This is a genomic window from Imperialibacter sp. EC-SDR9, assembly GCF_902498805.1.
GTDB lineage: Bacteria > Bacteroidota > Bacteroidia > Cytophagales > Cyclobacteriaceae > Imperialibacter.
Genome location: NZ_LR701601.1, coordinates 1 through 57,671 on the forward strand (window position 1 = coordinate 1; position 57,671 = coordinate 57,671).

A 57,671-nucleotide genomic window follows, 5' to 3' on the forward strand; every position below is an offset into this window, starting at 1 on the left:
TGTCAGATAGAACCATGTGCTTTGCTTGTATATCTTTGAATGTCAGATACTTAAATATAAACAAGCGCACTGGTTTTATCTATTTTTCCTCCCCAATATTTCAACGTTTTATTAATCGAACTCAGGTTATTAATTGGTTTTTAAGTTAATCAGTAGCAGGAAGGAAGTTTTTGCTTCGAAACAGCGCTGCGCATAGGAGTGATATGACCAGGCCAACCGGGAAGATTTCCAATAACGTCATGCCAAACCGAACGACAGGATTTTTGTAGTTTTCAGCCATAGCATCCATCGAAGCTGTCATTTCATCAATTTCAGCCTGCGAGGCGCCTTCATCCTTCATTTTTTCGATGTAGAAATTGGTGTAGTCTGTCATGAAGTCGGGGGCAACGGTGTTGTAGTATATTTCCCAGCCAATGCAATACACAATTCCTGCCACGAGAGTGATCGCCAGCCCTGTTAACAGGGCTTTTCCAAAGGTGATACTTCCGTTCAGGTATTTGTCTCTAAACGCCTTCACGCCAAAGAAAATCATCGACAGGGCCGCAATCATCGACACATAGCCGAGGACCATGCCGAGGTCGTAGTTTCCGTTCTCCTTGCCAATAGGCATGGTGAGGTACATAAGTACCACTACAATGGCACCTGCAATCAATCCGTAGGTAATAATTACTTTTCTCATAGTTCTGTCATTTGTGATGTCTCAAAACAAGCTTTCAAAGCCATTTTTCCACTCATACTTTGGTATGAATTTATGAGTTCAGCCGATAATAGTACTAAAGTACCGGCAGTTTGCTACTGGATGAGGCTGAGCTCCTTTGCTTTTTGAACAGCCTGCGTCCGGCGCCTTGAGTCTAGTTTGGAAAATAGATTGGCGGTATGAGTTTTTACTGTGCTGAGGGAAATAAATAGTTTGTCTGCAATTTCCTGGTTCGAGAAGCCTTCAGCCATTAACTGTAATACTTGCAACTCACGCTGGCTGATCTCCAGTCTCCTGAGTTCGTCCTCGTTAAGGTGAAACTTTCGCTGTACGATAACGGTGGTTCGCCGTTTGCCTATTATTTTTCCTCCAGCCCAAACTCCGATCATTACAAAAAGCAAGGCTACAGCGCCAACGTAAATCTCCAATGACAAATCCCGCACGAAGAACCTGTATTCCAGCATTTTCAGCAGGAACAGCAGGGCTGCCATGCTCAGGCCGTATATGACAATGGTTCGCTTCATAATTTACCTATGGTGAACATAGAATGCCCTCAGTTGGCAGATGTGAGGAGTTGCTTAAAATCACCAATACCAATCACGTTTACTACTGGAAAACCAATGCTTTTCAATACTTCAAAGTGCTTGTCTTCTGTTACCAGATAGTCTGAACTCCCGGCGACTGCGCAGTCCGAAAATTTGTTATCGTCAGGATCTGCATTTATTAGATTCCACTTAAAATATCGGGTGATGAAACTTGTGTTAACCGAGTTTTCGATAGAAAGGAGAACGTTGTCGGCTACTGACGAGCCCATGTGTTCGGTTATAATTTCCTGGTATTCGGAAAGTATTTCCGTTGTAACCAGGAGTTGGAATTTTTCCTTTAAAAATGCCTCATACACCCAATGGTAGGGTGATCTGTCGGAGACAGCAATGAGCAGAATGTTTGTGTCGAGTACAATTTTAAGCACAACCCTTTATTTGCTGTTAGGATAGTGGGTTCTCTTATGAGTCTTCAACAACTCCTCAGCTTTCTTGTCTGACCAACTATTGTCATCCCATTTCTTGTTGGCTTCGGTGATCGCTTTTTTGCCAAAGAAATTAGTCAATAGCCTTTTTACCTCAAGCAAATCTTTCTCTGATACGTCGTGAGAGAATGTCTTGAGAAGCTCTATTTGTATGTTAGACAGCGAGTTACTCATCTGTAAATAGAAAGTGTTCTATTCAAAGTTAACAAAAGAAGAGAAAGTTTCTTCAGGATGTATAAACTTAACCTTATTGTAAGCGAAACAAATTTTAATATGAAACTTGTTTTACTTAACACCGTTAAGTATGTTTGTTCCGTTATTTGAAAAGTATCATGGGTATATCAGAGCGCAGAGAACGAGAGAAAGAAGAAATGAAGGAGCTGATTCTCAAAACAGCCAACAGGCTGTTTGCCGAGAATGGCTTTGAGAAGGTAAGCATGAGGAATATTGCCGACGAAATAGAGTACAGCCCAACCACGATTTACCTCTATTTCAAAGACAAGAATGAGTTGTTTTATGCCTTGCACCTGGAAGGGTTCCGGATGCTGGCGGAAGAGTTTAGACCACTGCTGGACGTGAGTGATCCCATGGAACGAATGTATCAAATGGGGCTGCGCTACATAAGGTTTGCTTTCGAGAATCCTGACTATTACAGGCTAATGTTTTTGGTGAAGGATCCTTTGTGCACCGCAGAAACGGACGACACCTGGGAAGCAGGTCACAATGCCCACGCTTTTTTAGAAAAGGTGGTGATGGACTGCCAGGCAGAAGGGTACCTGGAGGGTGTAAGCATGCGATCAGCCGCACTTATGATCTGGAGCTTTGTCCATGGCCTTGTGTCGTTACAAATTTGCGATAGAATGAAACTTTATCAGGAGGTTGACCGTGAACAGTACGTCACCGATGCTTTTGAAGCTTTTCAATTAATGATAAGAAATTTTAAGTCAGTCGAAAAATAGACGACTTGAATATGAAAGATGACGGTCAGGCCTTGTCCTGACCTTTTTTTGAACTGTAAGTTAACACTGTTAATTAAATAATGTATGTACACCAAAGTGACACTATTAACCGTCTTTGTATTTTTTTCGGGCATAGCTTCTTTTGCACGTCAGAACGAAGCGGGTGCTTCAGGGGGAGTCCTGGAGCGGTACGTGGCTGAGGCTCTGGCCGCCAATCTGACATTGAAACAGGAGAATCTGGCGTATGAGCAAAGCCTCCAGAGCCTCGCACAGTCAAAGGCACTTTTCATGCCTTCTGCTGGCATAAGCGCTACTTATTCGCTGGCGCAAGGGGGTAGGAAGATCAGCTTTCCCATTGGAGACCTGCTGAACCCTGTCTACTCAACGCTGAACCAGTTGACCGATTCGCAGCAGTTTCCGCAGGTGAACAATGAGGAGATTCAGTTCCTGCCCAACCGCTTTCATGAAACCAAGCTACGGGTGGTTCAGCCGCTTTTCAATTCCGACATCTGGTATGGCTACAAAGCGCAGCAGCAAATGGTCACCGTGCAGCAGGCCAAAAGACAAGCTTATGAAACTCAGCTAAAAGGCATGGTGAGGGAGGCCTACTTCAGCTACCTGCAGTCTGTTGAGGCGATCAGAATTTATGAAAGCTCTTTGAACGTGCTCGATGAGCAGGTGCGTGTAACGCAAAGCTTTTTTGATGCGCAGCTTGTGACCAAAGACGCAGTGTACAATGCCCAGCTGGAAAGAAGCAAAATGGACACTCAGTTAAACGATGCCAGAAAAAATGAGCATTTGGCAAGGGCCTACTTCAATTTTTTACTCAACAAAGAGCTTGATGCAGCGATTGAAGTTGACTCTCAATTTTCGGGTGATTTTGCATTACCTCAGGCAATAGTCGAGAATACCGGCAATCTTACGGAGCTCGCTTTGCAACAGCGAAACGAACTGCAGCAGGTACAGCAGGCCCAGGAGGCGACTAATTACCTCATTAAGCTGAACGAAGCCAACCGGATCATGCCCAACCTGGCCGTAATCGGTGATTTGGGCTACCAGGGATTTGACTACCAATTCAACGGCGATCAGCAGTTCAGTATGCTCATTTTCAGCCTGCAGTGGGACCTTTTCAAGGGGGGAGCCCGCAAGGCAAAATACCAGTCGGCAGTGTTGCAGAAAACAACGCTCGAAACCCAGGAAGATCAGCTGAAAAAGCAAATAGAACTACAGGTGATTCAGGCATACGAGGAGGCCAGGTCAGCAGCCAACAATCTGTCGAGTGCTGAATACGCATTGAAGACCTCGGAAAGCGCTTTTAAAATCACACAGTCGAGGTTTCAGCAAAACCAGGTACTGCCGCTGGAGTTCCAGCAATCGCAACTGAACTACACAAACGCCCGCCTGAGCTACAGCATCGCCAAATACAACTTGCTCAAGAGCGTAAATGAAGTCGATAAAGTAATTAACAGCTTATAGTCAATCCATTTTTTTAAGAAAGAGACTCAATCATCAATAGCATGAAGAATTTTATTACTCCAACAATCATTATTCTGTCTGCATGGGTGCTGTCTGCCTGCACGCAGAACAAAGCATCTGAGATGCAAATAGACAAAAATGTGGTGGCTGTTCGCCTCGACAGTGTTAAGTCAGAGAAAGTAGCCAAGCCGGTTCGCACCAGTGGTTTGGTTTCCTCTGAAACGGAAAGCACGCTGTCGTTCAAAACGGGAGGCATCATTCAGAGAACCTATGTAAAAGTGGGTGATCGGGTAAAAAAGGACCAGCTTCTGGCTTCACTAAACCTTACCGAAATCCAGGCACAGGTAGTACAGGCTAAAAATGGCCTTGAAAAAGCCACCAGAGACCTCGAGCGTTTCAAAGGACTGTTGGCTGACTCAGCGGCTACGTTGGAACAATTTCAGAACATCACCACGGTTTATGAAAATGCAAAGGAGAGCTACAGCATAGCCTCTTATAACCTTACTAACTCCCAAATCAGGGCTGGCTTTGATGGCGTAGTGCTAAAAAAATGGGCCAACGAAGGTGAGATGATCAGCGGCGGTAATCCCGTCTTTTCGCTGAGTGCCAGAAACCAGTCGACCTGGGTGTTAAAGGCTGGTGTCGCTGACAGGGATTGGGCCAGGCTTAACATCGGCGACAAAGCGGTTGTGCATTTCGACCACCTGGGAGAGCAGGTCATTGAAGCCGAAGTCATCAGGTTGGCGCAGGGGGCCGATCCAATGAATGGCACCTACCAAGCGGAGCTTCAGCTGGAAGTTGGAAAAGATCAGCTACTAGCCAATGGCCTTGTGGGGAGTGTTGTGATTTCTCCTTCAAAAACTCATCAGGTAAACCTGATTCCGATCGAATCGATAATAGAAGGAAACGGCAGCCAGGCTTTTGTTTATGTGCCTGCAAAGGGCAATACGGTGAAAAAACAGCCCGTAAGCGTTGCTTATTTTACTGAAAAGGATGTGGCTATCAGCACCGGTCTGGAGCATACTGCTCTGGTGGTTTCGGCTGGGTCTGCCTACCTCAATGAGGCGTCAACCATTATGGTAGTTCAATAATTTTTTACCGGAGAGCAAAGAACAACGAAAATGAAGATAGCAGAATTTTCAGTAAAGAATTACCAGTTCACCCTTATCGTGTTTGCCATGGTAGTCGGGTTAGGGCTGAACTCCCTGTTCAATATGCCCAGGGGTGAAGACCCGGAGTTTGAGTCGCCCAGTTTTGCCGTGGTGGTGGTCTATCCCGGCACAAGCCCTGTGGACATGGAGGAGCTTGTGGTTGACCCCATCGAAAAGAAGATCAGCGAGCTGGAGGATGTGAAGAAAATCGTCAGTAATGTGGATGATGGTTTGGTGGTAATGCGCATCGACTACAAATATGAGATTGATCCTGACGATGCTTATCAGGAAGTAATCAGAGAGATGAACACGGTGCAGCAGGAGTTGCCAGCTGACATATTTAGTATTGAGATTCGCAGGTTTACGCCTACTGATGTTAATATTCTGCAGATCGCTTTAGTATCCGAAACGGCTACGTACCGGCAGCTGGAAACCCAGGCTGATGAATTGAAGGAGAGGCTGGAGGAGGTAAAAGCTTTGAAGAAAGTGGAAGATTGGGGTTTTCCCGAAACAGCGGTAAAAATCTCGTTGAACCTGGAAAAAATGGCGGCGGCACATATTCCATTGAACGCTGTCCTTGGCGCCATTCAAAGTGAAAATGTGAACATGCCTGGAGGGAGCGTCAACGCTGGTACGAGAAGGTTCAATATCAAAACCAGCGGCAGCTATACCAGCCTGGAGGAGGTGCAAAACACGATAGTTTACTCAGCCGCCGACAAGGTGGTGTACCTGAAGGATATCGCCGATGTGGCTTTTGACTATGAGGAAGAAAACCACCTGACCCGATTGAATGGCAAGAGAGCAGTGCTGGTGACGGCGGCCCAGAAGGAGGGACAAAACATTTTCAAAGTGCAGGAAGTCTACCAGCCTGTGGTAGATAAGTTTAAGGCAGAGCTTCCCTCGAACATGGAGCTGGTTCAAAACTTTGACCAGGCCACCAGCGTGGATCGTCGACTCAGTCGTTTTGTGAAAGATTTCATCATCGCTATCCTTTTAGTGTCAATCACGTTGCTGCCACTTGGCTACAGAGCGGCCATAGTGGTGATGGTTTCCATTCCACTTTCTCTCGCCATTGGCCTTTTCATGCTCGATACGCTGGGCTACACCATCAATCAGCTAAGCATTGTCGGTCTTATTGTGGCGCTGGGGATTCTGGTTGATGACAGTATAGTGGTAGTGGAGAATATAGAGCGGTACCTTCGTGAAGGATATGGTAAAAAAGAGGCCGCTATTGAAGCCACCAAACAGATTGGTTTGGCAGTGGTTGGATGTACGGCTACGTTGATTTTTGCCTTTTTGCCATTGCTATTTTTGCCAGAAGCTGCAGGAGATTTCATCCGAAACCTACCCATGGCGGTAGTTACTACGGTGATTGCCTCCCTCTTCGTATCGCTCACCATTGTGCCCTTCCTTTCCAGCAGGATATTGAAAACCCACACTTCTTCAGAAGGAAACATCTTTTTCCGTGCTTTAAAAAGGTTGATCAGCGGCTCATACTCAAAGTTGCTGGACAAAGCGCTCATGCGACCATGGGCTACCCTGGGCATTGCTTTTCTCATCTTTTTGGGTGCGTTGGCTTTGGTGCCATCTGTTGGCTTTAGCTTATTCCCGGCGTCAGAAAAGCCCCAGTTTCTGGTGAATATTGAAACGCCAGTGGGTACCAGCTTGCAGGAGACTGACAATGTAGCCCGCTATGTGGAAAAGGCATTGGCCGAAGAGCCGACCATTACCTATTACACCACTAATGTGGGCAAGGGTAATCCTATGATCTACTACAACGTAGTGCCAAAGGCCGAAGCTTCCAATTTCGCACAGTTTTATGTACAGCTTGAAAGCGACATCAGGCCCGAAGAGAAAATTAAGACCATCGATGAGCTACGTGAACGCTTTCTATATTACCCCAATGCTAAAATTGAGGTGAAGGACTTCGAGCAAGGTCCCCCGATTGAAGCGCCCATTGCCATCAGGGTATTTGGAGAAAACCTGGATACTTTAAGGAGCCTGACACTGCAGGTGGAAAAAATATTGAAAGACACTCCGGGTACCATTTATGTCAACAATCCGCTGGCCACTTTGAAAACTGACCTTCGCTTCCGTATCAACAAGGACAAGGCAGGCATGCTGGGCGTGCCCCTGGCCGAAGTGGATAAGGCTATCAGGATGGCGGTAGCTGGCCTTACCGTTGGCGATTTTACGGACGCCAATGGTAAGGAATATAACTTGCTGGTGACCGTGCCGAAAGGGAGCATCACTGACATGTCGGTGTTCGACAGGGTGTATGTGAATAGCTACAAGGGGGCATCAGTGCCACTCAGTCAGCTGGCTTCGCTGGAGTTTGAAACGAGCACCAACCTGGTGAAACACTATGACAAGGAGCGGTTTGCCACGGTGACAGCCTTTGTGGAAAGCAACTACCTGGTGGAAGCCGTAACCCAGGAGGTAGTTGCCGATATGGATCAGTTTGATTTTCCTCAAGGCTACTCTTACAAAGCCGCCGGTGAGCAGGAGAGCAAAGAGGAAAGCTTTGGAGGGCTCGGTACCATTATTCTTATCACAGCCTTCGGCTTTATGGGCATTTTGGTGCTGGAGTTTGGTACCTTCAAAAGCTCACTGATTGTGCTGTCAGTAATTCCTTTGGGAATTATCGGAGCCATTTTGATGCTGCTGATCACCGGATACACCTTCTCTTTTACCGCTACCGTTGGGTTGATAGCCCTGGTAGGTATAGAAGTGAAAAACTCGATCTTGTTGGTTGACTTCACCAATCAGCTAAGACGGGAGGGTATGGAACTCAATAAAGCGATTCGTGAGGCAGGCGAAGTGAGGTTTGTGCCCATAGTGCTGACGTCACTCACAGCCATTGGTGGCTTGACTCCGCTGGCATTAGAAGGCAATCCCCTGTACTCGCCATTGGCTATTGTATTGATAGGCGGATTGATCAGCTCAACGATTTTATCAAGAATAGTAACGCCAGTGCTCTATAAATTGCTTCCACCAAGCATTGTGGTGGAGAAAAAGCAAGCACCTGAGGAAGGATTGGGAATGGTGCCGGTACCGGCTTAGAATATATAGGTATTGCCTCCAGCATTTGACGGGAGGCAATACCTTTAATAGAATTCCAAACTCATCGTCAAGCCAGGCCAGAATTTCCACACGTAGTTAGGCTCGCTGATAGTGGCTACTTCCAGATAGGAAAGTTTGTAGCTATTATAGTTGGGCGTCCACCAGGCATTCACGCCTGCACCAATCACAAAGTACATCGACCAATCCATTCGCCGCCCATATACAATGTGAGGGTTTAGCATCAGGTTGAAAGGCTGCTTGTCTACACCATCGAAATTAACCCACGACACATTAATCCTGTAATCTTTGAATGCCAATTGCTGCAAGTCATGTGGGTTGAACAAGGAGCCTTTGCTCACACCATAGCCCCAGGCTTGCTTCGGCCAGATCGAGTGGTTGCCGGGAATGAAAAAGTTGCGGCTATAGAACACCGTATTGGCAATTTCCTCCGAGCCGGTGGTGATACCCAGGTTAGTTTGAAACGTTTCGTTGGCCCAAATCCGACCTGAGATGTGGGGGCCAATATTGACGAGCCCGAAGGCCCAACCTGTATTTTCCCGAAAAATGTTGACTACCCCAAATTGATGCCCACTTGATTCCTTTGACACATTGACGAGGCCAAACTGCAAGCCATTAGACTTTTGAGCCTTGTTAAACAAGCCGATTTGGTAGCCTCCCATTCTATTGGAAAAATTGACGGCGCCCAACTGTAGCCCATGGGTCTCGGAATCGACGGAATTGGGGCCATTCATGCTTTTGTTTCTGTTCACCACGCCAATCTGTGCTCCAAAAAGATCACCCCTGGCATAATTAACACCTGCTAGCTGCACGCCGGTGACAAAGCGGCCTGTGTAATTGAAAAAGCCTGCTATTTGCAGCCCGTGCAAATTGTTAGCTGTCATATTCGCCACACCACTTAGCTGCCAGCCAACAGTGCCGCTGCCAGCCATGTTGATGAGAGACGATGCCTGGAAGCCAGTGACTGACCCGGTAACCAGGTTGGCAAGTCCTGCAGCTTGTATGCCAAGAAACGGGGACTTAAGCGCTTCGAGCTCTGCCCTGGTATAGCGTTTTTGCTGCTGCATGTCGCCACCCACCACATTTAGCACGCCAGCCATCTGGAAGCCATAGGTGTTTCGCTTGCTGAAGTTGGAGAATCCTGCCAATCCGAAAATATTGCTGCCTGCAGAATAGTCGACCGTGAGATTGATGGAAATGCCATTGTAAGAATTTCCCGGATTGAGCCCATTGGTGCCGAGGCCCGGTGCCAACGATATGTTGAAAAGGCGGTATTTAAACAGCGCCTGGCTTTCCACAAGCTGCGACGGCTCACCACTGGCCAGCAGCGTATTAGTTGAGTCTTTGGAAGCTTCGGGTTGGCCCATAAAAGCGTAGGGCATTGATTCGTCCGCATAAACCGGAGTCAGTTGCACGGGTCTTCTTTTGTCGGTAATGCTTTCATTGGATTCACCTTGTTTTTCGATTGGAAAGGAATCGGGGCTTAACCTAAGTACTGAATATGTGTGCTTGTCAAACAGTGAGTGGGAGGGGATGCTCTTTTTTCTGAAGTTGAGCTCTTTATAGCCAAATGGCCAATCATAAGGACTCGGAGCTGGTTGCGTTTTTGGTTTGCCCGCTGTCACAGCTTTCGCCTTGTTTTCTGATTTTGGCCTTAGCAGCACGGTACTGCCGCTTATTGTGTACTCCAGAGAAGTTTCAACGCTCAATTTGTCCAGTGCTTCGGTGAGGGTGCCTGCTGTTTCTATGGTGCTTATTTGGTGGATGGGCAGGAAGTTTTTGCTGTAGAGGAAATGTACATGAAACCTCTTGTTGATGTGCGTAAGTGCGGAATCTACAGGGACAGACTGCGCCATGGCTCTGAATTGCAATAGCATCAGAGCGAGAAAAATCAGGGCCCAGTCTATAAGCCTTTTAGCAACCACTGCCTTTAAGAATCACTTTACCATTTTGCATTTCATAGCTAATATTGAGTACGTATTTTAAAGCATCCAGCAGCTGTTCCAGGGTTGGGTCGTCAAATGTGCCGCTAAACCGGCAATTGGAGATGACTGCCTCTTCGAAGGCAAACTCAACACCAAAGTATCCTTCTGCATCCTCCAAAAGCTTTTTCAAAGGTGCATCTTCGAACTGGAGTTGCTTCGTTTTCCAGGCGATCAGGTTGGGGTCAAACAACTCAAATCGCCGAATGGTATTTGACTGCTCATCGTATACCGCTCTTTCCCCAGCCACTACAAAAACCCTTTCATTCAAATTGCGGTCATGCGATGAAAAAGCGACTTTCCCCTCGCTCACTTCCAGCTCGACTTTGGCTGAGCCGGGTAGCCACCTGAGGTAAAAAGACGTGCCCAGCACTTCTGTGGTTGCCTTACCGGTAAACACCTTGAAGGGACTTGCTTCATCCCTTTTTACATCAAAAAAAGCTTCTCCTTCGAGGTAGACTAATCGGTCAGCAAAACCTTCCTGATATTTCAGGCTGCCGTTTTTGTTCAGTGTGACAATGCTGCCGTCGCTGAGTCTGATTATTTTTTGATCAGTTTCAGTTTTGACCTCTACCCACCGGACAGCTTCAGCGTCTTTCGAAAAATAGTTGAAAAATACGTAGCTGAACAAAACAAGCAGAGCCAGTGAAGCCGCAATTTTGGCTGCAAAAAGAAAGGAGTGCCTTCCCTCCAGCTTTTCCAGAGGAAAGGAGGGAGGCGCCACTTTTCTTTCGGACTCAAAGAACCTAAATAAATCCTTTTCAGGATGTAACTGATCATCGCCAGTTTCCAGCAACTTTTCTTCATCCAGCGAAGTTTCGCCGTTGTAGAATTTTTCGAGCAATTCTTTTTGGTCGGTTTTATTGATATTTTTCATACTGCTCTTTCAGTTTTTTCCTTGCTCTGGAAAGTACTACACGCACATTGTTTGGTGTCATGTCGGCTACCTCGGCAATTTCGTCAATTTCCAGCTCTTCCACCCCCCTTAGCTGCAGCACAAGCTGCTGGCTCTCAGGTAGCTGCCGTATAAGTTGTTTCACAAGATTCAGATGATCGGACGCCTCTATTCGATTTTCGTCAGTAGAATGTCCATTGTCGTGAGACGCCTGAAGCTCCACTGAATTGCGGCTCTTTTTTTTCAAGTGATCCAGGCACAAATTGCGGGTCATCTTCAGCCCAAAAGCTTTTATGTTGTTGTAGGCGGAGACTCGATCACGCATTTTCCAGAGCCGAAGAATGATTTCCTGCGAAATGTCTTCGGCATCTTCGTCGTTGTTCATGAGCCACCTGGCAAGCCTGTAAAAGGGCTGCTGTAGTGGGACAATAGCTGATTTAAATTCTTCCCGGGTCATTCGTAGTTAAAGACGAGCGAGAGGTTTGATCATTACAAGATCGTAAAGAAAAAACGAAGAAGCCTGGCATCTCCTTGTTGAATGAAGTTTTTCCGCTTTTCGTTAACTTACTATATAAAACAAATATGGCTTGATGCTGAGCGAGTACATCATAGGGGGAAGATGGGTTGAATCCATGACAGACGATGAGTTTTACACCTTTTGTGTGGAAAATGAGAATATTAAATTTGAGCGGGAGCCCGATGGTCGAATCGTTATTAGGTCACCTGCAGGATTCAATACTGGGCGCAGGAATGCCAAAATTATTGTCCAATTGAGTAATTGGAATTCAACGCACAGTTTGGGGGAAGTTGTTGATTCAGATACAGGCTTCTACCTTCCAAATGGGGCTATGCGTAATCCTGACGCTGGTTGGGTTAGTGATGAAGGTTGGCCTCAATATCCAAAGCTGAGCTGGAAAAATTCCCTCACCTCGTGCCAGATTTCATCATAGAGCTGGTGTCAAAGAGTGAATATCCTAAGAACCTCGACGCCAAGATGAAGGAGTGGATTAACAATGGCTGCCGCCTTGGCTGGCTGATTGATCCCTTTAATGAAACTGTGACAATCTACTCTCCCGCCAGGGAACCGGAAATAGTAAAGGGGTTTGATCAAAATGTAAGTGGGGGAGAGGTATTGCCTGGGTTTGAGTTGGATTTAAAAGAGCTTAAAGTGGCGTAGAGATGGAAACTAGCTTTCTCACCAGTTTCCTATAGCCAGGGTTCGTTCTCTTATCCAGGCCATCTGACATTTGGAGACCATACTCCGTCCTCATGGGGATGGATACCTTGTGCTTTCTCATCACCTGAACGATTTTTTTCAGCATGATTGTCCATGACGTCCTCATCCCGTTTAGTGCTATATCGCTCAACGAACTGGTTTTTTCAACCGATTGGTCGATGCCAAAAATCATGTTCCGACTTGATAAAGCTCACCACCATATCGCCAACGATAGGCCGTCTTTTCTGTTTATTAGGTAGAAGGAATAATGAACTAAACACCTAAAGTCATGGATAAGTCACTAAAAAATAAGGTAGCGCTAATTACCGGCGCAGGGTCTGGTATAGGGAAGAGCACCGCCTTTCTGTTCGCCGAAAATGGCGCTAGCATAGTGGTTGCCGACATCAATGAGGCCCAAGGTAAGCAGGTGGCCGACGAGATCAAGCAAAGAGGAGGAAAGGCAATATTTGTAAATGTTGACGCATCCAATCCCGCCGATGCCAAAAAAAGTGTAGACGAGGCGGTGAAGGCATTTGGCAAACTTGATATTGCCGTCAACAATGCCGGTATTGGTGGACCTGCCGCTCCTATTGGTGAATATGATATTGAGGGATGGAACAAGGTAATTGCCGTGAACCTTTCCGGCGTCTTCTACGGCATGCGGTATCAGATACCTGCCATGCTCAAAAGCGGCGGCGGAGCCATTGTGAATATGGCGTCCATTCTTGGTCAGGTGGGTTTTGCTACCAGTCCAGCTTATGTAGCTGCCAAACATGGTGTTGTTGGTCTTACAAAAAACGGTGCACTTGAGTATGCGGCCATGGGAATCAGGGTTAATGCCGTTGGCCCCGGGTTTATTAAAACGCCGCTATTGGACAATAACCTTACGCCGGAGGTGTTGGAGTTCCTCAAAACTAAACACCCCATAGGAAGGCTGGGTGAGCCTGAAGAGGTGGCGCAACTCGTTCTGTTTCTGGTGAGCGATAATGCTTCCTTTATCAATGGATCGTACTACGCTGTTGATGGCGGCTACCTGGCGCAATAAGTGCTGAAGAGAAAAAGGAGACCATTGTAGTCTCCTTTTTTTGTCCGTGAGGGCTATTGATTAAATCTCTGGTTCTCCTTGTTAAAACGCCCTGTCAATACCAATCTCCAGTCCTCTCAACTCGGCTAATCCCCTGAGTCTGCCTATGCCTGTATAACCTGGGTTGGTTCTCTTGTGCAAATCATCGAGCATTTGGTGGCCATGGTCAGGGCGCATGGGGATGGATACCTTTCGTTTTCTCATGACCTGAACGATTTCCTTCACAACAGCATACATGTCTACGTCGCCATCGAGGTGATCTGCTTCAAAGAAGTTGCCTTCTTCGTCTCGTCTGGTGCTACGCAGATGCAGGAAGTGGATGTGGTCACCCAGCCTCTGCACCATGCCGGGAAGGTCGTTGTCGGGGCGAACGCCGTAAGAGCCTGTGCAGAAACACAGCCCATTCGCAGGAGATGGAGCGGCGTTAATGAGGTCCAGGGCATCTTGTTCCGTGCTCACAATCCTTGGCAGGCTCAGAATAGGATATGGGGGATCATCGGGGTGGATGGCCATTTTCAATCCTTCGGCTTCCGCCACAGGCACCACCTGCTGGAGGAAATAGAACAGGTGCTGCTTGAGTTTTGCCCTGTCAATTCCCTCGTAGGTTTTGAGCGCATTCAGAATCTGTGGAACCGTAAAGCTTTCCTCACTACCTGGTAAACCCTGAAGTGCATTGCTGAAAAGCATGTCTTTTTCACTCTCGGTCATGGAGCTGAAGCGCTTTTTAGCTTTGCTTATCTCGTCAGTGGTGTAGTCTTTTTCAGCGTTTGGTCTTTTCAGCATACAAAGATCGAAAGCGATGAAGGCTGATTTCTCGAACCTTAGTGCCTTGCTGCCATCTGGCATCGTGTAGGCCAGGTCGGTACGCATCCAATCGAGGATAGGCATGAAGTTGTAGGTGACGACTTTCAGCCCGCACTTTGCCACATTCTTAAGGCTTACTTTGTAGTTTTCGATATGCAGCTTGAAGTCGCCCGTGTGTTTTTTAATGTCTTCCGACACAGGAAGGCTTTCTATCACTGTCCAGGTAAGGCCAGCTGCTTCTACTTCCTTGCGGCGCTTGGTAATTTCTTCCACCGTCCAGATGTCACCAACTGGTACATGATGCAGGGCTGTTACCACGCCGGTGCATCCGGCTTGTCTGATATCTGATAAGCTAACCGGATCTTTGGGCCCGTACCAGCGCATCGTTTGTTCCATTAAGTAGGCCATAACAGTATTTTAGAGTTCAAATATATTAGGGTGTGAAGATGATAAAATAACGAATAACAAGCTCCAAAAAAGAAGAAAATCCTAACCGCAATGTCAGACTGAGCCTGTCGAAGTCCTGTCGAAGCTCCATTTCTCATCATTTACCAGATCTGTTTTTGGAAAGCTCTTTTAAAGCTCCCCAATCCTGTTTCATAAGGGCTTTTTTTTTAGCCCTGCTCCAACCTTTTATCTGTTTTTCAAAAGCGATCGCCTTGTTGATATCGCCAAAGTGTTCAGTAAACACCAACTCGACTGGACGTCTTTTGAATGTATATGATTTGGTGTCGTATCCAATTTTATGTTCGTAAAGCCGCTGGTCGATATCATTTGTTACGCCAGTGTAGTAGCTACCGTCAGCACATTTAAGAATATAGACAGTGTATTGATTCATGATACTCGTTTTCTATAACCGCTCTTGTCGCCCTTCGACAGGCTCAGGATGACAAGAGCTACGATCCGATAATGACCCAACGATCGGCTCGGGATGACAAGAGCTGCGTACTTCGCTAGTGTCGTCCTTCGACAAGCTCAGGATGACACTAGCGACAGGCTAAGTGTGATAACAGTGGCATCACCTTATTGTCTACCCCCTCCCTGGTGCATAAGGGAACTTTAAATCCATATAATACTCCAGTGTCTTATCACTTTTCTCAACGCCTTTTGGCAAAGGCCTTTTCGAGAATGTCTGAAAGTACAGCAGGCAGGAATTTCTCCACCACACCGCTTCCTGCTCCTGAATGGACAGCAGCATGTTGACATGCTCCCACCGCTCTTTGTCGACGATAGCCTGCTGCTCTTTCCATTTTTGCTGCATTTGCCTCACCTCGTCAACGCCTTGCTGATAGTGAAGAGCGATTTCATCCCACAGTGTTTTACCCGACTTCATTTTGAAGTCCCAGGGCAAATGGTGAAACCAAAGCAGGTCGATGTCGGGGCAGGTTTTTGGGTCGGCCCAAACTTTAGCTGCCAACGACGCATACTGTTCCAGGGCATTGCTGCCGGTTGCGGTACGGTCGAAGCCGATGCCTGCTGAGTCGGCCTTGTGATAGTAAACAGACGTCCAATCGGCACGAGACATCTTGCTTACCCAGGGGCCTGGCCCGTAGTGATGCCCTGCTCCCATGATGTGATGCAGCCCAAGGGGTGTGCTGTAATTCACTACCGTTTCTCTTGAGGTCAACATCATTTCTCTCATGGGCTCTACGAATGTTGGGTCGTTCGTGAATGTCATTTTCAGCCATTCGTTGGCGATGTGGGCCGAGCTGAGCTCGTGGTTCCACGCAAGGCGGCCAAAGGCAAACCAGTTGGCCTGGCCGAAAGGATGGCCCGTCCAGTTGCGGTCGTTGCCAATATTGGTAACGCCTGCAATGCCTGAGATTGCTTGCCCGTCCAGCGTGCCATCTACCACTTTGGCGACCGTGGCCACTCGTACCGGTTCGACCTGGCTGACAGGAACAGGAGGCCTGTCGGTGGGCCTGGGATTTCTGAGGTCGGGTGCTTTTAGTGATTGAGATGGAGTTGGGTTCGGACCTTTGGCATAGGTGTCTGCGTCGAGGGTTTCTTTGAAAAGTGGAGCGAGGTAGCAGAGGTTGGTGGCCTGGCCAAGGTATTCCTGGGTGATCTGAAATTCTGCCATGATGGGTGTCTTCGGCATGGCACCAAACAAGGGATGAAACGGTTCACGTGGCTGGAAATCGATGGCACCGTTTTTCACCTGCACCATCACATTCTTTCTGAAAGTACCATCCAGTGGCTTGAACTCGTCGTAGGCCTGTTTGGCCCGGTCGACTGGCTGCTCATTGCTATAAACAAAGGCCCGCCACATCACGATGCCACCGTGAGGTGCCACGGCATCTGCCAGCATATTAGCGCCTTCGGCATGGCTGCGTCCGTAGTTCTGTGGTCCTGGCTGCCCCTCAGAATTGGCTTTCACTGTGAAACCACCAAAGTCGGGGACATAGGTCATGATTTCCGTTACCTTGTCTTTCCACCACTGCTGCACTTTAGGATCGAGTGGGTCAGCAGTTTCCAGCCCGCCAATTTCTATGGGAGCGCTGAAGCGGGCAGTGAGGTAGACTTTTAAGCCATAGGGGCGGAATACATCTGCCAGCGCCTTTACCTTTTCGAGGTACATAGGAGTGAGCACTACCGCTTTGGCGTTGACGTTGGTAATGGCTGTGCCATTGATGCCAATGGAAGCACACGCACGGGCGTAGTCTACGTATCTCGGATCGATGTAACCAGGCAATAGATGCCATTTCCAAAGCGAAAACCCGGCATAGCCACGCTCCACGGTCTGATCCAGGTTGTCCCAATGATTGAGAATACGGTGCTGGATTTTTGGCGAGTCAGTGATCGTGAACTCATTGTCGAGCGGCTGATGTGTCTGGATCAGTCTTAGCAGGTGAAACGTACCGTAGAGTACCCCCACTTCTGTATTGGCTGCAATTACCAACGCATTGACGCCCCTTACTTTTCGGTTAGAGATCAGGTAGCCTTCCTGGCCCACGCTTTTCAGCTCCTCGGTCAGGTTGAGCCCAGCCACAATGCTGGAACCTTCGGGAGTACCGGCAATCACCCAGCCTGTCTTTCCGAAAGGGCTGCCAAAAGCGATTGGCTTATCGAGAAGTCCTGATAGCCCGTTATTGAGCTCGGTTTTGATAGCTTCAAGAGTGGGGGAGTACCCTTCCACCACATAGCCGGTGATTTGCCTATTGTACCTTTCCCATACTTCCCTGTCTTCAATGGGTTGATAGCGTAGCCACAAATCGTAGCCGTCTTCGGCTTGTCCTGCAAAGCTCAACAGTACAAACGTCAGTAGTAGGTAAATTTCTTTTCTAAGCTTCACGTTACTTTGTTTTAGAGTTAAAGGGAACGGCAGGCAGACCTGCTCCATTAAATAAATTCGGCTCGCAAGCCTCGCACCAGCCGTAGCGTACTGCTGTTGGAGTGGTAACTTTGGCAGACCAGGCAATCAACTGGCTGTCTTTTACTTCCGTTTTTGCTTCAACGAAATTACCATCGGCACCGGCCACCTCTACAAAACCAGGCTCTCCTTTAAACTGAAGGCCGTCGGCATGGGTGAAACTCACACTCACTTTGTTTCCTTCAATTGCCATCGACTCATACATCGGCCCGGAATATTCAGTGCCGATGCCATAATCCTTTGCTAAGGCCCACAAAGCGAGCCTTTCTCCAACATCCTTCTTGTTGGCAGGATGAATGTCCGTCGGGTTGCCTACATCCATAATGACGGCCATCCCGGTATTTTCTAACGAAAGCGTACTTGTTTGCGCATCTCTCAGCTGTGCAGCCAGGTCATCATTTCTGCCGTATTTGTAAGGTGCAATTTGCACGAAATAAAAAGGGAAATTGCCCAATCCCCAGGCATCCCGCCAGTTTTTGATCATAGTAGGGAAGAGGGTACGATATACTTCCGCTGCACCTACGTTCGATTCGCCCTGGTACCAAATAGCTCCTTTGATGCCATAAGGCACAAGAGGGTTGATCATGGCATTATACAAGGTAGTAGGAGAGTAGGCTGTGAGCTGCATTTTGGGCTTTTCTGACGGAGTGAGTACGTCTTTGGCAATCGGGATAACACTGCCACTAAAGATGCTCTCAGCGACGGGTTTGGCTTTCCACTCACCTTTTAAGTTAAGCAGCAACTTGTCGGAGCCTGCAGGCCTTACGCCGATGTCGTCAGAACCATATATTCCGCCACCGCCAGCTGTGTCGAACACCTTCACGGCCAACACATTGGTGCCTTCCTTCAACAAGCCTTCTGGTATCACATAAATCCTTGCTTCCTGGTACTTGCCAGTTTCTTCAATGGCCCCAACCTTAGTGCCATTGACATACGTAATGTCCATGTCGTCAATACTTCCCAAGTACAGTTCGAGAGACTTGCCTGCGGCTTGCTCGGCGGTCAACTGAAATGATTTTCTCAACCAGGCCACGCCATCAAAGTTACCCATCCACTGGCTCTCCCAGAGGCCCGGCACCTGGAGACTCTTCCATGCACTGTCATCGAAGTCGGCCGTTTCAAATCCACTGTCATCAAATGACACGTTCGCAAATGGTTTGTCAGCCGTAAGGTCAACACTTGTCTTTTCCAGCTTGTCGTATGCCGTTTTTACAGAATCATAGTAAGCAGCATAACCTTGCAGCGTTTTCGATGTGCCTTCATAGGTTGGCACCTTGTCGAGGTAAGCCGCTGTAGTCCAGGCTTGAGCGGGTGTGCCGCCCCAGCTGGTGTGGATGATGCCAATGGGAACCTTGGTTTCCTGGTAAAGCTTTTTGGCGAAGAACCAGGCAGTGGCTGAAAAGTCACCAGAATTCTTTGGCGTGGCAATTTTCCAGGATCCTGACACAGTATCAAGAGGTGTAAATGACACGTTTCTCTTCACAGTGAACATTCTTATTTCTGGGTAATCTGACGCCGCAATTTCAGCCTCGCTGTTGTCGATAGGGTTGTTTGTCCAACCCTTTAGCGGCATTTCCATATTGGACTGTCCGGATGCTACCCAAACCTCGCCTGAGAAAACATCATTCAGCGTAATCACTGAATCTCCCCTAGAAATGGTTAGCTGAAATGGCCCGCCAGCTTTTGGAGTGGCTAGTTTGGCCATCCATTTCCCATTCTTGTCTGCCATGGCACTGGTTTTCACTCCCCAGCTACCGGATACCCCTACTTCTGTCTCTGGATTGGCTATGCCCCAAATGGCGTTTTCCTTCTCCTGTTGCAAGACCATGTGGTCGGAGAATAGAGGTGTTAATTCAAGCACAGGTGGTTCCTGTCTGCAAGAAATGGCAATAACTGCCAACAATAGTAGCTTAAAGTATTTCATAGTGGTGAGTTTATTTCTTTATAATTGAAGTCATTTTTTTGGCATAGTCGCTTATGATTGACTGGGTTGATGCGTCATGGTCATACACAGAGTACCATCCCTGGAATTCATGCGGCGGATCCCCGATAAAGTCGTCTCCCGCATGCCATAGCCCTTCGTTTTCAGTGGGGCGACCTTCACCGCCCCAGGCCCAAAAATTGACACCCGCCACTACGCTACTGTCCTTGTTGGCCAGTTGGTAAATCTCATCAAAAACAGCTTTATAGTAAAGGTCTCTTGCTGTAACCGGTGCTGCCGGGTCGTGGTTATTCAGATCTCTCGATATGCCAAATTCTTCCAATACGATTGGCTTGCCGAGCGTCTTTGCCATGGCTGCGTGCTCGGCCATGTAGTTTTTTGCGTATGCTATCGACAGGTCTAATGTGGAATCAGCTTTTTGTGGGTCATATACTCCCCAGTTCTGCACCCAAATGTGCATGGTGGTGTAGTCGATAGCCGGGCTGGTGTGATCGAGCGCCAGATTGGTGCCTGCATAAACGTTGGAGGTATTTCCCTCGCTGCCTGTTGTCACGAGGTGGTTGGCATCCAACGACTTGATATAGCCCGACGTGCTGTCTATCCACTGGCGGTAGGCTTCCATATTGTCAATCCCCCTTGGTTCATTGGCAAGCTCCCAGGCCATAATGGCAGGGTCATCCTTGTAGGCTTTTCCAGAGTAGGTGTTTTTTCTGTTGACTATGAAACTGATGTGGTTGTTGAATAGCTCGACTGCTTTGTCGTTAGTATAGAAGCTCGCTGCAAAGCTTTGGTACACATTCCAGTCGCCGTTGGGAGCAGGTGGTGGGTAAGGGATCGTGTCAGCTTTTCCTGACCAAACAATGTATTGGCCAAAGCCTCCTGACCAGTTCCAGAAGTTGTTGAGGCAAACCACAGCATACATATTGCGTTTGCCCATTTCAACGAGGAGGAAATCCAGCCCATCGAGTACTTCCTCGTTGTACACGCCCGGAGCTGGTTGCAGAGAGGGGAGCATGCGGAACGGCTCGTCGTCCGGTCCCTCGCTGCCACCCATAATGCGAAGGTTGGTAACGCCCATCGCTTGCAGCCTGTCAAGTTCACGTATCAGGCGAGCCCGGTCACCTCCGGGGCCTTTGGAGCCAAGATTGAGGCCATACCAGAAGTTGGTACCCATGAAGTAATAGGGCTTTTCATCCAGGGTAAAAGTGCCTTCGTTCACTTTTACATAGGTTTCTTTGCATCCGGCGAGTATCAATATGGCCAGAAAAGCAGTAAAGTATAGTTTTCTCATTTAAGCAGGTAGGTTCCAAAATATGAAGATAGGACATTCTTCTACAGCTTCACAAACAATGGGGCACAACGGTTAAGAAAGAGAAAGGCCGGCAACTGGGTAAAAGAACACCAGAACGACCAATCGTATTTTATTAATAGAGGCGTTCGGGAAGATATCCAGCTCCTACTATGACTTTTACTCAATTAAGTAGCTCTTCATTGGGAAAAGAGCCATCTGAGAGGGCAAACTTTACATTATAAATTAGCCGCAACCTTGCGATGCCTCTCCATTCTTTCGGCAGCTTTTACCTCGGGGTCAAATGTCCGTTTGCTGGAAATGTAGGAGTAGATGGCCGGGATGATATACAACGTAAGGAAGCTGGAAATAATCATTCCCCCTACAACGGCTACACCCAGACTTTGGCGGCTGCCAGCAGCTGACCCGATAGAAAGAGCGATGGGGAGAATGCCCAGGATCGTTGCAAAAGTTGTCATTAAGATGGGTCTGAAACGGGCGTGTGCCGCCTCTATCACCGAATCGAGCCTGGTGACGCCCTCAGCTTTTCGCTGGTTGGCGAACTCCACAATCAGGATGCCGTTTTTGGTCACCAGTCCCACCAGCATAATGATGCCAATCTGACTGAAGATGTTCAGGGTAAGATCCATGATGTAAAGGCTGAGTAAGGCCCCCGCCATAGACATGGGCACAGTGAAAAGGATGATCAGTGGATCAACAAAGCTTTCGAATTGTGCAGAAAGTACGAGATAAATAAGCACCAGTGCCAGCATGAAGGCGAACAGCAAACTGGAGGAGCTGTCGGCATATTCTTTCGATTGCCCGGCGAGCTCTGTTTTGAAGTTGGCTGGTAATATTTCAGCAGCCACTTCATCCATGGCTTTTATGCCATCGCCAAGCGTTTTTCCGTCGATGATGCCGGCCGATACAGTGGCAGACACATAGCGGTTGTATCGGTAAATGGCGGCAGAACTCACCGATTCCTCATAATAAATCAGGTTGTCGAGCGATACCATTTCGCCCAGGCTGTTTCGTACATTGATAGCCTTTAGGTCGACCGGCTCGTTTCTGTTCTCTCTTGAGAGCTGCCCGATCACCTGGTATTGCTTGCCTCCCATGATGAAGTAGCCATAGCGCTGCCCGCTATAGGCCAATTGGATGGCTCTGGCAATATCAAACACAGGCACATGCAGCTCATTGGCCTTCTCACGGTTGATGCGGAGCTTCAACTCAGGCTTGTTTACTTTGAAATCGCTATCCACAAACTTCAGGTCGGGATGTTCCTGGGCAACATTAAGGAATTTGGGTAGTATATCGATCAGGCTTTCTACGTCGGGTGCCTGAATGACATATTGCACAGGAAGTCCCCCGAAGCGTGCTCCGATGGTAGGAGGCTGAGCCGGGAACGCCCTTACGGCTGTGAACTGCTCAAATCCCTTCGATATCTGTTTGAAGATTTCGTCTTGCGACCGCTCTCTTTCGCTGGCATCAACGAGGAAGATGTTTTCAGCGCCGCTATTTACCGGACTGAACGCACCACCACCAGGGATCACGGCCGTCAACGCCACAGTAGTTCTTACCTCAGGCACGTTGTCCAGCACCCAGGCATCCAGCTCTTCCATGTACTTGTCCATGTACTCAAACGAAACCCCCTCAGGCGCCTTCACCGAGGCACGAATGATGCCCCTGTCTTCCAACGGAGCCAACTCTGACTTTAGTTGTGTGCCAAAGAAGGCGATCATTCCAAACATCAGCGCCACCACGACAAACGACAGCCACCGGTACTTCATAAATGCCGCCAGGCTTTTGGCATAACCAGCACCTAAACCTTCGTAGAATTTCTCAGTAACAGCATAGAAACGAGAAGGCTTGGTGTGTTTTTTTAGCAAAACAGCACACATCATTGGTGATAGTGTGAGCGCCACCAGTGCCGATACCAGAATGGAACCAGCCAGCACCACACCAAACTCCAGGAACAAACGACCCGTCAATCCCTGCATGAAAATGATCGGAATGAATACTGATACGAGCGTTATAGTCGTGGAAATAATGGCGAAGTAGATTTCCTTTGATCCCTGTATGGCCGCCTGGAAAGGAGGGATGCCCTGCTCCACCTTGGCAAAAATGTTTTCCAATACCACAATGGCGTCGTCGCATACAAGGCCAATGGCCAGCACAATGGCCACGAGCGTAAGTACATTGATAGAGAACCCGGCAATGTACATGATGAAGAACGACGAAATAATGGAGATGGGGATGGCGATTACCGGAATGAAGGTGGATCGCCAGTCACGCAGAAAGGCAAAGATCACCATGGTTACCAGTATGAAGGCGATCAGCAGGGTTTCTTCTACCTCTTCGATGGATTTTCTGATCGGCTTGGTATAGTCGTTGGCCACCCTTATTTCAATATCTGCCGGCACCTCGTCTTTCATGGCATCAAGCCTGCGATAGATTTCGTCGGCGATCTCAATTTCGTTGGCATTGGGTTGCGGCTGAATACTCAATAGCAAGCCTTTAGCTCCATTGCCCCGGAAGTTGGTGCGGTCATCCTCGCTACCAAGCTCAGCAAACCCCAGGTCTCTGAACCTGATCTGTCGGCCACCTTCCGATTTGATGATCATGTTGTTGAACTCCTCCGGTGTCACCAATCGGCTGTCGGTGCGGATGGTGAGCTCTGTTTTGTCTCCCTCAATTCTGCCGGTGGGCAAGTCAATATTTTCCCTCTTCAGTGCTAATTCAATGTCCTGGGGCACAATTCGGTAGGCCGACATTTTCACCGGATCAATCCAAAGGCGCATAGAGTACTTTCTGGCACCCCTCACATAGGCGCCACTCACGCCTGGCACAGTCTGAATTCTTTCTTTTAGGACATTTTCCGCAAAATCAGTCAGCTCCAACATATTACGGCTGTTGCTGATGATGGTTAGAAACATCACCGACTGCGAGTTGGCGTCGGCTTTGTCTATAATAGGCGGATCCGCCTCAGGGGGAAGGCTCCTTACGGCTCTCGACACCTTGCTGCGGACGTCGTTGGCCGCTGCTTCTATGTCTACATCGAGGTTGAACTCAACGGTGATAATACTTGCCTGCTCTCTCGAAACAGATGAAATAGTGCGTACACCTGCAATACCATTGATGGCTTGTTCCAGGGGCTCGGTAATTTGAGATTCAATCACGTCAGGGCTGGCACCAGCATAGGTGCTGGTAACGGTCACAATTGGCGGATCGACTGCGGGAAATTCCCTCGTGCCAAGAAATGAGAAGCCAACTACTCCAAAGAGCAAAAGCAAGATGGAGAGCACTACCGCTAGTACGGGCTTACGAATACTGGTTTCAGAAATACTGCTCATTTACTTAGTCGTTAGCAACAACAGGATCAATCACTAAACCTTCTTTCACTCTTAGCAAGTTGGTTGTCATCACCGTGTCGCCTTTGCTGAGACCGGAAGTGATTTGTACCGAATTGCTTGTCCTCAAACCAACAGTCACCGTGGTTTGAACCGATTTCCCGTTTCTCACTGTATACACCGTATACCCCGATAAATCTGGGATAAGCGCCTGAGAAGGCACCAAAAGTGTGTTTTCTTCGCCGCCAATTGGCACGGTCACTGAAGCTGACGAGCCAGGCACCAGTTTGAAATCCTTGTTGTCGGAAAGCGCTCTTACAAACAAACTTCTGGTCGTCTGGTCAATTTTTGGATCGACCACGTTGACGGTGGCCTCGTATGTACGGCTATCATTCTCCACAGTAAATGTGACCCTATCGCCCGATTTGATCTTGCTTGCATATTTTTCCGGAAGCGGAAACTCTATTTTCACTTTTCCCATATCCCCCAGGTGAACGAGCGTGGTGTTAGGGTTCACATAGGCTCCCGGGCTAATTCTTCTGATGCCAGTTTTGCCATCAAAGGGTGCTAAAATACCCGTTTTACCTATCTGGATTTGAATCAAATCAATTTCAGCATCGAGTACTTCCTGCGAGTTCAATTCGTTTTCATACTCTTCACGGCTCACCGCTTCCGCTTTATACAGCGCCTCCATCCGCTTTACGGATGAGCTTACAAAGTTCTTACGAGCTTCCAGTATTTTCAATCGCCCCTGTAACTCCGAGTCGTCGAGTTTGAAAAGGAGTTGTCCTTTCCTGACCAGCTGGCCTTCTGAAAAGTTGATCCTCACCAACCGACCTGCCACTTCACTGGCAACCTCTACTTCTTCATTGGCATATATGGTTCCCAACACGTTGACCATTTCTTCCAGCGTGGTGTCTTTCACAAGAATTACCTCAGCTACCAATCCTTTGCCTGGCGAGGTGGCGGTAACAGGAGCTGGTGCCCCTCCATTTCCGTTGCGTGTGAGAAAGAATACCAACCCTCCGGCCACTACAATAACTGCGATTATTAGAATTTTCTTCATTACCCCGATTAAAACAACTTGAACACAAATAGACGAGAAATTGGTGCCAGTTTGTTACGAAATTTTAAGGATGGTAAAATATGGTAAGCGATAGCAAAATATTGTGATGAGCATCAATTGTGATTGCTCGCACTTAAGCACGTCCATGTTTATGAAGTTTTCAATAAAATCATATTATAGCTATTTATTGTCGTATTATATGACTATTTTTAGTGATAAATTTAAAAATTTGCAATCCCCTTTTTCTTCTTCTGCCAGGGCCTGTAAATACGCAGGGGCTCAGCAAAACATTAAATGAGAGATTTGCCTTTTATTAATGGTTTCAGCCACTAAATTGAGCCAAACTTAGGTGTAAAATATGTCCGTAAGAGTAGCCATCCGCCACTATACTAGTTATAAGTACGAAAGAGAGATCGAACTTTCCGCACAGGTGATCAGGCTTAGGCCTGCTCCTCATTCCCGCACAATGATCAAAGGGTACTCCCTGAACATTGAGCCCAAAAACCACTTTATCAACTGGCAGCAAGACCCTTTTGGCAACTACCTGGCCAGGATTGTTTTTCCCGAAAAGGTCGATCATTTTATTGTCGACGTGGAGGTGATCGCCGAGATGGTCGTCATTAATCCTTTCGATTTCTTTGTTGAAGAATATGCTGAGAAGTTTCCTTTTCAATATGAGGCGTCGCTTCAAAAGCAGCTTCAACCTTACCTGGAAGTGACTGAGAACGACGCTATCCTGAATGAATGGATTGAGAGGGCCAGACAGAAGATCACCAAGGACATGATCACCGTAGACGTGCTGGTCATGCTCAATCAAATGCTTAGCCAGGACATAGCCTACCGGATAAGGATGGAGCCCGGCGTGCAAAGCTGCCAGCAAACCCTTACGCTGAAGTCTGGTTCCTGTAGGGATTCCGCCTGGCTACTGGTCCAGATTTTACGCCACCTGGGGCTGGCCTCTCGGTTTGCTTCTGGTTACCTGGTGCAGCTGAAGGCTGACCAAAAATCTTTGGAAGGTCCGTCAGGGCCTGAGGAGGATTTCACCGACTTGCATGCATGGACAGAGGTGTACATACCCGGCGCAGGTTGGGTAGGCCTTGACCCTACGTCAGGGTTGTTTGCCGGCGAAGGGCATATTCCGCTGGCCTGTACCCCCGATCCAATAAGTGCGGCACCTATTTCAGGAGCTGCCGAGTCAGTAAAAACCGAGTTTCATTTCGAAAACAAGGTTACCCGCATCCACGAAAGTCCGAGGGTGACCAAACCTTACTCCGATGCGCAATGGGAACAAATACTGGCCATTGGCGATCAGGTGGATGCGGAGTTCGTAGCTAACGATGTTCGGCTGACCATGGGAGGTGAGCCCACCTTTGTTGCCATGGACAACAACGAGGCGCCTGAGTGGAACACTGACGCCGATGGGGAGCACAAACGTAAGCTGTCCAACGAACTTTTTCACAAGCTGAAAGACCAGTTTGGCAATGGGGCACTTATGCAATACGGGCAGGGCAAGTGGTATCCCGGTGAGCCTTTGCCTCGCTGGAAGCTTGCTTGTTTCTGGAGAAAGGACGGACTTCCGCTCTGGCACAACGACAAGCTCATGGCTGACCTGAGCAAAGACTATAAACTCACCCACGAAGATGCTGGTAAATTTATCAGCACACTATCGGAATCGCTCCACCTCGATCCTGCGAACATTCACCCCGGCTATGAAGATCCCTTCTATTTCGCCTGGGAGGAAAGTCAGGTGCCTGTCAATGTCGACCCTCTCATGAAGGACCTGAAGTCTTCGCTGGAAAGACAAAAGCTGGCTGAGCTGCTTAGCCAGGGCATGGACAATCCCGTGGCCTTTACCGTCCCTCTTCAATGGGATTTTGAGAGCCAAAACTGGCAGAGCTGCCGCTGGGAGTTCAGAAGGAAGCACTTGTTCCTTATTCCAGGCAATTCTCCGGCGGGGCTTCGGCTTCCGCTAAAATCGATTCAACACTTTGATGATGACAAGCTGGAAGTGCGGCCTGAAAGAAGCCTTTTCGAAGAAGTAAATGCACTGCCAGCTATTGGCGATGTGAAAGCGGAGTTTGTAAAAGAAGGAAAGGGCTTTAACAATGATAAAGTAATCTTCAAGACTGCCCTCGGTGTTGAAATCCGCCAGGGAAAGCTGTTTGTGTTTTTGCCTCCGGTAACTCACTTTGAGCATTATATGCTTTTGGTCTCAGCCATTGAGCAAACGGCCGAAAAGCTACAGCTGCCTGTGCTGATTGAGGGGTACGACCCACCGTCCGACAACAGAATTCAAAAGCTGATGATTACGCCAGATCCTGGCGTAATTGAAGTGAACATTCATCCGGCTTCTTCATGGAAGGAGCTCAAGGATAATTACGACATCCTGTACCAAAAGGCGGCAGAAACCAAGCTGGTTACTGAGAAATTCAATCTCGATGGCCGCCATACCGGCACCGGCGGGGGCAACCACGTCACCCTTGGTGGTGTCACACCCGCAGACAGCCCATTGCTTCGCAGGCCTGATGTGCTGAAGAGCTTTATTGCTTATTGGCAGCACCATCCGGCGCTTTCTTATTTGTTTTCTACGCAGTTTATTGGCCCTACCAGCCAGGCACCGAGGGTGGACGAAGGCAGAGACGAGATTCTTTATGAGCTGGAACTCGCCTTCCAACAAGTGCCCGACATGAAAGAAAATGACGTGCCCTATTGGTTGGTCGACCGTATCTTCCGCAATCTTCTGGTGGACATTACCGGCAATACCCACCGGGCGGAGTTCTGCATCGACAAGCTATATTCTCCCGACTCGTCCACAGGTCGACTGGGCATACTTGAATTCCGTGGCTTCGATATGCCACCCCACTACCGCATGAGCATGGTGCAGTTCCTGTTAATCAGAACGCTGCTGAGCTGGTTTTGGAAGACGCCGTACAACCACAAGCTGGTGCGCTGGGGCACATCGCTGCACGACAAGTTTATGCTGCCTCACTATTGTTATAAAGACATGACGGAGGTGGTGAATGACTTAAAGAATGCCGGCTACGCTTTTGATGTAGCCTGGTTCGATCCGTTTTTTGCTTTCCGTTTCCCTTTCCTTGGCGAGCTACAGGTGGACGACATCCATGTGGAGTTGAAAATGGGTATTGAACCCTGGCACGTCCTGGGTGAGGAAATGTCAAGCTCCGGCACGGCTCGCTTTGTCGATTCTTCGCTTGAACGCCTTCAGGTGAAAATTACCGGATTGACTGAGTCTCGCTACAAGCTGCTTTGCAATGGCTTTGCCATTCCGTTGAAAAACACGGGTACTCAGGGTGAATATGTGGCAGGTATCCGCTATCGTGCCTGGGCTCCTCCATCGGCATTGCACCCCACTTTGGGAGTGGACACACCTTTGGTGATAGACATCTACGACACATGGACGAAAAAATCGGTAGCGGCTTGTCAGTACCACGTGGCACATCCGGGTGGTAGAAACTACGCTACCTTCCCGGTGAACAGTTATGAAGCCGAGGCGAGAAGGGTTTCACGCTTTTTCGACTTTGGCCATTCTATCAATATGGTGGAGCCGACAGTAATGCAGCCTCAGGCAGCTGGTCGGTTTGTAACCAAAATCAATATCCTGCCCACTTATGACGTTAAAATAGAGGAAGTTAATCAGGATTACCCTAACACCATGGACCTCAGGAGGTACAAGGGGCGAAAGTAGAACCCTGCTATCCACCGCTATAATATCTTGTCGATTCAATGATGGAATCACAAAAAATTAGTGAGATTTGGCGATGATTAAATCGTACCTGGCAGACAGAACGAATTCCAATGAGCCGTTCTTTGATGAGATGACCACTCCGGACGGTAAGGTGTGGCCTCACTGGGAAAAACTGGCCAATGCCTATGAAAAGCTGGGCATTGAGAGAATGGAGCAGCGGAACAAGGAGGTGGGGCAGCAGCTCAGGGAAAACGGGGTGACCTACAACGTATATGGCGACCCCAACGGAATGAACCGCCCGTGGAACCTCGATCCGGTTCCGATGGTCTTCAGTCAGAGCGAATGGGAGGTCATAGAAAAGGGCCTTTCTCAAAGAACCGAGCTACTCAATATTATCCTCTCAGATATCTATGGCGAAAGAAAACTGATCAGGGAGGGCCTGATTCCCTTCGAAATGATCTATAATCATCAGGGCTTTCTCCGCCAGGCTGATAAAATCCGCATACCCGGGCCCCAGCAGCTGGTGCAATACTCGGCCGATCTTGCCCGTGGCCCCAACGGTAAAATGTGGGTGTTGCACGACAGAACCGACGCTCCATCAGGAGCGGGCTACTCGCTGGAGAACAGGGCTGCCATGACCAGGGTGTTCCCCGACATGATAAGGGAAAATCAGGTCAGGAAAATCTCTTCCTACTATCAAACCCTTAAGAACACCCTTTCAACGCTTTCGTGGAAGAACAAAGAGAATCCGAGGATTGTGATGATTTCTCCCGGGCCGTCGAATGAGACATTCTTTGAGCATGCCTACCTTTCCTCTTTCATGGGCTTTACCCTCGTTTTTGCCCAGGACTTAACCATGAGCGATGGCTATATCTGGCTGAAAACACTCAAAGGACTTGAAAAAGTGGATGTGATTGTAAGAAGGGTCGACGATGTCTTTTGTGACCCGCTTGAATTCAGGGCTGACTCTCACCTGGGAGTCGTAGGCCTTATGGAGGCTGTGAGACAGAAAAACGTAATGGTAATCAACCCCCTTGGGTGCCGCATTCTTGAAAACCCGGGCTTGATGGCATTTTTACCTAAGCTAAGCAGACACGTGCTTCAGCAGGAGTTGATACTGCCGTCGGTGGCCACCTGGTGGTGTGGGCAGGAAAAGGAAAAGAAGTACGTCCTCGAAAATATTGAAAAGCTGATCATCAGAATGATCTACCGAAATGATAAAAACAAATCGGTATATGGAGGAGAGTTAAGCAAAAAGGAAATAGAGGAGCTAAAAGAAGAAATCAAGGTCAGGCCTTATCTCTTCGTTGGGCAGGAAATGGTTGATTTTTCGACGACCCCGTCATTGATAGATGGAAAGCTGGAGGCCAGAAATGCCGTATTCAGAAGCTACGTAGTGGCTGATTCTGAAAACGAAACATACTATGTGATGCCCGGCGGGCTTTCACGCAGCTCTCCCAAAAAAGGAGTGTTTATAGTGTCTAACCAATCCGGCGGCATCAGCAAAGACACCTGGGTGCTGGGCCATGCCAAAGAGCAGGTGCAGGTGAACAGACCGCCGGTTATCGTTCAGCAAACAGAGAATATCCTACCAAGCCGGACAGGGGAAAACCTGTTTTGGCTGGGGCGGTACCTGGAGCGAACGGTAAGCACCATCAGGCTCATGCGGATTGTGCTGCGCAAGTTCAACGAAACAGACGATGAGGTCAATATTGAGCATGATCAAACCCTCGTTACGCTGCTGAAGGGGCTTACTTCCCTCACAAGCACACAGCCGGGTTTTCATGACAAAAGGGTGCTCAAAGATCCTGAAAAGGAGCTCTACTCACTGGCCATCGACCAAAACCGCTTTGGGTCGCTTGCCCACTCGCTGAAGGCTTTCCTGTCTAACGGTTACGCCATCAGAGACCGGCTCAGCCTGGATACCTGGCGTATCCTCGACCTGATTTCCGAAGAATGGGAGATCATGAAAATGAACGGCACCAACCTGAGAGGTATTTACCATCGTTTGGATCATTTAATCGTGCATATGATGGCCTTCAATGGCCTCAATATCGACAACATGACCAGGGAGTCGACCTGGAGGCTGCTGAACATCGGGCGTTTCATTGAGTCGTCCATTGGCACCTGCCTGATGCTGCAGGCTACTTTGTCGGGCAAATCCACTTCTGATCAGGAAAAGTCGCTTATCGAATTGATCCTGATGAGCAACGAAAGCCTGGTCACCTACCGGTACCGCTACCGGTCCAACCTGGAAGTGCTGGGCGTTTTGAACCTTTTGCTTGCCGACGACAGAAACCCCCGGGCTATCGTTTACATGATCGAGCGCATCGACGATCACTTGAAGCAATTACCGTCTTTGGGTATAGGCACTGGCCTGAGCCCAGCCCGAAAAAAGCTGTTGGAGGCCCTTTCTAAGGTCAGACTTGTTGACCTCAATGAGTTGGCCGAGCTGAAGCCTGACGCTGACACACGCAAGGAATTAAAACAGTTCCTGGGCGACATCATTCAGCTCCTGCAGCAAGCTTCTACCCTGATATACGAAAGCTATTTCAGCCACACGCAAAGCCAGTATGGTTTTGTAAAGGCCAACAGATTGCCTGAGATTTAAGGCAGCACATTTCCAACCACTAAGATGAAATACAGAGTCACCCATATTACGAAATACGACTACCAAACGCCCACAGCGTTGTGCCACAATATTGTGGTGCAAACGCCTGCCCGGCTTCCCTTTCAGCAGGTGAAATCCTACAAGTACAATATTTTTCCTGAGCCAAACTACCTGGCTGTCCGCAAAGACTTCTTTGACAACGAGTTCATCTATTTTTCGGTGCAAAAAACCCATCAGAAACTACTGGTGGAGTCGAAAAGTGAAGTGGAAATCAGCATGCCCAACTGGGCGGAGGTTGATCCAAAACAAACCCAACCCTGGGAGGAAGTGGTGAGTTGGTTGCAAACCACTGACGCTATGAACGACATCCGCCAGTTTTATCTCGAATCGACCTATGTCAGTTTCATCCCGGGTGTAAGGGAATATGCGCTGCTGTCGTTCACGCCCGGCAGGCCGGTGATGGACGCCATGCTTGACCTCAACAAGCGCATCAACAAAGATTTCAAATTCACGCCGGGCTTTACAGATATCAGTACCCCGCTGGAAGACGTATTCAAACACAAAAAGGGAGTTTGTCAGGATTTTGCCCATTTTTCGCTGGCATGTGTTCGTTCATTGGGGTTGGCTGCCAAATATGTGAGTGGCTATATCGAAACCATTCCGCCGCCAGGCAAGCCCAAGCTGGTGGGCGCCGACGCCTCTCATGCCTGGAACGCACTTTACATACCCAGCATAGGGTGGGTAGAATTTGATGCTACCAACAACTTATTAGTGAAAGATCAACACATCAGGGTGGCGTTTGGTCGTGACTTTGCGGATGTGGTGCCACTTAAAGGCATTGTTTACAGCAATGGAGGCCAGAAGATGGTAGTGACCGTTGATGTCAAACGCCTGGATTGAAACCTGCACTCGAATTGCTTTTGTGTTTAGATTACTTGCCTCGGAATTGTTCTGCAAGGTCTTTGCCATTTTTTCAAAATCAGAACAGGCACGCCAGAACCAGTTAGCTCATAGCAAATATTAGAATTAACTTTCCGTAAGCAGGGCGTCACCTCGCTCCTGGAGTTGACTTTTCAGTTGCTGCCATTTTTCGCTGAAGTTTTTTTAGGTATCTATTTTTCCTCACAGATATGAAATTTTCTGATAAATATTGTAATTTTTCCTATTGTAATTATTGAGTGTTTAGCTTTTTCGGCCTTGTAGTGGTTATACCCGATTTTTTTATATGTAAAGTCCTGATAGTTTGGATATTCTGAAACGTGCCTACATGCTGGTAGTGCTGCTTACCTGCCTGGTGCTGCTGGGCTGGGTGGCGGATATTGAATTCCTGAAGGGTGTGGTGCCAGGCTTGGAAACGATGAAACCAATCACTGCTTTGTGTTTCCTTCTTTGCGTGGCGGCTATTCACTTTGGAGGAATCACGTCAATCGTTAGCATGCCCTTCGTCTTTGTCATTTCTGGTATGCATCTTATTGAAGTATTGGCTGGGAGTATGCTATTTCCTGAGATATCCGACATAATGCTGCGAATGTCCGGTGCCACCTCTTTTTTGTTTGTGGCTATTTCGTTGGCCATAGGTATGTCTGAGTTCCGAAGTGACAGAGCTATCGTCAGAGCGGTTGAACTGATCTTGTTGGCAGGGCTTTTTATCTGCTTTACGGCGCTGCTTGGTTTTATACTAGACTATGAGTCGTTGTATAGTGTTCCTTTCTTTTCTACTATGGCCATCCACACAGCCATTTGCTTTGTTCTGATTTACGGAAGCTTCCTGCTGTCGCAAATAAACAGCAGGCATAGCAGGTTTCACCTGGTGTTTTCTGACAACCTGGGCGGGCGGGTAATCTTAAGAAGATGGCTGGTGACAATTACCGTTCCTGCCCTGGTCAGCGGCCTCCTCCTTTTAGGAACCCTCTACAACCTGTTTGACCTTGGCTTTGCCTTTATTCTTCTTGCTTCTTTTTCGTCAGCGTTTACCACCTATTACTTGTTTAGGAAGGCGGAGGTCATCGAGGAAATTGATTTGAAAAATCAAGCTTTGTCCTACGAAAAACAGAAAATCAATGATGACCTCAGCGTATTGAATCAAGCGCTAAACACCAGCAGGACGGAGCTGGAAATAAAGAATACTGAGCTGATTAAGGCTGTGGAAGCACTTTACAAGAAAAACAGGGAACTGGACCTCTTTACCTACCACACCTCACATGATGTCCGTGCCCCTGTTGCCAGTATACTGGGTATCGCCGCCATAGCCATGTCGGAGGAAGATATTGAGAAAATAAAGGAATACCTTCATGTTATCGAGGACAGAGGCAAGCGCCTGGATAAATTTATTCACCAAATGATCATGTTTACCAGGAATGACAGAACTGCTCTGGAATTGGAGAAAATCAATGTGGAGGAGGTGCTCGATGATTGTTTGAATGATATGAGAGTAGACCCTCTTTACAGGGGGCTGAGGGTGGAGAAACAGATCACGCTCGACAACCCCGTAATGATTATTGACAGGATCAGGCTCGGGGAAATATTTAATAATATTTTGAATAACGCAGTCAAATTTCAAAACAAGCTGGCTGATGAAAGTTACCTCAGAATATCTGTTTTAGATGGTGGGGACTATTTGAGACTCATTTTTGAAGACAATGGGGTCGGCATCAAAGCAGAATATTTGCCAAATTTGTTTCAAATGTTCCAGAGGGCTACCGATAAAGTGGAGGGTTCAGGATTGGGCCTCTATATCGTGAAGCAAATGGTGACCAAGTTGGGTGGCAATATTCACTTGACAAGTGAATACGGTAAGGGTACAAAAATTGAAATCGATCTTGCCATTAACAAATTACAGTCCAATGGCAATACGTAAATGCGCAAGTTTCGGGTTTTCATGATCAATGCTTTGCTGTTTTTTTGAGTAAATTTTGAAGCCATGAACGATTACCAAAGAATTGCCAAAGCCATTGAGTTCATCAGTGAACATTTCAAAGAGCAGCCTAAGCTCGAAGCTGTGGCCGATGCTGTGCATTTGAGCCCCTTTCATTTTCAACGCATGTTTACCAGCTGGGCTGGCATAAGTCCCAAAAAGTTTCAGCAGTTTCTCAGCCTCAACCTGTCGAAGGAGCTGATGAAAACCGGTGATGTGTCGCTGAGTGAGGTGGCCTACGAAGCTGGTTTTTCGGGCTCCAGCAGGCTGCACGACCTCTTCGTGACCATTGAAGCCATGACACCAGGCACTTACAAGAGCAAAGGCAACTGCCTGAACATTAACTACAGCTTTCACGAGACCCCCTTTGGCGGCGTGGTGATTGCTTCAACCGACCTGGGCATCTGCAAGCTCGAGTTTGTGCCCACGCCCGAAGAGGGACTGGCCCTGCTGCAGGCAGAGTGGCCCGAGGCCCTGTTAACTGAAAACGCCGACGCCAACCAGGCAGCTGTCGGGCAGATTTTCGGCGTGGGTGAGACAAGCCACCAACCCATTCAGCTTAATTTGAAGGGAACACCCTTTCAGGTCAAAGTATGGGAGGCATTGCTCCGCATACCGGAAGGCCAGCTGAGTACCTACCAGCAAATTGCCGACTATATTGGCAGCCCAAAAGCATCAAGGGCAGTAGGGTCTGCCATAGGCAGCAACCCCGTGGCCGTGCTGATTCCCTGCCATAGGGTGATCAGAAGAGACGGCGGCATTGGCGGCTACCATTGGGGCAACGACCGCAAGCTAAGCCTGATTGCCTGGGAGAAGGTGCGAACCATGGAAGAAGAGGAGATGCATGCCGCTTAGTTTTTCGATTGCCACGCCCAATAATTTTAGTTTTAAAGAATGCCTTTGGTTTCTCGACAGGGGCTTCGACGACTGCCTGCACAAGGTGCAGGGCGGGTCGGTTACCAAGCTTTTGAGAATTGGCGACCAAGGGCATTCTCTTTTAAGAGTCAGTGAATCAGATGGCGCACTTCGGGTTGATTTGCTAAAAGGTGAGGCCAGGGAATCGGAGGTTATCGATTATATCACCGAGTGGCTGCATTTGGAAGGGGACGTTGCGCCGTTGAAAGCCATTGCCCGGCGAGATGCTGACCTTGAGCAGTTGGTTGAAAAGTACTGGGGGCTTCGTTTAATTTCTATCCCCGACCTTTTTGAAGTACTTTGCTGGAGCATTATTGGCCAGCAGATCAACCTGACATTTGCCTACAAGCTCAAAAGAAGTCTGGTAGAAGCCGTTGGCGAAAGTGAAACTTATGAGGGGCAGACCTACCATGTTTTTCCCAGCCCAAAGCAGGTGCTTGAGCTGTCTTTCGACGACCTAAAGGCCATGCAATACTCTTCTCAAAAGGCCAACTACCTGCACATAGTGGCGGAAGCCTTTCTGGCTGGCGAGATCTCTGTTGAAAAGCTTTCTTTGATGGAGAGCACGCCGGAGATGCTGAAATGCCTCATGAGCCTGAAGGGCGTAGGGGAGTGGACAGCCAACTACGTGGCCATGAAATGCCTGCGCAGGCCCGATGCCCTTACCTATGGCGATGCAGGACTGCTCAACGGCTACAAGCAGCTAAAAGGTCTAGATAGAAAACCCACCAGAGAAGAGCTGGAAACCTTTTTCGGGCAATTCCCGGGATGGGAGGCCTATATTGTGTTTTATATCTGGCGGTCGCTGGCGTAGCCAGTTTCTTGTTTTATACTCGCCTTTTTGATAGATTCATAACATGAATAGCGATGAAAGGATATGAACCCCAACTACAGACTGTATTCAATAGTAATTTTATTCGCTGGAATATCCACCTCTTTTATCTTCCTTCTTTTCCAAAATGCCGTTCATATTATGTACGAAAGCCCTGGCGAGGCATCGGACTTTAACCGATTCATTTTCCCCATCGCTTTATTAGCTATCACTCCCGGTCTTTTTATTAAGGCAAAGTCGCTGACCAACAAAATACTAGTAACAGGAGGGACGCTTTTGCTGCTGGCCACTGTGCTGTCAGTCGTTACCGGGTTGACTTTTGGTTATGCATCGAAGACTGAGACCTTCTTGTTGTATTTCCTTTCCTGTGGCTTAACATTTATCGTGTTGGCATTTACGGTGGCTTTGCTCTTGCGTCTTTTGCTCTATTCCCAGGCGCTGGATGGACAGGGAACCCTGAAACTAGCCGCAATTTTCACTGCCGGTATCGCCATGGGCTATTTGGTTTTTATGGGAGTAGGCACCTTGAACACCGTCAGCGTTTTTGCCCTCTGGTATCTCGTATTGATATTAATCGGCTTCGCTTTCTTTATTGCCAGGAAAGAACAGCCACTAGCAGCAGGCTGAGTTAGCCACGAGGGCGAGACTACAAAAGTTTGGCACCTCAGCCGATGCACGCTTTTCCAGAGTGGCTGTCAGCCGATCAGCTTTGCTGTTGACAAGCAAAACTTTTGTAGTCTGGGCGTCACCGGATCCCCCTCCCACGGGGTTAAAAATCTACCCTACTCTTACCCAAAACTGGCTTGATTTTCGTATATTGATATATATGGGGGCATTTACCTCATTTTTTGCCTCCTTCACACCATACTCTTCCGTCTTCCGTTTGGTGCGCACCAATCGCTTCTATGGTGCCCAGCACTCACTACCTATGCTGCCCAGTACTCACTAGGTGTGGTGCGCATCATAGCCTCCTGTTAAGCCCTTATCACACCTATCATAAGCGCTTATCCCGAACGAAATAACGCCTTTACTACCTATATGATAAGGGCTTATGAGGTAGTGACACAAGCGCTTGTCTACCACTTGGATAAGCGCTTAACAGGAAGTCGGCTAGGGACTTTGCAAATGGCCGTGTAGATGGGGAAACTACAAAAGTTTGTTACCTCAGCCGGTGTACGGTTTCCCAGAGTGGCTGCCAGCCGATGAACTTTACTGTTAGCAGGCAAACTTTTGTAGTCTCTATTAAATAGCTGCAAAAAGCCTCCATACGTTGAAATTCAGTCGTTTGGCGATAGCAAACATAGATTGGGCATTGATTTACTTCTTCCCGCCAAATGGTCGGGCAGGCAGCAATGACGTGCAGGTGGTGTTTTTTAGCTCCGGCATAATAGACGACTGAACGTGAATGTTAGGTGCTTCGGAATGCGGGTGGGTTAACGGTTGTCATCCTGTTTCGCCTACATTCCCCTTCCACCTTCCATACTCCTCCCGCATACAGTGCCCGCAGGGCCGGAAGCCGAGCTGCTGGGCTTCTGTTGCATCCAAAAAGAAGATCCTGTTTGCTGGTTTCATCCTTTTGCCTGACGGGCAGCTGAGCTGGCCGTAGATTTTCAGGTGGGCGTTGCCACCCAGCGTTACTTTGCCTTGCCTGATGAGAGCAGAAAGCTGACGGCTCCGGGCGAAGTGGGTGCTCCCCAGGTCTGTATGCCGGATCATTTGGCGTCGTGCAGAGGAATGCCCAGCGTCATCCGGTGGCCGGAGTGCACCGTGCTTACTCCGTGCCGCATTTGCACCCTGTAGTAGCCTTTGCTGCCCATCACGGGACGCTGGCTGGTAGCAAATATGACCAGGTCGCCCTGCTTTGGCGTCAGCGATATTGCCTTTGATTGGGCTCTGGGCCTTTGTTCTACCAAAATAAACTCACCGCCCTCATAGTCCCAGCCGGGCTGCTTGAGAAAAAAGACCGGCTGAAAAGGGAAGTAGACATCGCCATACAGGTCCTGGTGAAGGGTGTTGTACCCGCCATCGCCGTATGTCAGCAGCAGGGGAGTAGGTCGGCGCTGTCCTTTGTCATGGCAAAGCTGGAGGAAGTCAGCATGGGCCTCAGGGAATGTCAGATTGAGCCGCAACGCTTTGCTCCAGAGATTGGCCGCAGGCACCAGCATTTCGTAGAGCTGTTGCCGAAGTGACTGGAGCAACCCGGGAAGGGCATAGTTGAAATACTTGTACTCTCCCTCTCCAAACCTGTAGCGGGCCATGTTGATGGTGGTGCGGAACAGGGCTGGTTCGGAGTACCAGGCCATTATTGTCTCACACTGCCCGGGGGTCAACACACTTTCGAGGTGGACAAATCCCTGCGAAAGCAAGGTGTGTTGCAGGCTGTCGGCAGCTATAGCTAAATTCATCACGGGCATACGAAATCGTGTAAAAGAGTTAGTTCGTTTTTACGATTCAAAACTACCCTGACCGGGTGCATGCGGCAATCCGATTCTTGCGCTCCTGTTTTTGCGGGATGACAGCAGGTGATAAATAGCTCCCCTGGTTCAAAGCAATCAGGTTGCAATACATGGGTATTTAACGTGAGTTCGATATGAAAATGTAACAAAACATCAACGAGGGGCGTCATTGCGGAAATTTTCTTCAGATATTTTTCTCATCTGAAGAAAATTATCCGCAATCTCTGCCCCAAGACATATGAGATTCCGGATAAATATTGGCCAGTTTGAATTTTGGGCCAATATTTTCCGGAATGACGACATTTTTATATCGAACTCACGTTATTTATGTTTTCTTCACATAAAAACACATCCTATGTCACTTTTCAAGCATCTTCGTATTGGCCTTACCGGCCTGATATTTTTGTGGGGCACCGCCGCCATAGCACAGAAGGTTGTCATTACGCCCGACAGAGCTGATGGTGTTTACAAAGTAGGTGAAACCGTTACCTGGAACCTTGCCTGCTCCGAGGATTGTGACTCTGTTCGGTATGTGCTGAAAAAGGGAGGGCTGATCGATATCCAGCATGATGATGTCTCCTTTGACAAAGGTACTCCTCAGGTAAGCTATACCTTCGATGCCCCCGGCACTATGCTGTTGGAAGTAAGCTGGGGCAAAGGCGGCTGGGGAAACAGGAGCGTAGGAGGTGCTGTAGCCAACCCGGATCAAATTGCCCTGTCGGCACAAAAGCCAAAGGACTTCGATAGTTTCTGGAAGAAAAAGGTGAAAGAACTTAAAAAGGTGCCTGCAAACCCTGCGCTTGAAAAAGGAGAGAGTGGCATTGAGAATGTCGACTATTGGAAGATTTCGATGGACAACATCAACGGCAGCCATATCCAGGGACAGCTGGCCAAACCATCATCAGGAGAGAAGTTTCCTGCGTTACTTATCGTGCAGTGGGCGGGCGTGTATCCACTCGACAAAGGCTGGGCCGTGAACCGGGCGAAGGACGGATGGTTGACGCTGAACATAGAAGCCCATGACCTGCCCATCGACGAACCCAAAGAATTTTATAAGGAGCAGTCAGATGGGCCATTGAAAAATTACCCTGCCATTGGCAACGACAGTCGTGAAACGAGCTACTTTCTGCGCATGTACTTGTCGTGCTACCGTGCGGCGCAATACCTCACCGAGCGCCCTGACTGGAATGGCGAAACGCTGGTGGTGATGGGCGACAGCCAGGGCGGGCAGCAAACCCTGATGACGGCTGGGTTCCATCCTGCCATTACTGCAGCCATTGCGCTGGTGCCTGCGGGCTTTGATATGCTTGGCCCGGATGTAGGAAGAAAAGGAGGGTGGCCCCAGTGGTATGGGAATACGGAAGGAAAAGACGCTGCCAAAGTGCACGAAGCCAGCCGCTACTATGATGTGGCCAACTTCGTGACGAATATCAAATGCCCGGTGCTTGTAGGCATCGGTCTGCTCGATGAAACCTGTCCTCCGGAAGGGATTTTAGCAGGTGTCAATCAGCTCACCACTCCCAAGCAAGTGATGATCCTGCCCAACTCTGGGCACCAGGATCGCAACGGTTCTCAGGAGCCTTTCAGGAGTGCACGTGACAAGGTTTGGTTGCCGTCGTTGCGTGATGGCAAAGGAGTGCCGGCGCAGTAAGCTTTACGCTGATGTGAAACCCTCCAAGGGATAGCTATTTGCTAGGCTCTCCGGTCGTGTTGTAGCTTTCTGCACCGAAAAGGACAAACCCTTGGAGGGTTGCAGACCAAATTTGCTTGCTCTAAGTTGTTGGCCTTTGCTAATAGTTATTCGTCGAATTATTCGTAAATCGCTCTCTTATTTTTTCCGGCTGTATCCGCACCAATGAAAACACAGACCAAAGCATACCTGGCCCTTGTCTTTATCTGCATCGTTTGGGGTACTACCTACCTTGCCATGCGGGTGGGTGTGTCACAATTTCCAGCGTTTGCTTTCTCAGCCATCAGGCAAACCATTGCTGGTGGCGGATTACTGCTGTTTGTCTGGTTGTCAGGCAAAGGCGGCACTATCAATGCTGCTTACCTAAAGAAGCACGCATTTATCGGATTGATGATGATCACCATTGGCAACGGCCTGGTGGGCTGGGCCGAAATGTTTATTCCCAGCGGCCTGGCGGCACTTATTTGCGCCATGATGCCGGTGTGTGTGGTGCTGATCAACCTGGCCAGCAAGGCGGAAGAAAAGCCCAATACGCTGATTTATGCCGGCCTGGCATTTGGTGTGGCGGGGCTGATGCTCGTTTTCAGAGAGCATGTCGCCGACCTGGTGAATCCCGACTATAGAATGGGCATTTTGCTCACGTTTGTCGCCATTATTGGCTGGTCGTACGGTAGTGTGAGCATCCGGCGGTATGGCAAACCAGAAAGCCCCCTGATGAACGCTGGTTTTCATTTGTTTTTCGGTGGCATCGGTATTTGGCTGTTCAGCTTTGTGTTCGACGACTACACCCGGTTTTCAACCGTCGACTGGCAGGGAATGTCAGCCCTTTTGTATGTGACAGTATTTGGGTCGCTTGGCGCTTTTGTCTGTTACCTCTATGTGTTACAACATCTTCCCGTTGGCCTGGCTTCCATCTATGCTTATGTCAATCCACTAGTGGCCGTACTGCTCGGCTGGTGGATCCTGGATGAAAAGCTCAACTTGCTGATCGCTTTGGCATTCATCGTGACAGTAATCGGTATTTTTATGGTGAACAAAGGCTACAAAGTGAAGGCATACAAAGCGCTTTCAAAGCCAGCGGCTACTTAAGGCAGCAGACCAAATCGTCACTTCGGCTAGAAAAGAATCTCAGGTTGATTAATTTGCTACTTTGAGACAAAGAGAACACACCGATATGGAAATAAGAAAAGCGAAACTGAACGACCTTCAGTATCTCACTCCACTTTTTGATGGCTACCGACAGTGGTATGGACAGGAGGCTGCCCTTGAAGCAGCGGGACAATTCCTGGAAGAACGATTACTGAATGGGGAAAGCGTTATTTTCATAGCCTATGTGGAAGGTATAGGTGCGGGGTTTACACAGCTTTACCCGTTGTTTAGCTCAGTCACTATGGAGCGCCTATGGCTGCTCAACGATTTGTACGTGGACAAGAAATTCCGACGCATGAGCATAGGCGAGGGACTGCTAAAAGCCGCTCAGGTCTTCGCCAAAGAAACGAGAGCCAAAGGACTTACACTGGAGACGCAGGATAGCAACCTATCGGCACAGCGGCTGTATGACAGCACAGGGTTTAAGAAAGAAGAGGGGGTTTATCATTATTTTTGGAAGGCTTAGCCTGGCCAATGTCACTTAAACTTTACTCGTTATGAGCTACTTAGTTTCCGTAAGAAAGGAATTCCTTCGCTACAAAAGCCTCGGCGACAAAGCCATGGCCCAGGTGCCCGACGAAGGGCTGCACTGGCAGTACAACGAAGAAAGCAATAGTATTGCCACCACCGTAAAACACATCTGGGGCAATATGCTTTCACGCTGGACGAGTTTCTTAACTGAAGACGGCGAGAAGGAATGGCGGCAGCGAGACAGGGAGTTTGAGGAAGACAAAGCCACCAGGGCCGAGGTGCTTGGCAGGTGGGATGAAGGCTGGGCTTGCCTTTTTGCAGCACTGGATGGACTGAAGGAGGAAGATTTGCAACAGACGGTCTACATCAGGGCAGAGGCACATACGGTGATGGAAGCTATCAACAGGCAGCTAGCCCATTATCCTTACCATGTGGGGCAAATCGTGTACCTCGCCAGGATGCAGGCAGGCGGTAAATGGACAAGCTTATCCATTGCTCGAAACAAGTCGGATGAATTCAATAGAGAGAAGTTCAGGAGAAAATAGAGACCTAAAATTCTATCTTTCAGCGAATTCCCTGTTATGCTTCGACCATAAATCCTGCCTGGAAATTTTTACTTTTCCCGTGTCGGCGCTATTTTAGAATAATGGAACGCCAAAGGTTTCTTTCGCTTTCGATCTGCATCATCCTTGGCAGCTACGGGCTTTTTGCCCAGCAAACCGGTGTGGTCGACTATCCAACGCTTGGCATCAGGTTTACTATTCCTGATGGCTGGAAGGGAGCGGAATCGGGAGAGGTTTTTCTTATGGGGTCAGATACCCAGCCGGGCCTCGTGATACTGATGACCCATCAGGAGTCGCAAATTCAAAACCTTAAGACACAAGCGGAAGCCGGCCTGGTAGATGAAGGCATCAGTCTACAGAAAGCAGGAGACTTTGAAAAAGTGGGTTCGGAAGGAATAGGAGCAGAGTTTTCCGGTACTATCCAGGGAACACAAGCCAAAGCCTATATTGCGGCAGTGGTCAATCCTTTTGGTACGGGCGTGACAGTGGTAGCTGCTACTGATGTGCCCAACTATTCTTCTCTTTACAAGCAGCTGGCAAAGGAAATTGCCGGAAGTCTGCAGTTTTCTCAGCCCAAAGAGCCTCCGGTCACCGAAGAGTGGCGACAAACGCTCCAGGGAGTCAAACTCACCTATCTCAACTCCTACTCGAGCTCAGGGTATGACTCCTACGGTGGCTACAGCGATCATGAGGAGATTTTGCTTTGTGGCAACCGTTTTACGTTTTACAAAAGCAGCAGCATGTCCATCGACACTGGCGGGGCCTATGCCAGCAGTGCGGGCAATAGCAATAATGCAGGAAACTGGACAGTGGCCACAAGCGGGGCGGGCGTGCCACTACTTCGTCTTCAGTACGACAATGGAAAGGTGTCGGACTTTGAGCTGGAGTACAAAGAGACGAAGACCTACCTGAATGGCTACCGGTACTTTCGCACCTATGACCACGGGGAGTGCAGGTAGGGTACACCGTCGCAGCACACAGACCTTCTGTCATTCGCTATCAACCTTTCGAATATTTGACAGGCAAAAATTCTTCAAAGAGATAATATCTGGGTAGATTAGCTTACTTGATTTATGGTTTTTCAAAAATGCTGTTGCTGTTCCCGGAAGAGTTTGGGCTTTTCCTGGAACAGGCAACTTGCTCGCCTGAGTAGCACTGATGTGCGGTTTTTGAAATTGTATGGTTTATTATATTTCCCTTTAAGATACCTACTTATGAACAGACGAAGCACCCTCAAGGGTCTGCTTGCCGCTGGCGGTGCCATTGCGGGCCTTTCCCTGGTGGAATGGAAATGGCATATTGTGGAAGATGCCCTCCACCCCAGGTTCTACACTCGCAAGGAAGAGGAGCTTTTTAGCTCAATTGCGGATACCATTATTCCTGCCGGAGCCCCGCCTTCCGTGCCGGGCGGCCCAACCGAACCCATCGGTGCGCTCTCAACCGGCACCGACAAATTCCTCATGAAGCTTCTCGAAAAATGCTACGAGAAAGAAGACCAGGACAAACTACGACTTCAGATGGCAGCGCTAGAAAAGTCGGCCGAGGATACTTACGGGGAGTCGTTCGCTGACTGCACACAGGAGCAGCGGGTTGAGCTGCTAATGGCAAGGGCTAATTCGGAAGTGGGAGAAGAGAAAGAGTTCTTCGATTTCATGAAAGACCAGACCATCCGTGGCTTTACCACCACACAGGTAGTAATGACCAACTACCGGGACTACAAAGTGGCACCGGGTCATTTCTATGGATGCGCCAACGTTTGACAACGCAAGCACCAAAAATCAAATAACAAAAGACAAAACACAAATAAATCCCAATTATCAAAACTCAAAATGCAAACCGCTTCGAAATCTCTATTTGCTTCTCGTTTGAATTTTGATGCTTGCGATTTGACAAACTGTTATGCTACAAGATTCTAAAGATAAACGTACCTACGACGCCATTGTGATTGGCTCAGGAGCCAGCGGAGGCTGGGCTGCTAAAGAGCTGTGTGAAAAAGGACTGAAGACACTGGTGCTCGAAAGAGGCCGGGACGTAAAACATATAAAAGACTATCCCACAGCTTCCAAAGCCCCCTGGGACTTCGAATTTCGTGATAGTGTACCCATCGAGAAGCGCATAGGTTACGGCAATGCACGGTTCCTCAGAGAATCATCGCTGCCATTTGCGCTGAAGGAGGATGAGCAGCCTTTTATCCAGGAAAAGCCTTTCCGTTGGTTCAGGGGATACCATGTAGGTGGCAAATCGCTGCTATGGGCCCGCCAAACCCAGCGCTGGAGTGATTTCGATTATGAAGGCCCGGCCAGGGACGGCTTTGCGGTGGACTGGCCCATCAGGTACAAAGACGTGGAGGAATGGTATACCTATGTGGAGAAGTTTGCAGGTGTTTCGGGCAATAGGGATGGCCTGGCCGTGCTGCCCGATAGCGAGGTAATGCCGGCTTTCGAGCAAAGCTGCATAGAGCAGTACTTTCAGGAAAGCATTAAGAAAAACTACAGTGACAGGGTGATGATCCAGGGGCGATGTGCTCATCTCACCGATCCTCAGCAAATTCACATAGACCAGGGTCGAGGCAAGTGCCAAAACCAAACCATGTGTAACAGGGGCTGCATTTACGGGGGCTATTTTAGCAGCAATGCTTCTACTATTCCATGGGCCATGAAAACGGGCAACATGACCATGAGGCCTAACGCCGTGGTGCACTCGGTTATTTATGATGAAGCGAAAGGCAAAGCCACCGGGGTGCGTGTGGTTGATGCTGAATCGAAAGACATCATAGAGTTCTATGCCCGCATCATCTTTGTGAATGCATCCACACTGAACAGCAATGCGATTTTGCTGAATTCCACGTCGTCTAGATTCCCAATGGGGTTGGGCAACGACAATGGCATCATGGGCAAGTACATCGCCTGGCATAACTACCGGGGCAAAGGTAACGCTGAGTATGAAGGCTTCCAGGACAAACGCACCGACGGGCGCAACCCTGATCACTCCTATATTCCACGATTCAGAAACGTGCACAAGCAAGAAACCGACTTCCTGCGTGGGTATGCCATCGGCATTGGCGGCGGCAGGGGGCAGCGTTCCGACACCAGCATGATTGGCGATGAGCTACGGGACAACCTGCTGGAAAGGGAGTATGGCAACTGGAACATCAGTAGCTGGATGATGGGCGAAACGGTGCCGATTGAAAGCAATCATGTGCGGCTGAGCCCTGATCTTAAAGACAAGTATGGTATTCCTCAGCTCATTGTGTCGGTGGAATGGCAGGAAAACGATGACAAGATGGTGCTGGATTACCTGGAGCAGCAGCAGGAAATGTTTGAGAAGGCAGGCTTTATCAATGTGAGAGTGAATGACAGCCATTCCCTTCCCGGCTCGGATATTCACGAAGTGGGCGGCGTGCGCATGGGAAGAGACCCTAAAACGTCGCTCCTCAACGAGTGGAACCAGTTGCATGCCTGCAAAAATGTGTTTGTATCAGACGGCGCCTGCATGACTTCCACAGGCACGCAAAACCCAACACTTACTTTTATGATGTTGACGGCCCGTGCTGCTAACCATGCGGTAGATGAGTTGAACAAACTGAATTTGTAGCATGTGGTGTGCACGGGTGGTGCCCACACCGTGTCATATCGCCCGATGAATTAATGGAGCAAGTCGAAGGCTGAGATTCTTGAGCGGTAGACGTAATAGCAGGTGGTGGCACCACATTTATGGAATTGAAAACGAATGGTAAACACAATTGAAATGAAAAAACACCTGATAGCATTTATTATGCTGTTTGTTGCCTGGCAAATGCCGCAGCAAGCGCAGGCCCAGAAAAAGGGCGACCCATTGTACACAGCGCCGCTGGGCGTGCAGGCTTATACGTTTCGCAAGAGCTTTCCCAAAGGTGCAGAAGCCACGTTGGACACCATTGCCTCTCTTGGTTTTACTGAAATTGAAGGCGGTGCACCCAAAGGAATGACAGCGGCGGAATTTAAAAAGGCTTGCAACGACAGGGGGATCAGTATCCCGGGAACAGGCACAGGCTATGAGCAGCTTGTCAACGACCCTCAGGCAGTAGCCGACAATGCCAAAGCACTGGGGGCCAAGTTTGTGATGTGCGCCTGGATACCCCACAAAAGGGCTGAATTCAATCTTGAGAATGCCAAAAAGGCCGTCGAGGATTTCAACAAGGCAGGCAAGGTGCTTAAGGAAAACGGACTTACTTTCTGCTACCACGTGCATGGGTATGAGTTTCAGCCTTATGGCAAAGGAACACTGATGAACTACCTCATAGAGCACACTAACCCTGAGTACGTGTCTTTCGAAATGGACATTATGTGGACACATTTTGGCGGTGGGGATCCGGTAAAGCTGCTGAAGAAATACAGAGACCGTTGGAAGTTACTTCACGTGAAGGACCTGAAAAAGGGGACACCCAAAGATATGACCGGTGGCACAGGCCCTGAAAACGACGCCATCCTCGGACAGGGGGAGCTAGATATTGTAGGGATACTCAAAGAAGCTAATAAGATCGGGATCAAGCACATGTTCATTGAAGACGAGAGCCCCAATCCAATGCTGCAGGTGCCTCAAAGCATTGCTTATCTGAAGAGCTTGAAGTATTAGCTTTTTAAATAGATAATTGATTTTAGAAAGAGGTGCGGGTTGTACCTCTTTTTTTGGCCCATCACTGGCTCTCAAGACCACAGCGATTACTGACGTTCTATTTCTTAGCTGCCGTGGTCTTCTTTGCAGGGGCGTCTTTCTTAAAGTCTATTCCAGCGATCAGGTTCCCTGTTCTAAACGCTCCTGAAAGGGCTGCCGGAATTTGTGCTTCTGCCAGAATCACTTTAGCACGAGCTTCCTGTATGCGGGCAATCATTTCCTGCTCGTTGGCCACGGCCATGGCCCTGCGCTCTTCAGCTTTGGCCTTGGCAATGCTCAGGTCTGCAGAAGCCTGGTCGATTTGCAGCATGGAACCAATGTTTTGTCCAATATCGATGTCGGCAATGTCGATGGAGAGGATCTGGAAGGCTGTACCGGCATCAAGGCCGTTTTCTAACACCTGTCTCGATATGCTTTCTGGGTTTTCAAGAATAAACTTATAGCTGGTGGCCATACCAATTCTTGAGATAATGCCTTGCGCTACTCTTGCCTTAATGGTTTCTTCGCCAGCACCACCCACGAGTTGCTGTAGGTTACTTCGCACCGTCACACGGGCCACGGCAATCAGCTGGATACCATCCATTGAAACGGCAGTGATGGCAGGCACTAGCACCATATAGGGTGTTACGGACACCTTTACCGCATCCAGCACGTCTCTGCCGGCCAGGTCGATGGCAGTAGCTTGCTTAAAGTCGAGTTTGAGGTTGGCTTTGTCGGCCATGATAAGCGCTTTTATAACAGCCACCAGATTGCCTTTGGCCAGGTAGTGGGTTTCGAGCATTTCGACCGAGATATCAGGAATGCCTGCCTTGGCTGCCAATATCATCGACTTGACGATAAGCCCCGGCGGCACCTTCCGGAATCTCATGAAGACAAGGGTCATCAGATTAACTCTGACACCCGAAAACTGTGCAGTGATCCACAAGCTGATCGGGAAAATGTACAGAAGTAGCCAGAGGCCTACAACGATAACACCGAGGGTAATAAGTAGTTGAACAGGCATTTGAGTTGATAGATGGGGTTGAGCGGTGGCAACTATTAGCCGACTGCCTTTTTAATAAATGATACCCTGAAAGATAGGCATAATTTATTGGCTAGTCCTTCCAGCTACCTTAAATAGTTTGGCACCTACCAGCTAAAAGAAATGTTGAGTGCCAAAAAAGAAGCCGGAATGCCTGTTACTGAACAAGAAGGCATCCCGGCTGGGTAACAGAGAGAGGGAGTTGGCTACTTCATAGTGAACTTTGCAGACAGCCCACCTACCGAGCTTCCGCCTACCATCACCTCGAAGTCGCCAGGCTCCACTATCAGGTTCCCTTCATTGTCGTAGAAGCCTAATTCTTCTGCCATAAGAGTAAAACTTATACTGCGGCTTTCGCCAGCCTTAAGCATTATTTTCTGGAAACCTTTCAACTCTTTTACCGGACGTGTTACACTGGCAGCCACGTCGTGGAGATAGAGTTGCACCACTTCTTCGCCATCCGAAGCACCACTGTTGGTTACTTTCACACTGGCCGTTACTTTCTCTTTTCCCTCCACCGTCACAGTGAGATCGGCATAGTCAAAGGTGGTGTAGCTCAAACCATGGCCGAACGGGTAAAGCGGATCATTGGCTTCATCGGAATAATGCGACCAGAATACGATGCCATTACCGGCGTCGTTGGGACGGCCAGTGCTTTTGTGGTTATAATAAATAGGCACCTGTCCTACGCTGCGGGGAAATGACATGGGCAATTTTCCGCTGGGGTTGTAGTCGCCATAAAGCACCTGAGCGATGGCATTGCCGCTTTGGCTGCCCAGGTGCCATGCCTGTACAAGTGAGGGCACTAACTTCGATTCTCTGCTGAGGTCGAGAGGGCGGCCGCTCATGGAAACGAGCACTACGTTCTTATTTGCTTTTACAACCGCTTCCACTAGCTCGGTTTGTACGCCAGGCAGGGTAATATCGGTGCGGCTGCGGCCTTCGCCAGTCTGAAAACCAGTTTCTCCCAACACCATTACCACCACGTCGGCATTTTTTGCTGCGTTCATAGCTGCAGTAAACCCACTTTTGTCGCTTTCGTTGATTTTCACCTCCTGCAGGAAAGTGGCGGGCTCAGTCAACAAGTCAGCGCCTTTGGAGTAATTATACTGGTTACCGGCATATTGCTGCAGGCCTTCCAGCACTGATACTGCTGTGTTGGCATCGGCGCCGCCTCGCCAGCTTCCGATAGGGCTGTCTTTATCGGTCGCCAGTGCTCCAATCACGGCGATTCTCTGCCCTGTCTTTTTCAGGGGCAGTAGGTTGCTCTCATTTTTGAGTAGCACGATGGACTTTTTAGCCATGTCGAGCACACCTGCCACGTGGTCGGGATGACCAGTCAGGTCTTTCTCTCTTTGCTCATCGCAATACAGGTAAGGATCGTCGAACAGTCCCAGCTCAAATTTTACTTTTAGGACTCTTCTTGCAGCATCATTGATGAGTTCCACATCTACTTTGCCAGCGTCTACCAGTCCTTTCAGCTCTTTGACGTACAGGTACGATTCCATGTCCATGTCCGACCCGGCCAGCACAGCCAGCCTGGCTGCTTCAGTGCCATTGGACGCATAGCCATGAACGATCATTTCGCCAATAGAACCCCAGTCGGAGACAACAAAGCCGTCGAAGCCCCACTTGCCTTTGAGGATGTCTCTCTGAAGCAGGCTGTTGCCGGTGGCGGGAATGCCATTGAGTACGTTGAAGGCATTCATGAAAGTGCGTGCCCCCGCATCGGAAGCTGCCTTGAACGGCGGTAGCACCATGTTGTAGAGCGTGGAGGTGCCCATGTCAACCGTGTTGTAGTCACGGCCGCTTTCTGAAAAACCGTAGCCGGCAAAGTGCTTAACGCACGCCGCTATCGTGAGCGGATCGGCCAGGTCATTACCCTGGAAACCATTGACACGTGCCACCGCTATTTTGCTGCCCAGGTAGGGGTCTTCACCAGCGCCCTCCATCACCCTACCCCAACGGGCATCTCTGCCGACGTCCACCATCGGTGCGAAAGTCCAGCTAATACCAGCCGCTGCTGCCTCTACGGCACCAATATGGGCTGCTTTTTCGATGGCCGCCAAGTCCCAGCTCGCCGCCTCGGCCAGCGGTATGGGGCTCATGGTTTTGTAGCCGTGAATCATGTCGAAGCCGATGATGAGCGGAATGCCCAGCCGGGTTTCTTCCACAGCTATCTTTTGTACTTTCCTCACTTCCGCCACGCCACGCACATTCAGCATGGAGCCGACAAGGCCTTTTCTGAGATTCTCGTATTTCATGGCGGCGTCGCCTTCGGCGGGCACTGGCCCAGTGACGTCCCAAAAGCCATTGTACTGGTTCATTTGCCCTATTTTCTCTTCCAGGGTCATTAGCGCCATCAGGCTGTCGACTCGCTGGTCGACTGCACTGGAAGGTTTTGACGAAGAGGTGGAGGAATTGTCAGGTTGGTTGCAGGCCACCATCGCCGTTGCGACAATGACCATGAGTATTATCGTTCTCATAGGAGTGTGTTTTGGAAACAACTTCAATTCAAGCCCTTCATGGGCCTGTTGGTTGATCCAAGGTACACTTCAGTAGGCTAAACGAGTTGTGCTGATGTCAGCTAAAGAACTGATCTTCATCAGCTATTGGGAGCTGCAATTCACCTCATTTCCTCAATGGGCCTACTGGCTTTTGAATTCGAGATCAGCACAGCATAGTCGACAAAGTCGGTAGTAGATTTTCCTTTTACCGCCTCTCCATTGGAGGGTTCGTCCTTCATCACCACTTCTATCAAATCGGGTTCGCCGTCGGCATAGGGAGTGTTGGTGTTGTTGAGCCTGAAAAGGGTGATGTCCGACACTTTCGTTTTTTTGAGGTTGGCTATCCCCAGGAAGTACTCTTTTTTGTAGTCGCCAATGCCAAAGCCGCCTTCTGTGGTGTGGCTTTTATACTGGTTGTTATCGTCACACACCACATCCCAAAGCACCCGGCTTTTGGTTAGGTACCCGATAACAGCAATAACTTGTTCACGTGGATAAATGCCGTTTTCGATAAGCATAGTGAAAAATGAGGCATTGCCGTCTTCCCGTTCTTTTTCCAGATGAAAGAAACCAAAACGCAGGAATTGCGGCTTGTTTTTGAAGTCGTACAACTCGCCTAGCCCGACATAGTTGTTGTAGATCGTTTCTTCTCTCTTTGATGAAAAGACCTCAAAAGTCACCTTCAGGTTGCTGATCAGGTGGTTGAAAATGAATGGATCATTGATACCCTTGCTAAAACTGTCCGGGGCTGTTTCATAGGCTGCAACGAGCTCCCTCATGACTGCCTTCGAGTCGCTGTCATAATAGGGTGAGTAGTCGGTTGTGTCGACCGCCAGCATGTCTGCTATTCGATCCAGAACGGGGCTTTCAACCGCCTTCCGGTCGATGAGATCGAGCAGGAATTGGCAGGTGTATTTGTAGGTGACCAGCAAATCGATACCCACCACGGTCAGTTTGTCTTCTGCCGGGAGTTGGTCGTTGAGCTGCTTTAGGGCTTTCCACTTATTGTAAGTTTCCACCGTTTTGTCCTGTGGCACCCTCACACCGTAGTGACTGACCAAATCCTTCAGCAAAACGGTGTCACCAGAGGCTAGGTAGCTGTTGAAATAGTGGGCAATGGCGAAGTCGGTTTCGGGTAGGTAGTAGCTAATGCTGCCGGTTCTTGTGAGCGACTGAAGTAAGGCTATTTCGGTGGTTTCTGTCTTTGCACTGCCATGGTAGGCTCCGAAGCCAATGATTTTGAAGTCAGTTTGTGGGAAATTGAATTCGTTGATCAGTAAGTCATAGCGATTTTTCTTGAGATATTCTTTCTTTGGCTGTGCCGACAGGTTGAGCGTGATAAGCAGCGCAATGGCTGTTAGTGTTCTGGTCATTCGATCTTTTTTGTGCTAAAGACTGTGGTGTCTATTTGCCGTTGCATGGCAACACCAAATTAATTAATGGTGCACTCTTTTTTGGAGCGCTGCTTGAAAACTTGCTTTCTGGCATGTTTTCACGTCCGATTCAAGCCGTAATCTCGACCAAATTACCATCAGGGTCAGCTACCACGCTTTCATAATAGCCATCGCCCGTTGTTCGTGGCTCGCCAATAATTTCAAAGCCGTCGTTTCTCAATTGTTCAGTGAGTTGATCGACCTTTTCCTTTGACCCCACGCTCATGGCCCAGTGTATCAGCCCTTTTCGGTAGGCATCTCCGGGGTGCTGCTCTACATCTGGCCTTGCCATGATTTCGAGCCTGGTGCCTGAGTCAAAACTGAGGAAGTATGAAGTGAATTGTTTGGTGGGGTTGTGGTATTTTTCTCCGGCCTTTGCACCAAAATAGGTGGTGTAAAAGTCTTTCAACTCTTCAAGCTTTGTCGTCCAAAGGGCGATGTGTTCTATTTTCATGAAAGAATGGTTTTGCCTTTCAACGGCTATCGGAGTGGGTTGTTTCGTTATTGCCCTCGTTCGTCCTCAGGATCGGAGATCCTGCTTTATTCCAGGTTCGACATACGCTGGCGCTAACATGTCAAACAGCAGGGCGCTATATTTGACTGTACACGCCTGTTTGTATACGTTAAACTGACCCCAATAAGATATTGTCGAGCAGTTAGGGTTAAAGGAAACGAGGCGTCGGGAAATAGAGATCGAAATATCTAATGTTTTAACACTCTGAATGTTTCAGAGTCATTGTTGATGGAAAGATTAAAGAAGAACAAGCCATTTGGATATGAGCTAAGGTCAATTAATGTAGAATTGAAGAAAGCCACTGATTCAGAAATTATTCTTTGCCCGGCTGAATTATAAACGGTGATAAATGCATCGCTGCTATAGCGATTGTTTGCTTGGATAAAAACCTCTCCGCTTGACGGATTAGGATAAAATATTATATCGTTAACTGATAATTCGTTGTCTAGTGAATTTATTATTTCTATTTGTTTCAAAGTTTTGAAGCAATTTAATTCAGAAATTAGTACACTAAATAGATCGTAATTATTTGTGGAATCAACGAGAACAAAACTTTGAGTACCATCGACTAACGAATCACCTTTGTATAGCCATTGATATTTGAAATTTGATCCATTTGGGGCCTTTAATGTATCATTTTCGACAATTAGTGGTTCTTGGGGTAAATCTGAAAAGTAGGCAATTACTTCTTTCGGCCAGCTTTCGTTGCCGTTAATTGTCTGAGTAACATAGAGAGTGTCGGTAGTTGCATCAGTAAGCGTATAGATATTTTCAGCACTTACCAAGCTACTTAACAGAGGGTCGTTATACCATCTGATATTTTCGCCTTTTGCCTCAAGACTAATATTTTCTTCTATGTTACAAACTTGTACAAGCCTTTTTGAGTCAGGCCTTGGGGTTCTTTTATTAGTCGAAGATACTGTATTTAATTTACCAACGCCGATCGTGCTGAGAGTGCTATATTGGTTTTTATCTATAAAATTGGTAGAATAATTAAAACCTATATTGTAGAGATAGCCGTTGTTGTCAAAATCTATCCCATGGGAATAGTCAGAACTGCGCATGTCCATTTCTATTCTCCACAAATGTTCGCCCAGGCTATTATATCCTTCTAAATAAGACTCATTCTCACCGTCTCCACTGGTCGTATAGTATGTTCCAGATAGATAAAAGTTTCCGTTATCATCTACTTTAATATCATTGGTTACTCCTCTTTCAGCATAAGTTGTATATCCTGCTTTCGCCCATGCAATGTCTCCATTTGTCTGGTATTTAACGATATATGGCTTTGGCTGTTGACAACAAATTCCTTCTACGGACAAATTGTCGAATGTTATCCCGGTAAATAGTGCACCGCTTAAATATAGACTATTGTCAGAAGATAAGGCGATTTGAGGATTGTCAGTTGTCTTACCTGATGATGACTTGACCCAAATAAAGTTTCCATCAGTATCTATTTTTCCAAAAAAAGTATCATCACCCGAGCCCCCATCGTGTTCTAATACAAAATCATCGAGCATAAGCATATTAACACTAAATACTCCTACGAAGTAGATGTTGCCGATAGCGTCAACTGCAATATCCGTGACATTACAGCCATTTGAAGAACTTACTGAAATGTCTTTCTTCCACATTGTATTACCATCGTAGTCTAGCTTAGCCAAAAAGAACGCACTTCCAATGCCTCCTGCCACATATACATTGTCAAATTGGTCAACAGAGATTGTCCGGCCATATCCTTCATGTTCATTGTTAAAGTCTTGATTCCAAATTAGGTTCCCAAAAGAATCATATTTGGAGACCATTATTCTAGCGTCCTTGCTCCCTGTTAAATAGATGTTTGAATCATCATCTGCTGCAAGGCCGATACCCTCATCATAGGATGAGCCAGTTTCAACATGCTTTAGCCATTCTACTTCGCCAGCTTTATTTACTCGGCTTAAAAAAATGTCAGAGTAATGACCATCCTCGGTAAAAAGTGAATAAGAACCAAGGCTAAAGTTTTTTTGATAATAACCTGCAATGATAATGTTTCCTTCATAGTCTACATTTATTTCTGCGGAATAGTCGTAGGGGTATTGAGTGTCGCCTGTTGCTTTCAGACCCCAACTCCATTCCTGAGAATAAGATTGCATCGAAGTAAACAATGCATTAAAAATTAAAAATAGATATTTCAAATTCTTCATATTCATTAAGTAACCATTCGTCACATTCTAATATACGATGTTAGCGTCGTTTATTCCCACTAACATTAGCTTTATAAGGATCAAAAAATGGATCTACAGCGCCAATTGTAGCCTTCCATTTCGTCAAGAAGTAATTATCTGTTTTTCAAATAAATATGTCTGATGTTTTTCTCGCCTGATTCTCTTGCTTCGATAATGAAGGCGTTAGTGCTTTTGATAAGGGGAGATAGCTTTGAAAACCCATAGTTCCTTGGATCAAAATCTGTCTTTTTCTTGATCAGGTAACTTCCCAGCGAGCCCAGGAATGCCCAGCCATCATCATCAGAAATCTCGTCCACACTTTCTCTGATTGTCTTTATCAACTCCTTATCTACTTTGCTGACAGACGAGGGCTGAGCCTTCGGTTGGCTCTTTTGATTAGCTTTCTCCTGCGATTCATTTTCCTGCTCTTTTCTCAATATTTCGATGTAAATGAATTTGTCGCAGGCAGTTATGAATGGGCGGGGTGTTTTCTTCTCACCAATGCCGATGACAAACATGCCGGCTTCCCGTAAACGTGTGGCGAGTCTTGTGAAGTCGCTGTCGCTGGACACAATGCAAAATCCATTGACTTTTTGAGAGTAAAGTAAATCCATAGCATCAATGATCAGTGCACTGTCGCTCGAATTTTTGCCCTGGGTATAGCTGTACTGCTGGATGGGGGTGATGGCATTCTCGAGCAAGACATTTTTCCATCCCGACACTGTGGGTTTTGTCCAGTCGGCATAAATACGCTTGATAGTGGGATTGCCGTATTTGGCTATTTCGTCCAGCATTTCTTTGATGTGCGCATAGGGCACATTGTCTGCGTCGATGAGTACTGCCAACTTGTCGTCCTTCATAGTGTGCTTGTTTTTTTAATAATCGTCGAGGGTGCCTGGTTCTGGCGGCGGGTGAATAATATTTGGTAAAAGTGATAGGGTGGATTACCGCATTGTTGTTTTTGTTTCAAAAACTGGTCTGCTTATAATAAGCGAAATATATGAAAATTATCGGCCTTTTGATCGTGCTGCCCTTTGTGCTTCTGTGTCTGCCGTCCTGCGAATTGGGAAAGGACGATCAGCAAGCCACACTGACTGTGAGGCTGGTGGACTACCCCTCGGACTACGAGGCACTTTATATAGAAATTAAAGACGTGCAGATCAACTACACTTCCGACCGGGAAGAAGGATGGCTATCACTTGGTCGGATGAATGGTGGGGTGTACAACGTGTTAGAGTATACCGCGGGAAAAGACACTGTACTGGCAAGTGGGAAAGTAGAGCCGGCCGCTATCAGGCAGTTTCGGGTGGTGTATGGATATAATAATACGCTGATCATCGATGGAGTGGAGCAGGACATGACAACCTTCGGGAACATCAATTTTGAACGAGACCTTATACATAATGTCAATATAGTACTGAAAGAAGGTTTTGACTATGGCCTCACGCTTGACTTTGACGTACCACAGTCTGTGAAGAGGTATGAGGAATTTGGTGAGACTTTCTACCTGGTGCCCGTGGCAAGGCTCTACATGAACGCCACCACAGGCATTGTTAAAGGCCGGGTAGTGCCAGGAGCAAGGAGGTTTGTGTCGCTGGTGAAAGGCAATGCCCGCATCAGTACGTATTCCAATGAGCAGGGTGAGTTCGTGATTGGGGGAGTGCAGGAAGGAATCTACGATATTGTGGTGTCGAGTCTGTGCGAGGGCTGCGGGGTTGAGGACGATATATTCCTGCACGTGACCGAAGATGGAATAGTTGAAAGTCGCATAACAAATATCGAAGCCAGGGCTGAAAAAATTATCGATGTTGGGGAGATTTTTTTCTACATTCCTGATCAGGGGAACTGAGGTGGGTAGTGCGATTACTTCATAAGAGCGGAGTGTTATTTTATCGATCTTCTCGAGCTGTCAATTGCAAAAACGCAGGATGCGTTGGGTTTCATCAATCCTTCCTCACCAAATCTACCTCGTCAAAGAAGATATCCCCGTTGGGCACATCGAAATGCAGGCCTGTTACTTTCATATTGTTGTCGATTTTGAATTGCAGCGTGCCAAAGTCAAACCAGGCTTGAGGTTCTCTCCATTTGATCTCCCAGGTGTCGTAGTGCCAGTGTACCAGGTCGGCTGTTAAGCCCGGATTGTCCTCCATGTAAAACCAGAGCTTTTCACCCTGTTTTACCACCACTACATTGCCATGCATGCCTGCCCAGTAGGTGCCTGCATATTTTTCAAGCGACAGGCTGGGTTTTGTGCCGCTCACCCTCCCTTGCCTTCTTTGGGCTATGTCATCGTAATGGCTCTTGTTGTTGTCGTTGCGGGCCAGAGCTTCCGCTGAAAAGTCTTTTGTTTCTGCTTTGATGTACTGGTTGATGATGTAGTAACACAGCGGAGAGGCAATTCCTTTCATGCTGTTGGTGAGCACCACCACACCCAGGTTTTCATCAGGCACCATCATCACGTAGGAGTACATGCCGTCGTAGCCGCCGCTATGAGTTACCAATTGCCGGCCGTAATAGTCACTCACACCGTAGCCAAGGCCGTAAGCCGAAAAGTGTCTGCCCGGCGTGGACGTTTTTGCCTGCTCTGACACAACAAAACTATTGTGTGGTGTCCATAGCCTGTTTTGTTGCTCTTTGG

At 48.2% G+C, this 57,671-nt stretch carries 47 protein-coding genes (1 of these 47 running past the window's edge); 23 read left to right on the top strand and 24 right to left on the bottom strand.

What is annotated here, in order from left to right; all coding sequences use genetic code 11:
• Positions 1 to 145: 145 nt before the first annotated feature.
• From GC130_RS21220 to GC130_RS21235, 4 genes are all read right to left on the bottom strand, one after another.
• Complete coding sequence (locus GC130_RS21220) at positions 146 to 679, bottom strand: DUF4199 domain-containing protein (RefSeq protein WP_152000368.1); 534 nt, start codon at positions 677 to 679, stop codon at positions 146 to 148.
• Between the two features lie 113 nt (positions 680 to 792).
• Positions 793 to 1,221, bottom strand: coding sequence for a response regulator transcription factor (locus GC130_RS21225; protein ID WP_152000369.1), 429 nt, complete (start codon positions 1,219 to 1,221; stop codon positions 793 to 795).
• A gap of 29 nt (positions 1,222 to 1,250) precedes the next feature.
• Positions 1,251 to 1,667, bottom strand: coding sequence for a putative toxin-antitoxin system toxin component, PIN family (locus GC130_RS21230; protein WP_152000370.1), 417 nt, complete (start codon positions 1,665 to 1,667; stop codon positions 1,251 to 1,253).
• Positions 1,668 to 1,673: 6 nt separating this feature from the next.
• Positions 1,674 to 1,898, bottom strand: coding sequence for a hypothetical protein (locus GC130_RS21235; protein WP_152000371.1), 225 nt, complete (start codon positions 1,896 to 1,898; stop codon positions 1,674 to 1,676).
• 158 nt (positions 1,899 to 2,056) lie between these two features.
• Here GC130_RS21235 and GC130_RS21240 point away from each other — a divergent pair, with 158 nt between their 5' ends.
• From GC130_RS21240 to GC130_RS21255, 4 genes are all read left to right on the top strand, one after another.
• Complete coding sequence (locus GC130_RS21240; protein WP_152000372.1) at positions 2,057 to 2,683, top strand: TetR/AcrR family transcriptional regulator; 627 nt, start codon at positions 2,057 to 2,059, stop codon at positions 2,681 to 2,683.
• 84 nt (positions 2,684 to 2,767) lie between these two features.
• A complete protein-coding gene (locus tag GC130_RS21245) occupies positions 2,768 to 4,159 on the top strand; it encodes a TolC family protein (protein ID WP_152000373.1) in 1,392 nt (463 codons plus the stop codon).
• Positions 4,160 to 4,200: 41 nt separating this feature from the next.
• A complete protein-coding gene (locus GC130_RS21250; protein WP_152000374.1) occupies positions 4,201 to 5,250 on the top strand; it encodes an efflux RND transporter periplasmic adaptor subunit in 1,050 nt (349 codons plus the stop codon).
• A gap of 30 nt (positions 5,251 to 5,280) precedes the next feature.
• A complete protein-coding gene (locus GC130_RS21255; RefSeq protein ID WP_152000375.1) occupies positions 5,281 to 8,373 on the top strand; it encodes an efflux RND transporter permease subunit in 3,093 nt (1,030 codons plus the stop codon).
• Positions 8,374 to 8,417: 44 nt separating this feature from the next.
• Here GC130_RS21255 and GC130_RS21260 read toward each other — a convergent pair whose 3' ends face one another.
• The 3 genes from GC130_RS21260 to GC130_RS21270 are packed head-to-tail and all read right to left on the bottom strand — an operon-like array spanning position 8,418 to position 11,725.
• Positions 8,418 to 10,247, bottom strand: coding sequence for an LA_2272 family surface repeat-containing protein (locus tag GC130_RS21260; RefSeq protein ID WP_152000376.1), 1,830 nt, complete (start codon positions 10,245 to 10,247; stop codon positions 8,418 to 8,420).
• 58 nt (positions 10,248 to 10,305) lie between these two features.
• The gene (locus tag GC130_RS21265) at positions 10,306 to 11,250 is read right to left on the bottom strand and encodes a FecR family protein (RefSeq protein ID WP_152000377.1); all 945 of its coding nucleotides are present in this window, start codon (positions 11,248 to 11,250) and stop codon (positions 10,306 to 10,308) included.
• Positions 11,234 to 11,725, bottom strand: a complete 492-nt coding sequence (locus tag GC130_RS21270) for an RNA polymerase sigma factor (RefSeq protein WP_152000378.1) — start codon at positions 11,723 to 11,725, stop codon at positions 11,234 to 11,236. The genes GC130_RS21265 and GC130_RS21270 overlap by 17 nt, the downstream gene beginning before the upstream one ends.
• A gap of 175 nt (positions 11,726 to 11,900) precedes the next feature.
• Here GC130_RS21270 and GC130_RS29280 point away from each other — a divergent pair, with 175 nt between their 5' ends.
• The gene (locus GC130_RS29280) at positions 11,901 to 12,218 is read left to right on the top strand and encodes a Uma2 family endonuclease (protein WP_370455813.1); all 318 of its coding nucleotides are present in this window, start codon (positions 11,901 to 11,903) and stop codon (positions 12,216 to 12,218) included.
• Complete coding sequence (locus GC130_RS29285; RefSeq protein WP_152000380.1) at positions 12,155 to 12,445, top strand: Uma2 family endonuclease; 291 nt, start codon at positions 12,155 to 12,157, stop codon at positions 12,443 to 12,445. Before GC130_RS29280 ends, GC130_RS29285 begins: the two co-directional genes overlap by 64 nt.
• On the opposite strand, the gene GC130_RS21285 is transcribed toward GC130_RS29285, so the two are convergent.
• Entirely contained in the window at positions 12,432 to 12,677 is a 246-nt protein-coding gene (locus tag GC130_RS21285) for a hypothetical protein (RefSeq protein WP_152000381.1), read from the bottom strand. The two genes, GC130_RS29285 and GC130_RS21285, sit on opposite strands and share 14 nt — an antisense overlap.
• Positions 12,678 to 12,773: 96 nt before the next feature.
• Between GC130_RS21285 and GC130_RS21290 the strand changes: the two genes are divergently transcribed.
• Positions 12,774 to 13,529, top strand: a complete 756-nt coding sequence (locus tag GC130_RS21290) for an SDR family NAD(P)-dependent oxidoreductase (protein WP_152000382.1) — start codon at positions 12,774 to 12,776, stop codon at positions 13,527 to 13,529.
• 81 nt (positions 13,530 to 13,610) lie between these two features.
• Here the strand turns inward: GC130_RS21290 and uxuA are convergent, their stop codons facing one another.
• From uxuA to GC130_RS21325, 7 genes are all read right to left on the bottom strand, one after another.
• Entirely contained in the window at positions 13,611 to 14,780 is a 1,170-nt protein-coding gene (gene uxuA, locus GC130_RS21295) for a mannonate dehydratase (RefSeq protein ID WP_201568370.1), read from the bottom strand.
• A 136-nt stretch (positions 14,781 to 14,916) separates the two neighbouring features.
• The gene (locus GC130_RS21300) at positions 14,917 to 15,210 is read right to left on the bottom strand and encodes a GIY-YIG nuclease family protein (RefSeq protein WP_152000383.1); all 294 of its coding nucleotides are present in this window, start codon (positions 15,208 to 15,210) and stop codon (positions 14,917 to 14,919) included.
• A 192-nt stretch (positions 15,211 to 15,402) separates the two neighbouring features.
• Positions 15,403 to 17,667, bottom strand: a complete 2,265-nt coding sequence (locus GC130_RS21305) for an alpha-glucuronidase family glycosyl hydrolase (protein WP_226940568.1) — start codon at positions 17,665 to 17,667, stop codon at positions 15,403 to 15,405.
• Between the two features lies 1 nt (position 17,668).
• On the bottom strand, positions 17,669 to 19,669 hold the full coding sequence (locus GC130_RS21310) for a sialate O-acetylesterase (protein ID WP_152000385.1): 2,001 nt from the start codon (positions 19,667 to 19,669) through the stop codon (positions 17,669 to 17,671).
• Between the two features lie 10 nt (positions 19,670 to 19,679).
• Positions 19,680 to 20,978 (bottom strand): cellulase family glycosylhydrolase, encoded by a 1,299-nt coding sequence (locus GC130_RS21315; protein ID WP_152000386.1) that lies wholly within the window; start codon positions 20,976 to 20,978, stop codon positions 19,680 to 19,682.
• A gap of 236 nt (positions 20,979 to 21,214) precedes the next feature.
• Positions 21,215 to 24,328, bottom strand: coding sequence for an efflux RND transporter permease subunit (locus GC130_RS21320; protein ID WP_152000387.1), 3,114 nt, complete (start codon positions 24,326 to 24,328; stop codon positions 21,215 to 21,217).
• A 4-nt stretch (positions 24,329 to 24,332) separates the two neighbouring features.
• On the bottom strand, positions 24,333 to 25,391 hold the full coding sequence (locus GC130_RS21325) for an efflux RND transporter periplasmic adaptor subunit (protein ID WP_152000388.1): 1,059 nt from the start codon (positions 25,389 to 25,391) through the stop codon (positions 24,333 to 24,335).
• 358 nt (positions 25,392 to 25,749) lie between these two features.
• On the opposite strand from GC130_RS21325, the gene GC130_RS21330 reads away from it, so the two are divergent.
• The 7 genes from GC130_RS21330 (at position 25,750) to GC130_RS21360 (ending at position 36,996) form a co-directional block, all read left to right on the top strand.
• Positions 25,750 to 29,097, top strand: coding sequence for a DUF2126 domain-containing protein (locus tag GC130_RS21330; protein ID WP_152000389.1), 3,348 nt, complete (start codon positions 25,750 to 25,752; stop codon positions 29,095 to 29,097).
• Positions 29,098 to 29,170: 73 nt separating this feature from the next.
• Positions 29,171 to 31,708: a circularly permuted type 2 ATP-grasp protein gene (locus GC130_RS21335; protein ID WP_152000390.1), complete on the top strand. Its 2,538-nt coding sequence runs from the start codon at positions 29,171 to 29,173 to the stop codon at positions 31,706 to 31,708.
• A 24-nt stretch (positions 31,709 to 31,732) separates the two neighbouring features.
• The gene (locus GC130_RS21340) at positions 31,733 to 32,608 is read left to right on the top strand and encodes a transglutaminase family protein (RefSeq protein WP_152000391.1); all 876 of its coding nucleotides are present in this window, start codon (positions 31,733 to 31,735) and stop codon (positions 32,606 to 32,608) included.
• Positions 32,609 to 32,951: 343 nt separating this feature from the next.
• Positions 32,952 to 34,565, top strand: a complete 1,614-nt coding sequence (locus GC130_RS21345) for a HAMP domain-containing sensor histidine kinase (protein WP_152000392.1) — start codon at positions 32,952 to 32,954, stop codon at positions 34,563 to 34,565.
• A 63-nt stretch (positions 34,566 to 34,628) separates the two neighbouring features.
• The gene (locus tag GC130_RS21350) at positions 34,629 to 35,477 is read left to right on the top strand and encodes a bifunctional transcriptional activator/DNA repair enzyme AdaA (protein ID WP_152000393.1); all 849 of its coding nucleotides are present in this window, start codon (positions 34,629 to 34,631) and stop codon (positions 35,475 to 35,477) included.
• Positions 35,467 to 36,351, top strand: a complete 885-nt coding sequence (locus GC130_RS21355) for a DNA-3-methyladenine glycosylase (RefSeq protein WP_152000394.1) — start codon at positions 35,467 to 35,469, stop codon at positions 36,349 to 36,351. The genes GC130_RS21350 and GC130_RS21355 overlap by 11 nt, the downstream gene beginning before the upstream one ends.
• Before the next feature lie 159 nt (positions 36,352 to 36,510).
• Entirely contained in the window at positions 36,511 to 36,996 is a 486-nt protein-coding gene (locus tag GC130_RS21360; RefSeq protein WP_152000395.1) for a hypothetical protein, read from the top strand.
• 816 nt (positions 36,997 to 37,812) lie between these two features.
• Here GC130_RS21360 and GC130_RS21365 read toward each other — a convergent pair.
• Both GC130_RS21365 and GC130_RS21370 read right to left on the bottom strand, forming a co-directional pair.
• Positions 37,813 to 38,085: an Ada metal-binding domain-containing protein gene (locus GC130_RS21365; protein WP_152000396.1), complete on the bottom strand. Its 273-nt coding sequence runs from the start codon at positions 38,083 to 38,085 to the stop codon at positions 37,813 to 37,815.
• Entirely contained in the window at positions 38,082 to 38,774 is a 693-nt protein-coding gene (locus GC130_RS21370; RefSeq protein WP_152000397.1) for a 2OG-Fe(II) oxygenase, read from the bottom strand. Before GC130_RS21370 ends, GC130_RS21365 begins: the two co-directional genes overlap by 4 nt.
• 406 nt (positions 38,775 to 39,180) lie before the next feature.
• On the opposite strand from GC130_RS21370, the gene GC130_RS21375 reads away from it, so the two are divergent.
• The 8 genes from GC130_RS21375 to GC130_RS21410 all read left to right on the top strand — a co-directional run bounded on the left by GC130_RS21375 (position 39,181) and on the right by GC130_RS21410 (position 47,312).
• A complete protein-coding gene (locus GC130_RS21375) occupies positions 39,181 to 40,476 on the top strand; it encodes an acetylxylan esterase (protein ID WP_193217940.1) in 1,296 nt (431 codons plus the stop codon).
• Positions 40,477 to 40,680: 204 nt separating this feature from the next.
• Positions 40,681 to 41,604: a DMT family transporter gene (locus GC130_RS21380; protein ID WP_152000399.1), complete on the top strand. Its 924-nt coding sequence runs from the start codon at positions 40,681 to 40,683 to the stop codon at positions 41,602 to 41,604.
• An 85-nt stretch (positions 41,605 to 41,689) separates the two neighbouring features.
• On the top strand, positions 41,690 to 42,130 hold the full coding sequence (locus GC130_RS21385) for an N-acetyltransferase (RefSeq protein WP_152000400.1): 441 nt from the start codon (positions 41,690 to 41,692) through the stop codon (positions 42,128 to 42,130).
• Positions 42,131 to 42,161: 31 nt separating this feature from the next.
• Positions 42,162 to 42,680, top strand: a complete 519-nt coding sequence (locus GC130_RS21390) for a DUF1572 family protein (protein ID WP_152000401.1) — start codon at positions 42,162 to 42,164, stop codon at positions 42,678 to 42,680.
• Positions 42,681 to 42,781: 101 nt separating this feature from the next.
• Positions 42,782 to 43,657, top strand: coding sequence for a hypothetical protein (locus tag GC130_RS21395; protein ID WP_152000402.1), 876 nt, complete (start codon positions 42,782 to 42,784; stop codon positions 43,655 to 43,657).
• A gap of 255 nt (positions 43,658 to 43,912) precedes the next feature.
• On the top strand, positions 43,913 to 44,458 hold the full coding sequence (locus GC130_RS21400; RefSeq protein ID WP_152000403.1) for a gluconate 2-dehydrogenase subunit 3 family protein: 546 nt from the start codon (positions 43,913 to 43,915) through the stop codon (positions 44,456 to 44,458).
• Positions 44,459 to 44,597: 139 nt separating this feature from the next.
• Positions 44,598 to 46,292, top strand: a complete 1,695-nt coding sequence (locus GC130_RS21405; RefSeq protein ID WP_152000404.1) for a GMC oxidoreductase — start codon at positions 44,598 to 44,600, stop codon at positions 46,290 to 46,292.
• Between the two features lie 153 nt (positions 46,293 to 46,445).
• Complete coding sequence (locus tag GC130_RS21410) at positions 46,446 to 47,312, top strand: sugar phosphate isomerase/epimerase (RefSeq protein ID WP_152000405.1); 867 nt, start codon at positions 46,446 to 46,448, stop codon at positions 47,310 to 47,312.
• Between the two features lie 97 nt (positions 47,313 to 47,409).
• Here the strand turns inward: GC130_RS21410 and floA are convergent, their stop codons facing one another.
• From floA to GC130_RS21440, 6 genes are all read right to left on the bottom strand, one after another.
• Positions 47,410 to 48,354 (bottom strand): flotillin-like protein FloA, encoded by a 945-nt coding sequence (gene floA, locus GC130_RS21415; protein ID WP_152000406.1) that lies wholly within the window; start codon positions 48,352 to 48,354, stop codon positions 47,410 to 47,412.
• Positions 48,355 to 48,578: 224 nt separating this feature from the next.
• Positions 48,579 to 50,858 (bottom strand): beta-glucosidase BglX, encoded by a 2,280-nt coding sequence (gene bglX, locus GC130_RS21420; RefSeq protein ID WP_152000407.1) that lies wholly within the window; start codon positions 50,856 to 50,858, stop codon positions 48,579 to 48,581.
• Between the two features lie 140 nt (positions 50,859 to 50,998).
• Complete coding sequence (locus GC130_RS21425) at positions 50,999 to 52,252, bottom strand: hypothetical protein (protein ID WP_152000408.1); 1,254 nt, start codon at positions 52,250 to 52,252, stop codon at positions 50,999 to 51,001.
• A gap of 130 nt (positions 52,253 to 52,382) precedes the next feature.
• Positions 52,383 to 52,766: a VOC family protein gene (locus tag GC130_RS21430; RefSeq protein ID WP_152000409.1), complete on the bottom strand. Its 384-nt coding sequence runs from the start codon at positions 52,764 to 52,766 to the stop codon at positions 52,383 to 52,385.
• A gap of 248 nt (positions 52,767 to 53,014) precedes the next feature.
• Entirely contained in the window at positions 53,015 to 55,012 is a 1,998-nt protein-coding gene (locus GC130_RS21435) for a T9SS type A sorting domain-containing protein (RefSeq protein ID WP_193217941.1), read from the bottom strand.
• 134 nt (positions 55,013 to 55,146) lie between these two features.
• Positions 55,147 to 55,893 carry an NYN domain-containing protein gene (locus GC130_RS21440; RefSeq protein WP_152000411.1) on the bottom strand — a complete coding sequence of 249 codons (747 nt, stop codon included), beginning with the start codon at positions 55,891 to 55,893 and terminating at the stop codon, positions 55,147 to 55,149.
• Positions 55,894 to 56,033: 140 nt separating this feature from the next.
• Between GC130_RS21440 and GC130_RS21445 the strand changes: the two genes are divergently transcribed.
• A complete protein-coding gene (locus GC130_RS21445) occupies positions 56,034 to 56,882 on the top strand; it encodes a DUF4382 domain-containing protein (RefSeq protein WP_152000412.1) in 849 nt (282 codons plus the stop codon).
• A gap of 94 nt (positions 56,883 to 56,976) precedes the next feature.
• On the opposite strand, the gene GC130_RS21450 is transcribed toward GC130_RS21445, so the two are convergent.
• Positions 56,977 to 57,671: the 3' portion of a serine hydrolase gene (locus GC130_RS21450; RefSeq protein ID WP_152000413.1), read on the bottom strand. 832 nt of this gene lie beyond the right edge of the window; 695 of the gene's 1,527 nt are visible here — the last part of the coding sequence; its start codon lies beyond the right edge, outside the window — the gene reads right to left on this strand; the stop codon is at positions 56,977 to 56,979.

Bases quoted from the DNA above. Each gene is read 5' to 3' on its own strand.
- GC130_RS21355 (WP_152000394.1), top strand. From the start codon at position 35,467: ATGCCGCTTAGTTTTTCGATTGCCACGCCCAATAATTTTAGTTTTAAA.
- GC130_RS21380 (WP_152000399.1), top strand. From the start codon at position 40,681: ATGAAAACACAGACCAAAGCATACCTGGCCCTTGTCTTTATCTGCATC.
- GC130_RS21255 (WP_152000375.1), top strand. From the start codon at position 5,281: ATGAAGATAGCAGAATTTTCAGTAAAGAATTACCAGTTCACCCTTATC.
- GC130_RS21425 (WP_152000408.1), bottom strand. From the start codon at position 52,252: ATGACCAGAACACTAACAGCCATTGCGCTGCTTATCACGCTCAACCTG.
- GC130_RS21310 (WP_152000385.1), bottom strand. From the start codon at position 19,669: ATGAAATACTTTAAGCTACTATTGTTGGCAGTTATTGCCATTTCTTGC.
- GC130_RS21365 (WP_152000396.1), bottom strand. From the start codon at position 38,085: ATGATCCGGCATACAGACCTGGGGAGCACCCACTTCGCCCGGAGCCGT.
- GC130_RS21270 (WP_152000378.1), bottom strand. From the start codon at position 11,725: ATGACCCGGGAAGAATTTAAATCAGCTATTGTCCCACTACAGCAGCCC.
- GC130_RS21400 (WP_152000403.1), top strand. From the start codon at position 43,913: ATGAACAGACGAAGCACCCTCAAGGGTCTGCTTGCCGCTGGCGGTGCC.
- GC130_RS29280 (WP_370455813.1), top strand. From the start codon at position 11,901: ATGACAGACGATGAGTTTTACACCTTTTGTGTGGAAAATGAGAATATT.
- GC130_RS21445 (WP_152000412.1), top strand. From the start codon at position 56,034: ATGAAAATTATCGGCCTTTTGATCGTGCTGCCCTTTGTGCTTCTGTGT.
- GC130_RS21260 (WP_152000376.1), bottom strand. From the start codon at position 10,247: ATGGCGCAGTCTGTCCCTGTAGATTCCGCACTTACGCACATCAACAAG.
- GC130_RS21315 (WP_152000386.1), bottom strand. From the start codon at position 20,978: ATGAGAAAACTATACTTTACTGCTTTTCTGGCCATATTGATACTCGCC.
- GC130_RS21340 (WP_152000391.1), top strand. From the start codon at position 31,733: ATGAAATACAGAGTCACCCATATTACGAAATACGACTACCAAACGCCC.
- GC130_RS21335 (WP_152000390.1), top strand. From the start codon at position 29,171: ATGATTAAATCGTACCTGGCAGACAGAACGAATTCCAATGAGCCGTTC.
- GC130_RS21430 (WP_152000409.1), bottom strand. From the start codon at position 52,766: ATGAAAATAGAACACATCGCCCTTTGGACGACAAAGCTTGAAGAGTTG.
- GC130_RS21250 (WP_152000374.1), top strand. From the start codon at position 4,201: ATGAAGAATTTTATTACTCCAACAATCATTATTCTGTCTGCATGGGTG.
- GC130_RS21360 (WP_152000395.1), top strand. From the start codon at position 36,511: ATGTACGAAAGCCCTGGCGAGGCATCGGACTTTAACCGATTCATTTTC.
- GC130_RS21330 (WP_152000389.1), top strand. From the start codon at position 25,750: ATGTCCGTAAGAGTAGCCATCCGCCACTATACTAGTTATAAGTACGAA.
- GC130_RS21375 (WP_193217940.1), top strand. From the start codon at position 39,181: ATGTCACTTTTCAAGCATCTTCGTATTGGCCTTACCGGCCTGATATTT.
- GC130_RS21385 (WP_152000400.1), top strand. From the start codon at position 41,690: ATGGAAATAAGAAAAGCGAAACTGAACGACCTTCAGTATCTCACTCCA.
- GC130_RS21220 (WP_152000368.1), bottom strand. From the start codon at position 679: ATGAGAAAAGTAATTATTACCTACGGATTGATTGCAGGTGCCATTGTA.
- GC130_RS21390 (WP_152000401.1), top strand. From the start codon at position 42,162: ATGAGCTACTTAGTTTCCGTAAGAAAGGAATTCCTTCGCTACAAAAGC.
- GC130_RS21285 (WP_152000381.1), bottom strand. From the start codon at position 12,677: ATGATTTTTGGCATCGACCAATCGGTTGAAAAAACCAGTTCGTTGAGC.
- GC130_RS21410 (WP_152000405.1), top strand. From the start codon at position 46,446: ATGAAAAAACACCTGATAGCATTTATTATGCTGTTTGTTGCCTGGCAA.
- GC130_RS21395 (WP_152000402.1), top strand. From the start codon at position 42,782: ATGGAACGCCAAAGGTTTCTTTCGCTTTCGATCTGCATCATCCTTGGC.
- GC130_RS21405 (WP_152000404.1), top strand. From the start codon at position 44,598: ATGCTACAAGATTCTAAAGATAAACGTACCTACGACGCCATTGTGATT.
- GC130_RS21325 (WP_152000388.1), bottom strand. From the start codon at position 25,391: ATGAAGAAAATTCTAATAATCGCAGTTATTGTAGTGGCCGGAGGGTTG.
- GC130_RS21290 (WP_152000382.1), top strand. From the start codon at position 12,774: ATGGATAAGTCACTAAAAAATAAGGTAGCGCTAATTACCGGCGCAGGG.
- GC130_RS21440 (WP_152000411.1), bottom strand. From the start codon at position 55,893: ATGAAGGACGACAAGTTGGCAGTACTCATCGACGCAGACAATGTGCCC.
- GC130_RS21300 (WP_152000383.1), bottom strand. From the start codon at position 15,210: ATGAATCAATACACTGTCTATATTCTTAAATGTGCTGACGGTAGCTAC.
- floA (WP_152000406.1), bottom strand. From the start codon at position 48,354: ATGCCTGTTCAACTACTTATTACCCTCGGTGTTATCGTTGTAGGCCTC.
- bglX (WP_152000407.1), bottom strand. From the start codon at position 50,858: ATGAGAACGATAATACTCATGGTCATTGTCGCAACGGCGATGGTGGCC.
- GC130_RS21265 (WP_152000377.1), bottom strand. From the start codon at position 11,250: ATGAAAAATATCAATAAAACCGACCAAAAAGAATTGCTCGAAAAATTC.
- GC130_RS21240 (WP_152000372.1), top strand. From the start codon at position 2,057: ATGGGTATATCAGAGCGCAGAGAACGAGAGAAAGAAGAAATGAAGGAG.
- GC130_RS21235 (WP_152000371.1), bottom strand. From the start codon at position 1,898: ATGAGTAACTCGCTGTCTAACATACAAATAGAGCTTCTCAAGACATTC.
- GC130_RS21245 (WP_152000373.1), top strand. From the start codon at position 2,768: ATGTACACCAAAGTGACACTATTAACCGTCTTTGTATTTTTTTCGGGC.
- GC130_RS21370 (WP_152000397.1), bottom strand. From the start codon at position 38,774: ATGAATTTAGCTATAGCTGCCGACAGCCTGCAACACACCTTGCTTTCG.
- GC130_RS21320 (WP_152000387.1), bottom strand. From the start codon at position 24,328: ATGAGCAGTATTTCTGAAACCAGTATTCGTAAGCCCGTACTAGCGGTA.
- GC130_RS21435 (WP_193217941.1), bottom strand. From the start codon at position 55,012: ATGAAGAATTTGAAATATCTATTTTTAATTTTTAATGCATTGTTTACT.
- GC130_RS21225 (WP_152000369.1), bottom strand. From the start codon at position 1,221: ATGAAGCGAACCATTGTCATATACGGCCTGAGCATGGCAGCCCTGCTG.
- GC130_RS21350 (WP_152000393.1), top strand. From the start codon at position 34,629: ATGAACGATTACCAAAGAATTGCCAAAGCCATTGAGTTCATCAGTGAA.
- uxuA (WP_201568370.1), bottom strand. From the start codon at position 14,780: ATGGCCTACTTAATGGAACAAACGATGCGCTGGTACGGGCCCAAAGAT.